This is a genomic window from Variovorax sp. Soil_C_33 (genome assembly GCF_057656935.1).
On the sequence record NZ_JBDGJK010000020.1, the window covers coordinates 54,539 to 109,715 of the forward strand.

Here is a 55,177-nt window from a genome sequence, read left to right on the forward strand (position 1 = left end):
TGCTGCGCCGCCGGATGCCATGCGAGCCTGTAGCCCGCAACGCGCTTCTGCGTGTCCAGCAGCAAGGCGTAGGTCACGAAGCCGTCGGCACCGCGCTCCGCCGCGGCCGGAAGCGTCCCCGCGGAGGACTCCTCTTTGGGCGCGTCCCCGGCCGGGGGATGGTCGGAATCGTGCCGCCGGAAAAAATCGAAGCGCATGCTTTGGTCTCCGTCCGTGTCTCGCTCAGTGGACGATGGCGACAGCATCGATGCGCGAGGCGCCGGCCAGCGCGGCAGCGCTCGCGGCCTGCGCACGCTGGATGCGCGGCATGGCGCCGACGTCGATGATGAAGGCCACGCTGCCGTCGCCCAGGATGGTCGCGGCCGAGATGCCGGGCACCTTGCGGTAGTTGGTCTCCAGGTTCTTGACCACGACCTGGTGCTGTCCGAGCAGCTCGTCGACCAGGAGCGCGAAGCGCGCGTCGTCGGCCTGCACGATCACCAGGATGCCCTGCGTCGGCTGGGTCTGCGCGCAGGCCACGTCGAAGACCCGGTGCAGCTCGATCAGCGGCAGGTACTCGCCGCGGACCTTGATGACATGGCCATCCGCGGTGATCGAGTGCAGGTGCTCCGGCAGCGGCTGTAGCGACTCGATCACGTAGCTGAGCGGCAGGATGTAGGCCTCCTCGCCGACCTTGACCGACATGCCGTTCAGGATCGCCAGCGTCAGCGGCAGCAGGATGCGCGTGGTGGTGCCGCGGCCTTCGCGCGAGCTGATCTCCACATGGCCGCCCATCTCCTGGATGTTGCGCTTGACCACGTCCATGCCCACGCCGCGTCCGGAGATATCCGTCACCTGCTCGGCCGTCGAGAAGCCGGGCGCGAAAATCAGCTGCCACACTTCGTCGTCGGGCATCGCATCGCTCACGGCCAGGCCCTGCTGCATGGCCTTGGCGAGGATCTTCTCGCGGTTGAGACCGGCGCCGTCGTCGCTCACTTCGATCACGATGTTGCCGCCGTGGTGCTGGGCCGACAGCAAGAGTTGCCCGGTGGCGTCCTTGCCCTTGGCCAGGCGCAGCTCGGGCGTCTCGATGCCGTGGTCCAGGCTGTTGCGCACCAGGTGCGTGAGCGGATCGATGATGCGTTCGATGAGGCCCTTGTCGAGCTCGGTCTCCTTGCCGTAGGTGTCGAGCCGGACCTGCTTGCCGAGCTTGGCGCTGACATCGCGGATCACGCGCGGGAAACGGCTGAACACGTAGTCCATCGGCATCATGCGGATCGACATGACGGACTCCTGCAGATCGCGCGCATTGCGCTCGAGGTGGCCGAGTCCGCTCAGAAAACGCTCGTAGGCCACCGGGTCGAGCATGGTGGCGGCCTGGGTCAGCATCGACTGCGTGATCACCAGCTCGCCCACCAGGTTGATCAGCTGGTCGACCTTCTCCACGTCGACGCGGATCGAACTGGACTCCTTGGCGGCCGCGGCCGCGGCCGCAGCGGGCGCGGCCGGCGCGGATGCCGCTTTCGGTGCCGCGACGGACTGGCTCGGCGCCGCCGCCACCGGCGCTTCGGGCTCGGCCGCCGCGGCTGCCTCGTCCGGCTGCGCCGCGCCGCGCGTGATCTGGATCTGCGATTCGTCGATCACGAAGCAGCACACGGCGATGATGTCGTCGGGCGCGCAGGTGGTCTCGAGCGTCACGCTCAGCTGATCCTTGCTGCGCGTGCGCGAGAGCACGCGGCCGAGGTTGCCCAGTTCGTCGGCGAGCAGATCGCATTCGCTGTCGGAAAGACGCGAGAAGCGGATGCACAGCGCGCCGTCCGCTGCAGGGGCGAGAGCGGCAACAGGCGCGACGGGTGCGGCAGCCGCGGCGGCCGGCGCGGCTGCGGGTGCGGGAGCTGCATCGGCAGCGCCGCTCTCGCGCGCGAGCTGTTGAAGCACCGCGCAGATCTGCGCGACTCTTTCGGATGCAGGCTCTTTGCCGGCCTGGTAGGCAGTGAGTTGTTCTTGCAAGGCGTCCTTCGTTTCCAAAAAGGCATCGATCATCGGAGCGCTCAGGCTCAGCTCGCCATGGCGCGCCCGGTCCAGGAGGTTCTCCAGCAGGTGCGTCGTCTCGGTCAGCGCCGTGAAGCCGAAAGTGGCCGCACCGCCCTTGATCGAATGGGCGGCACGGAAGATGGCGTTGAGCTGCTCGCTGTCGGGCGACTCGACGTCGAGCTCGAGAAGCAGTTGCTCCATCTCCGCCAGAAGCTCGATCGCTTCGACGAAGAAGGCCTGGGTAAATTGACTGAGGTCCATCGTTGCTCCGAACCGGCTTTCTGTGTGCCGGTGCTTAGGGGTGTGTGGCGGCCGGCTTGTAGGCCGTCACCTTGACGTTGTCGACGGGGAGGACGCGCAGCGGCGACTTGCCAGCCCGCGCCGGCGCGGCGCCGTCGCCGCTGTTCTCGCGCTCGATCTGCTGCTGCGTGCGGTGGTTGAGCACGACGATGCTGATGCGGCGGTTGATCGGGTTGCGCGGCTCGGCCTTGTCCAGGTGCTGGCTGTCGGCCAGGCCCACCACGCGCATCACCTTGTCTTCGGCCATGCCGCCCATCACCAGTTCGCGCCGCGAGGCGTTGGCGCGGTCGGCCGACAGCTCCCAGTTGCCGTAGGACTTGTCGCCGTTGGTGTAGACGATTGCATCGGTGTGGCCCGAGAGCGTCAGCTTGTTCGGCAGTTCGTTGAGCGTGGGTCCGATCTCGCGCAGGATGGCGCGCATGTGCGGCACCAGCCGCGCGCTGGCCAGGTCGAACATGGGGCGGTTCTCGTTGTCCACGATCTGCAGGCGCAGCCCCTCGGTCGTGATGTCGATCAGGATCTGCGAGCGGAACTGCTTGAAGACCGGGCTGTTCTCGATCAGCGCGTCGAGCCGCTTCTTCATGCTCTCCAGGCGGTTCGCATCGGCTTCGTCGTCGGCGTCGGCCATCACGCGCCGCATCTCGCCGTCGATGTTCGATGTCGGGTCGGTGCCGCCGCCGGGAATCACGCTGTCGCTGGTGCTGCTCTTCTCGCCGCCGTTGATCGCCACCTTCAGCGGCATGCGAAAGTGCTCCGCGATGCCTTCGCGCTGCTTCGGGCTCGCATTGGAGAGCAGCCACATGACGAGGAAGAAGGCCATCATGGCCGTCATGAAGTCGGCATAGGCGATCTTCCATCCGCCGCCGCCGTGCCCGCCGCCGCCGCTCGCGGCAACGCGCCTGACGACGATGCGGCCCTTTTCTGCGCTCATGGTGGAGCCCTCACCGGGCCTTCACTTCGCGGACGTGGCTGTCCAGCTCGGTGAAGGAAGGGCGCTCGGTGGAGAACAGCACCTTGCGGCCGAACTCCACGGCCAGCTGCGGCGCGTAGCCGTTGAGGCTCGCGAGCAGGGTCACCTTGGCGCACTGGTACAGCTTCATGCCGTCCGACACCTTCTGCTCGATCACCGAGGCCAGCGGCGAGACGAAGCCGTAGGCCAGCAGCACGCCGAGGAAGGTGCCGACCATCGCATGCGCGATCAGCGCGCCCATCTCGGAGGGCGGCAGGTCGGCCGAGCCCAGCGCATGGACCACGCCCATCACGGCCGCGACGATGCCCAGCGCGGGCAGCGCATCGCTGACCCGCGTCAGGCTGTGCACCGGCATCTCGGCCTCGTGCTTGATGGTCTCGATTTCGTGGTCCATCAGCGCCTCGATCTCGAAGGCGTCGGTGTTGCCGCTGATCACCAGCCGCAGGTAGTCGCAGAGGAACTCCATCACGCTGGCGTCGGCCAGGATGGTGGGATAGCGCGTGAAGATCTCGCTCTTGGCCGGGTCCTCGACGTCGGTCTCCAGCTTCATCATCCCTTCCTTGCGCGCCTTGGCCAGCAGCTCGTAGAGCAGCGCCAGCAGGTCCATGTAGAGCTGGCGGTTGTGCTTGGACGAGCGCAGCAGGAGCGGCAGTTCCTTGAGCGTGGCCTTGATGGTCTTGCCGTTGTTGCCCGCCACGAAGGCGCCCACCGCGGCGCCGCCGATCATCAACAGCTCGACCGGCTGGAACAGGACGCCGAAGTGCCCGCCCATCAGGGCATAGCCGCCGAACACGGCCCCCAGGACCACCAGATAACCAACCAGAACGAGCACGCGCTTCCCCTAATGCCGCTTCCGGCTTGAATCAAAAACCTTTCCTCCCAAACCAGAGCCGGGGAATCAAGGACCTTTCAGTGCAATCCGCCGGCGTCCAGCGTCGATTCCACGGCAAAACCAGCGTGTCCCTCTGCGAGCGCTGCGGCCGGGTGTCCGCCGGCGCGCTTCGCGCCGCGCACCTTGCCCGCGCGGGAAGGCGGCCGGCACAGGACACACACGTAGCCGCTTTTGCTGTCGTGCGCGTGCGCCACGAACTTGCCGCCGCAACGGCAACACGCACTCAACTGCAGCATGTCGCTGTCGAAAAATCGCACCATCGTGTAGGCGCGCGTGAAATCCAGCACAATTTCGCCGCCCTGCGATTCAATTTGCTCCAGATATAACCGATAGCTTTTGATCAGCGCCTGCAAGCCGTTCTCGTTTGCGTGCGTCAACATGAATTGATACATGTTGTAAAACATCGAAGAATGGATATTGGCCAGCCAGGTCATGTACCAGTCCGTCGAAAAAGGCAGCAAACCCTTGGGCGGGGAAACGCCCTTGAGCTCCTTGTAGAGACGGATCAGGCGCTCGCGGCTCAAGCTCACCTCGGCTTCGAGGAACTGCAGGCGTGCGCCGAGCCCGATCAGTTCGATCGCGAGCTGGACTTCACGCACTTCTCCAAGGACGCTCTTTATCGTCATGCCGCCTCGAGCATCTGGAGCCGCCGTGCCGACATCAGGATCGACATGTGCGCCTGCTGCAGGGTCGTGTCCTTCCCCTCGCCGACCACGGCCGACATCGACGGGTGGTCGTCGAGGCGGAAGCTGCACAGCAGGAAGTTCGATGCCGCCAGCTTCAGGATCTGGGCCAGCGACATGCTGGCGAGCATGTCCGCCAGTTCGCGGCTCACGCCGAGCCTGAACATGGCGGCCGCGCGGTCCTGCTTGACGAGTTTCTGGGCCAGCAGCATGTAGGCGAGGTTGAGGTCGCCGATTTCCTTGGAAATCTCGCCGCTCGCGGCGTTCTTCACGTTATCCGGTTCCACTTTTGCACTCCGTTCAGTCAAGGCTTCAGTCTATCCAGAGTTATTTACAAATGTAACTTCTTCAGATTTATGTATCTGAAAGTGAGAAATAAATTACGCCTCGTCTCCGCCCACTGCGCAGCCCTCGGTCTTTTGTGATTTATTTCGTAGACCAAACTCATTCATTTCAATAACTATCGCCTCGTTTAATTCGGAAGAAAAAAGTACTAATTTATCAAGATAAAAATATGTCAATGAATATGCATAATAAAAAGTATTAATTTCCATGCGGCGCCTCGGTCGCTTCCAGCCGATGAATCCAGGCCATGACTTCGGCCACCGCCTGGTACAGCTGGGGCGGGATCTGCTGATCGAGGTCGACCTGCATCAGCAACTTGTTCAGCGCCGGCGAGGCATGGACATAGAGGCCGTTCTCGCGCGCCTCGCGCATGATCGATTCGGCCGCCACGCCGTAGCCCTTGGCCACGACCACGGGTGCGCGGGTCTTGTCCAGATAGGACAGGGCCACCGCGCTCTGGCGTTCACCGGTGCTGCCGGGGTTCATGGTTTGCCCTTCGCGCCGATCTGCAGTTCCTGCAGTTGCAGGCCCGCGGCCTCGAACCGCTGCACCAGCCGGTTGCTGTCGGCGCGCAGGCGCGCCGCGGAGCTTGCTTCGCTCGCCGCCAGCTGCGCCTGGATCCGGGAGCCGGTGAGGCTCAGGCGCAAATCCACGGCGCCCAGGCGGGGCAAACCCAGAGAGACCTTGGTCGTCCAGCTTCGCGCAGGGGGTTCCTCAGGCGCATGGCCTTGCGAGTCCGCCTCCTCTTCCTGGATCGTCCAGGCCATCGGAACCTCCGGCCACGCCTGCCCGCTCCAGCGGAACACCGCCGTGGCCAGCAGGTCGAGCTGCTGGTGCACCACGGTCGCGGCCTGCGGATGGATCACTTCGCCCGCGGTCGGCGCCTGAATCGATGCGGCATGGCGCGACGCTGCCTCTTCGGCACGCTGCACAGGCGCCGCCTCCGGTGCCGCCTCGCCCCGGCGGTAGGCCGCCTGCACGCGCGCGGCATCGGTGGGGGCGGAGGTCTCGGCGTGAATCTGCGGTGCAGGTGCACGCGGCAGCAGCCAGCCATCGCTCGCGCCGGCTTCGGCGGACGGGCGCGGCGCACCGGGTGGCGGCAGCGTCGAGGCACCTTCATCCGGACCCGGCACGGCGGCCGCACCGGGCAAGGCTGCCGGCAGCACCGGCTTCAGGGTCTCGGCCGCAATCGCCACTGCCGAAGCGCCCGCGGCTTGCGCGGCGGCCCCGGGCCCCGCGCTACTCGCCGGCGCCCAGCGCGCTTGCGGCTCCTGCGCCAGTTGCGCCAGCGTGCGTGTGCCGGCTGCAAACTCGCGCAAGTGCGATTCGTAGAACAGGCCGCTCGCGTTCACGGTCTGCGCCAGCGTGCCGGCGAGCACGGCGGCCGAAGGCTGCTGCGAGGACGGCCACATCGGCGACGCGCCGCGCAGCGGACCGGCGTCGGGAAACTCCGCCAGCAAGGCGCCGATGACGCGCGCCGCCACCGACAGCCGCGCGGCGGACGGCGCTGCTGCATCGGGCTGGCCTGGAGCGGACTGGCCCGGCGCTGCCGCCGCACCCGCGGCCGGCGCGTGCCGGCCCAGGGCCATCTCGGGCGGCAGGCGAATGTCGTTGACGACCTTCTGCACCCCCACCACGGGCCCGGCGGCCGCGTCCGTTCCGACCTGGCTCTGCTGCAGCGCGAGCAGCTCCAGCCGCGGCGCGAGCTTGGCGCTCAGCAGCGTATCGACCAGGCCGGAAAGTCTGTTCATGGCAGCGTTATGCCGTTCAGCGCGGCAGCCCGTAGGCCTTGTCGAGCTCGCCCTGCCGCTGCAGCCGGGCCATCGTGGCGACGAGGCGCTCGAGCTGCGGCTTGACCAGCCGGCGCACTTCGTCCTGGTCGGCGCGGATGCGCGCCATCAGGCGCTGCGCCTGGTCGAGCTGCGCGGGATCCAGCGCTTCCGTGGGGCCGATCTGCTTCAACCGCTCGACCACCGCCGCGCACTGCTCTTCCAGGGCCGGAAGCCGGTCCCACGCCTTCGCCCGCGCCTGCGTCGCCATCAGCGAGGTGGTCGACGCGAGTTGCACGTAGCAATGGACGATTTCACTGCGGGCGGCCATGGCTCTTCTTTCTTCGATTGGTATTCAGTGGCCGGCTGCGACGCCATCGATTTCGCGCCATGCGGAGGCGATGTTTTCGAGCAGCGCCTCGGCTTCGTCGAGCGCCTGTGCATCGTTGTGCAGATTGGCTTGGAGCAGGCGCCGGATGACGTAGTCGTAGAGCGCCGACAGGTTCGCCACCAGGCCCTCGCCGGCCGGCCCCGCCGCCTTGGCGTCGAGGCTGGCCTTGAGGCCGCTGTCGACGATGCCGACGGCCTTGGAGATCGCGTTGCCCTTGGCCGCGACATCGCCGCTCGCCATGTGGTGCCGCGCCATGCCGATGGCCGTGACGGCGCCGTCGAACAGCATGCAGATGAGCTGGTGCGGCGACGCGCTCATCGCCTGCGTTTCCACGCCGAGGCGTGCATAGGCGTTGGCGCCGGTCCTGAAAGTGTGGGGTGTGTACATGTGCTGCTCCGCGTAGGGGCTTACTTATCGCTGCTGCTGCTCATGCTCGCGAACTGCTGCGTGAGGTAGCTGCTGGTGCTGTTCATCCTGCTGACCAGCAGGTCCAGCTGCGTGAACTGCGCGCGGTAGTACTCGACCTTCGAGTCCACGCGCGCCTTCATGTCGGTGTACTGCTCGTCGAGCTGCTTGAGCGAGGTGTTGATGCCGTCGGTCGCCACCTTGAGCATGCCGCCGGTGGAGGTGGCCTTGGTCACCAGCACGTCGAGCTGCTTGCCGTAGCCGGCGGTGCTGCTGGTCGCGCTCGAGAAGAGCTTGGAGACGCCGTCCAGGTTGCCGGCGAGCGCGCTCTTGAGCTTTTCCGAGTCGACGCTCATGGTGCCGTCCTTCGTAAAGCTCACGCCGATCTGCGACAGCATCGTCAGCTCGCCGCTGCCGCCGGCCTGCGGCGAGGTCAGCGTGTTGCGGATGCTGGTCTGCAGATTGCGCAGCGTGGAGTCGCCGACCAGCGCCGCGGCGGTCTGCTTGTCGGTGTCGAAGGTGGTCAGCGTTCCGGCCATGCTCTGCAAGCCGTTGTAGGCCTTGACGAAATCGTTGATCGCCGTCTCGACCGAGGCCGTGTCGCGCGCCACGCTCAGCGTGCTGGTGCCGGTCTTCAGCACGGTCAGCGTCGTGCCCTGGATCGATTCCTTCACGGTGTTGCTCGCGCTCGTGACGGCGATGCCGTTGACCGTGAGTTCCGCGTTCTGCGCCTGCACCGTCTGCTGCAGGTTCTGCGTGCCGGCCGGGTCGTGGTTCAGCAGGTTAGCCAGCGCCGCATCGCCGGCCACAGAGACGCGCATGCTCGAGGCCTTGCCGGTCTCGGTCGAGGTCAGCACCAGCCGGTTGGGCGTGCCGCTGCCGTCGTTCACGATGCTCGCGGTCACGCCGGCCTTGGCCGCGTTGACCGCGTCGCGGATGCCTTCGAGCGTGTTGTGCGCCGCATCGATGGTGATCGGCACCGCCGTGCGGCTCGCGTCGGGCGTGAAGCCTGCGCCCGTGTACTTGCCGCTCACCGCGTCGTAGCTGCCGCCGGCGATGGTGCCGAAGTCGATCGTGATGGTGCCGGTGCCGATCGCCGTCTTCGCGTTGGCCTGCCCGGCCGCCACCACCGACTGCGCCTGCGCGAGCTGGGTGACGTTGATGCTGTAGATGCCGGCCGCTGCCGTGTTGCCGGCGCTGGCGGACATAACGTCGGCGGCGCTGGACGTGGCTTTCACGCCCAGGAAGAAAGCCGGGTCCGACAGCTTCTTGGCCGCCGTCTGCAGCGTGCCGAGAGCGCTCTGCAGCTGGCCGTAGGCCGACAGCTTGCTCGTGTAGCTGACCTGGCGCTGCTGCAGCAGCTTGAGCGGCTGGCTCTCCGCCATTTCGAGGTTGGTGAGCAGGGTGCTCAGGTCGAGGTTGGAGCCGATGCCCAGACTGCTGATCGATGCCATGAATAGCTTCCTGATTGTTCTTCGTTAACGCGCTCAGGCCGACTGGCTCACCAGCATGCCGGGCGCCTTGCCCAGCACCTTGGCGATGCGCACCACTTCCTCGGTCGGGATCTGGCGAATGACCTCGCCGCTCGCCCGGTCGACCACCTTGACGATGAGCTTGTCGGTGTCCTGGTCCACCTCGAACTGCAGGCCGATCGAGCGGCTCTGCAGCGAGGCATTGACCTCGCGCACTGCCTGTTCGACCTGCGTCGGCGTCGCGGCTTCCAAGGCATCGGCCGCCGCATTCACGCCCTCAGGCGATGCCGCTGCGCCCGTGCCGATCGGCCGGCCCGAGAGCATCTGCACCCACCACTGGCCGTTGTCTGCTGCGGGAGCTACGGGGATCGACATGGTCTTCACCTTGGATTGCTTGCTTCGCTGTCGTCTGCGGCCTGGTCGGGACCAGGCCGCAGAGAACAGCGCAGGCGCTGCGGGCTCGCGCCCAGACGCCTGCGATGGTTCTTTCTTCGATCAGCGCAGGAGCGACAGCACGCCTTGCGTGGTCTGGTTCGCCTGGGCCAGCACCGAGGTACCGGCCTGCTGCAGGATCTGCGCGCGGGTCATGTTCGACACTTCGACCGCGTAGTCGGCGTCTTCGATGCGCGAGCGCGAGGAAGACAGGTTGGTCACCGTGGTGCCGAGGTTGGCGATCGTGGAGTCGAAACGGTTCTGCACCGCACCCAGCGAGCTGCGCAGGTCGTCGACCATCTTCAGCGCTGCATCGAGCTTCTTCATCGGGTCGATGGAGGAAGCACCCGCGAACTCGGCCGTTGCGCCGGCGCCGCTCAGGACGATGTCGGTGGCGGTGTTGTCGAAGTCGGTCGGGGTTGCACCGCCGTTGGCGAGCGCGCCTGCGCCGACGCTGAAGTTCTTGCCTTGCACGGCTACATAGGCGGTGGCAGCGCCGGCGGCGTCCACACCCACCTTGACCAGCTGGTTGTTCAGCGCCACGGCGGTCGTCACGCCGTTGTCGGTGTCGGTGAACTCGACGTCGGCCACGTTCAGAACGACGTCGCCGGTGGCGTCATCGACCGAGGCGGCGTAGAAGTCGTCACCCGACTTGACCACGAAGTTTGCCGTGGCGGCGCCGGCGGCGTCCTTCACGTTGTGCAGGCTCAGCGAGCTGGCGGAGACACCCAGGGACGTGGCAGCGGCGCTCAGGTCGACGGCGGTCGGCGTCGCAGCCAGGTTGGTCTGCGTGATGGCCTCGCTCACCGGGAGGGCGTTGTTGCTCACCGAGAAGCCGGCCAGGCCGAGCGTCGACGAGTCGATCTGCTTGAGGTCGATCTTGATCGTTTCGCCGTCGTTGGCACCGACTTGCACGGTCAGCGGCTTCGCGCCGGCCGACAGGACCTTCACGCCGTTGAAATCGGTCTGTGCCGAGACACGGTCGATTTCGCTCATGCGCTGGGTGATTTCGTCCTGGATCGACTTCAGGTCGCTGGCCGAGTTGCTGCCGTTGGCGGCTTGCACGGCGAGTTCGCGAACGCGCTGCAGGTTGTTGTTCACTTCCTTCAGAGCGCCTTCCGTCGTTTGCGCCAGCGAGATGCCGTCGTTGGCATTGCGCTGGGCTTGCGACAGGCCCTTGATGTTCGCCGTGAAGCGGTTGGCGATCGCCTGGCCGGCCGCGTCGTCCTTGGCACCGTTGATCCGCAGGCCCGAAGACAGGCGCTGGATCGCGGTGTTCAACGACGACTGGGACGCGTTGAGGTTGTTCTGCGTGAGCAGCGAGAGACTATTGGTGTTGATGACTTGCGCCATGTTCGACTCCTGTAGACAAAGGTTGTGGACTTCGGCCAATGGCCGCAACGCTGGACCCGCTTCCCACCGTGAGACTCAAGCCATCGTTGGATTAGTTATCGGCAGGGCTTCCCAAACATTTAGGCCGGTGCGCTAAAATGATCGCGCGGCCTCTTCCACGACCTTCGGGGCTCAGGCGGGCAGGTTCATCACCTCCTGGTAGGCGGCCACCAGCCGGTTGCGCACCTGCAGCCCGGTCTGGAAAGCCACGTTGGCCTTCTGCAGGTCGACCATGACGTCGTTGAGCGCCACGCCCGGACGGCCCAGCTCGAAGGCTTCGGCCTGGACGTAGGCCTTGGTCTGCACGGTGCTGATGTTGTCCAGCGAGCGCCGGAGCTCGGCTGCGAAGCCGCCCGGCTGCGCCACCTCGGCGGCGGGCGGCGCGAAGCCGGACTGGAGCGCGGTGACCCGCATCTGCTGCAGGACGGACTCGATGGCGGCAATCGACATGAGCAAACCTTTTCTCTTCTAGAACTTCCGTATTGACAAAGGAAGCACCAAGGCGCTCCCGCGTGTTTTCAGCGTAGCAGCGGAGCGCCCGAACACATGCGCCCAACTGACGGCGAAACCCGCGGTTGTTCGACCAATCGAATCGGCATCGGCTGCCGAGAATCGACTGCGAACAAGAAAGCCTGCTGACGACATCAACGGCCCTGCGGCATGACTCCTCCACATCGACGACTCTCTTTCCTTTCCATGAATCCGGCGCGGCCGGCCGCGCCGGAGGCGCGCACATGAATGCGACGGCGCCGGCCCTCCCGCCCCTCATGGAACGGATGCGCGCGCAGCCGAAGCTGCCGCTGATCGTCGGCGCCGCCGCGCTGGTGGCCGCCGCGGCGGCCTTCATGCTCTGGAGCCGGGCGCCTGACTACAAGGTGCTCTACACCAACGTCTCGGACCGCGACGGCGGCGCGATCATCGCGTCGCTCGCGCAGATGAACGTGCCCTACAAGTTCGCCGACGGCGGCAGCGCGATCCTGATCGCCGGCGACAAGGTGCCCGAAGTGAGGCTCAAGCTCGCGGCACAGGGCCTGCCCAAGGGCGGCGGGGTCGGCTTCGAACTGATGGACAACCAGAAGTTCGGCACCAGCCAGTTCGCCGAGCAGGTCAACTACCAGCGTGGGCTCGAAGGCGAACTTGCGCGCTCCATCGAGTCGATAGCCACGGTCGAGTCGGCCCGCGTGCACCTGGCGCTGCCCAAGCCCTCGCTCTTCGTGCGCGACCAGAAGAAGCCTTCCGCCTCGGTGGTGCTGAGCCTGCATCGCGGCCGCAGCATCGACGAGGGCCAGGTCAGCGCCATCGTCCACATGATCTCCAGCAGCGTGCCCGAGCTCGACGCCAAGAGCGTGACGGTGGTCGACCAGCGCGGCAACCTGCTATCGGCGGCCAATGCCGGCGCGCGCGGCCTGGACGTGAGCCAGCTCAAGTACGCGCAGGAGATCGAGCAGGGCTACATCCGCCGCATCGAGGCCATCCTGCAGCCCATCGTCGGCGCAAGCAATGTGCGCGCCCAGGTCGCGGCCGACATCGACTTCTCGGTGGTCGAGCGCACCGACGAGAAATACAGCCCCAACCAGGATCCGCGCAATGCCGCGATCCGCAGCCAGCAATCGAGCGAATCGAGCCAGCACGGCGCGACGCCGCCGGGCGGCGTACCGGGCGCGCTGTCGAACCAGCCGCCGACCACGCCGAACGCGCCGATCACCGCACCGCGGCCGCCCAACGCGCCCGGCACCGGCGCCGCGCCGACCGCGGGCGCATCGACGACCACGACGGCCACCACCACGGCGCCCGGCGCCCCCTCCAGCCTGCGCAAGGACACGACGACCAACTACGAGCTCGACCGCTCGATCCGCCACGTGCAGCAGGGCGCGGGCGCGATCAAGCGCCTGTCGGTGGCGGTGGTGGTGAACAACCGCGAAGGCGCGGACGGCAAGGCCGCCGCGCGCGCGCTCACCCCGCCCGAGATCGAGCAGATCCGCAACCTGGTGAAGGAAGCGATGGGCTACAGCCAGGAGCGCGGCGACTCGCTCAACGTGGTCAACAGCGCCTTCGCCCGCGAGGGCCAGGGCGAGGAAACGCGCGACGTGCCGGTCTGGCGCGACCCCGAGAACATCGAGCTTGCCAAGACCATCGGCCAGTACCTGCTCTACGCCACCCTCGCCCTCTTCGCCTGGTTCGCGGTGCTGCGGCCGCTGCTGCGCAAGCACCTGGCGCCGCCGGCGCCTCCCGCTTCCGCGGCCACGGCACCGAAGGCCACGGCCGCCGACGCCGATGCCGATGACACCGGCTCCGCACAGGCCAACGCCCGCCAGCGCGAAGCCGAGCGCCAGAAGGCCGACCTCGACTACGCCCACCAGACCGCCGACAGCGATCCGCGGCTGGTGGCCACGCTGATCAAGCATTGGATGAACCCATGAGCGCAGTGATGAACGAGGGAACCCGCAAGGCCGCGATCCTGCTGATGTCGCTCGGCGAGGACCGCGCCGCTGCCACGCTGCACCACATGCCCACCACCGAGGTGCAGGCGCTCGGCGCCGCGATGGCCAAGCTGAGCCAGGTGTCCAAGGAGGAGCTGGCCGCCGTGCTGTCCGAGTTCCGCATGGAGACCGAGCAGCTCTCGGCCCTGCACCTGGGCTCGGGCAGCTACATCCGCGCGGTGCTGCGCAAGGCGCTGGGCGACGACCGCGCCAGCAACCTGCTCGAAGACATCCTGCAGCCCGACGAGCCGCACGGCGGCATCGAGCGGCTCAACGACCTTGAGGCCGGCGAAGTGGTGGAGCTGATCCGCGACGAGCATCCGCAGATCCTCGCCACCCTGCTGGTGCACCTGGACCGCAAGAAGGCGTCTGAAGTGCTCGAGAGGCTGCCGGTGCGCCTGCGCCACGACGTGATCATGCGCGTGGCCACCTTCGGCGGCGTGCAGCCGGCGGCGCTCGCCGAGCTGACCGACGTGCTGACCGAGATGCTCTCCGGCGAAGGCCTGAAGCGCAGCCGCCTGGGCGGCGTGCGCACCGCCGCCGAGATCGTCAACCTCATGAACAGCGCGCAGGAAGACGAGGCCATCGCCCACGTGCGCGAGCACGACGAGGCCCTCGCGCAGCGCATCCTCGAGGAGATGTTCGTGTTCGAGAACCTGCTCGATCTCGAGGACCGCTTCATCCAGCGCCTGCTCAAGGACATCGAATCCGATTCGCTCATCGTTGCGCTCAAGGGCTCGCCGCAGGAGCTGCGCGACAAGTTCCTGAAGAACATGTCGCAGCGCGCGGCCGAGACGCTGCGCGAGGACATCGAGCTGCGCGGCCCGGTGCGGGTCTCGCAGGTCGAGGCCGAGCAGAAGGCCATCCTGCAGGTGGTGCGCCGCCTTGCCGATTCGGGCGAGATCACCGTCGCCGCCCCGGGCACCGATGACTTCGTCTAGCCACTCTTCCTTCGGCGCGCGCGCGCGGCTGTCCGCGGCCTACGCGCCCGCACGGCCGGCCACGCCGCCCAAGCCCGCCAAGCCGGTGCTCTCCGCCTGGCAGCGCTGGGAGATGGGCACGCTGGAAGAAGATGCCGCGCCGCCGCAGCGCGACGTCGAGGCCGCCAACGCGCAGCGCATCGATCCCGCGGCGCTGGCGCGCGAGGCCGAGCTCGAACGCCTGCGGCTCGAAGCGCGCGCCGCCGGCCTTGCCGAAGGCCGCCGCGAAGGCTGGGCGCAAGGCCATGCCGAGGGCCGCACCGCCGGCCTGGCCTCGGGGCTGGCCGCCGCCAGCGCGCATGCCGAACAGCTGCGCGCGCTGGCCGCCACGCTGCCGGACGCACTGCGCCGCGCCGAGAGCGAACTGGCCGACACCATCCTCACGCTGGCGCTCGACGTGGCGCGCCAGGTGGTGCACCGCACCCTGCGCGCCGAGCCCGAGTGGGTGCTGCCGCTGGTGCAGGACCTGCTGCATGCCGAGCCCGCGCTGCAGGGCGAACCGCGCCTGCTCTTGCATCCCGACGACGTGGCGCTGGTGAAGAACAGCCTGGGCAACGAACTGCAGATCGCCGGCTGGCAGGTGCGCGCCGACGACACGCTGGCGCGCGGCGGCTGCCGCGTCCAGTCCGCCAGCGGCGAGATGGATGCCAGTCTCGAAACGCGCTGGAAAAGCGTCACTGCAGCGCTTCACCGCGACGTTGACGCCCTGGACATCTGATGCCCGCCGTCGCCCCCAACCCTCATCTGCAATCCTGGCGCGGCATGCTGGCCCAGGCGCGCAGCGACGTCAGCCTCTGCACGACCACCACCCAGTCGGGCCGCCTGACGCGCGCGGTGGGCCTGGTGCTGGAGGCCGTGGGCCTGCAGCTGCCGGTGGGCAGCGACTGCCTGATCGAACTGCCGCCCGGCTATCCGCAGCGCCATGCCGAAGCGGAGGTGGTGGGCTTTGCCGGCGAGCGGCTGTTCCTGATGCCGCAGAGCGAAGTGGCAGGCCTCCTGCCCGGCGCGCGCGTCTTCGCGCGGGCCGGGTCGGGCGGCGCCGGCGGCGACTCGCACACCAAGCGGCTGCCGGTCGGCGAAGGCATGCTCGGCCGTGTGGTCGACGCGGCGGGCCGTCCGCTCGACGGGCTCGGCCCGCTGGACATCACTCGCAAGGTGCCGCTGACTGCGCCGCCGATCAACCCGCTCTCGCGCGCACCCATCGACTCGGTGCTCGACACCGGCGTGCGCGCCATCAACGCCATGCTCACCGTCGGCCGCGGCCAGCGTATGGGCCTGTTCGCCGGCTCCGGCGTGGGCAAGAGCGTGCTGCTCGGGATGATGGCGCGCTACACCAGCGCCGAGGTGATCGTGGTCGGCCTGATCGGCGAACGCGGCCGCGAGGTGAAGGACTTCATCGAGAACACGCTGGGCGAGGAAGGCCTGGCCCGCGCGGTGGTGGTTGCCGCGCCGGCGGACAACTCGCCGCTCTTGCGCCTGCAGGGGGCGGCCTATGCGACCTGCCTGGCCGAGTACTTCCGCGACCAGGGCAAGGACGTGCTCCTGATCATGGATTCGCTCACCCGCTACGCGATGGCGCAGCGCGAGATCGCGCTGGCCGTGGGCGAGCCGCCGGCCACCAAGGGCTATCCGCCCTCGGTGTTCGCCAAGCTGCCGGCGCTGGTGGAACGGGCAGGCAACGGCGCGCGCGATGCAGAGGGCCGCGGCGGCTCGATCACCGCCTTCTACACCGTGCTGTCCGAAGGCGACGACCAGCAGGACCCGATCGCCGATTCGGCGCGTGCCATCCTCGACGGTCACGTCGTGCTTTCGCGCACGCTGGCCGAGGCCGGCCATTACCCGGCCATCGACATCGAGGCCTCGATCAGCCGCGCGATGACCGCACTGATCCCGCCCTCGCAGTTCGAGACCGTGCGCCGCTTCAAGCAGATGCTCTCGCGCTACCAGCGCAACCGCGACCTGATCAGCGTCGGCGCCTACGCGGCCGGCCACGACCTGCAGCTGGACCAGGCGATCGCGATGTACCCAAAGATCGAAGCCTTCCTGCAGCAATCGATGCACGAGCGCGCCGACTACGCGGGCTCGATCGCGCACATCACCGCCTTGTTCGACAGCAAATAGGACCACGCAACATGTCCAAGAAGCTCCCCCTCGACACCCTGACCGAACTGGCGCGCACGCAGAAGGAAGAGGCCGCGCGGCGCCTGGGCGCGCTGCAGACCGCACAGGTCAGCGCGCACCAGAAGCTCGACCTCTTGCTGCAGTACCGCCAGGACTACAGCCACCAGCTTCAGCTGCTGATGGAGAGCGGACTGCCGGCCTCGCAATGGCGCAACTACCGCAACTTCCTCAGCACGCTCGACGGCGCCATCGAGCAGCAACGCGCCATCACGGTCCAGGCCGCCGTGCGGCTCGACCATGGCCGCGGCGACTGGCAGCACCACGCGCGCCGCCTCAACTCCTTCGACACCCTGGCCGACCGCCTGCGCCGCCAGGAGGCGATGGTGCAGGCCAAGCGCGAGCAGCGCGACAGCGACGAGCGCGCGGCACGCAAGTTCATCGACCGCGCGGCGCATTCGAGCCCCTGATCCCTTCTATCTGGAACCGCCATGACCACCTTCATCGCTCCCTCTGCCGCCCCGGCCGCGACCAGCCAGCCGCTCACATCCTCCGGCCCGCGCGGCCGCGCGGCCGACGAGCCGCAGGGGCAGCGCTTCGGCGAGATGCTCGAGCGCTCGCGCGCCGCCGGTGCGCGGAAGTCGGAGGCCTCGCCGGACGCAGCGCCTGCCGAGGCCGCTGCGCTTGCGAAGCCGGCGCGCGGCGCCGACAAGAAGGACGAGCTGGTTGCCGAACTGCTGGCCTTCGCACTGTTCGCGCCGGCGCCGGTTGCGGTTCAACCGGCGAGCGCTTCGAAGCCCGCCGCCGGCGTGCCTGGCGAAGCCAAGGCAGAGCTGTCGATGGCAGCGGATGTTGCCCAGGACCCCTTGCTTGCGCAGACACCGGCGGCGGCCTTGACCGAAGCCGGCACCGAAGCAGCAGCCGGGACGATCACCGCCGCGCAGGAGGCGGACCCGGAAGCGAAAACGCCTCCCGCGCAAGCGGCCGCAGCGCAGGCCGACGCCGCCAAAGCCCTTCCCGCAGCCGCGGACGCGAGCGCTGCCGACGCCCTCGCGCCGGCAACCGTCGCCGCCATGCCGCTGCTGCCGGACGCAAGCGCCCTGCCCTCGGCAAAAGCCCCGGCCGCCGGCGCGGCCGTGCCTGCACCGGCCGCGCCACAGCAGGCCAAGGCAGTGCCCGCACTGCCGTCCGCCGAGGAAACGAAGACCGCGCCGCCAGCGATGGCCGCGACGAGCACCGAGCATGCCGATGCAGCCGCCGCGCAGGGCCCGGCATCCCCGGCCCTCGTGCCCGCGTCGACGCCTTTCATGCCGCAGGCGGTCGAGCGCGCGAGCGCACCCGCCAGCGCCACGCCCGTGTTGAGCGTCGCACCGCCCGTCGGCAGCGACGAATGGGGCCCGGCCATCGGCCAGCAGATGCTGCGCATGAGCGCCGGCGGCCACCAGGTGGCCGAGTTCAACCTCAACCCGGCCGGCCTCGGCCCGCTCAAGGTCACGCTCAGACTGGGCGACAACCAGGCGCAGGCCATGTTCGTGTCGGCCCATGAATCCGTTCGCAAGGCCGTCGAGGCCGCGCTGCCGCAACTGCGCAGCACGCTCGCCGAGCAGGGCATCAGCCTGGGCCAGACCTCGGTCGGCGCGGAGTCGCGGCCCTGGGCTGGGCAGGGCGGCGGCTTCGGTCAGCCGTCACAGCAGCAGCACGCTTCGTCCTCGCGGCAGGCGACGTATCCCGGGCGCGCAGACACGGCCGCCGACGCCGTGGCGCCTCGCATGTCCGTGCCCACGCGCCCCGCCGTCGGCCTCGACACCTTTGCGTGAAAAGCGAACGCGAGATCTGAGGCCCTTTCCCCCGCTTGATCGGCGCTTCGCTTGCGCGCGCGCCGGCCAAGAATAGACCGAACCGATTTGCAGCTCCCACCATGGCCACCAGTCCCTCAATCACCCAAGTCGCTCCCTCCGCGCCGCGCTCGTCGAAGCTCCTGATCGGGCTGCTGATCGCCGTCAGCCTGTGCGCCCTCGGCGGCGGCGGCTACGCCTTGAGCCGCAGCGACCTCTTCGCGCGCGAAGCCTCCGCGCCGGTGCCGCAGAAGCCGATCTTCGTCACGCTCGAACCGCTGACCGTCAACGTCCAGTCCGAAGGCCGCGGGCGCTTCCTGCACATCGGCATGGCGCTCAAGGTGCGCGACGAGCAGGCCAAGACGCAGATCGTCGAATCCATGCCCGAGCTGCGCAGCCGGCTCCTGCTGCTGCTGTCGAACCGCCAGCCCGAGTCGCTGCTGTCCACGCAGGACAAGGCCCGCCTGGCCGAGGAGATCCGCACCGAGCTCAACAAGCCGCTCGGTCCCAACCTGCCCGCGCAGGACATCTCCAGCGTTTCCTTCAACACCTTCGTGGTGCAGTAACCCGTTTTTCGGATTCGCGATCCATGGCCTATGAACAGGTGCTCTCGCAGGACGAGGTCGATGCGCTGCTGCAGGGCGTCACCGGCGGAGCCGTCGACCAGACCCGCGCGCCCAGCCCGGCCACCGACGGCCTGCCGGCCTACGACCTCGGCGCGCCCGACCGCGTGGTGCGCAGCCGCATGCACACGCTGGAGGTCATCAACGAGCGCTTCGCGCGGCATCTGCGCAGCTCCCTGCTGAACTTCATGCGGCGCAGCGCCGACATCTCGGTCGGGCCGGTGCAGATCCAGCAGTACGGCGAGTTCGTGCGCCACCTGCCGGTGCCGACCAACATCAACATGCTGCACTTCAAGCCGCTGCGCGGCACGGCCCTGATCGTGTTCGATCCGAAGCTGGTGTTCCTGGTGGTGGACAACCTGTTCGGCAGCGACGGCCGCTACCACGTGCGCGTCGAAGGCCGCGACTTCACGCGCACCGAGCAGCGCATCATCAAGCGTCTGCTCAACCTCACGCTGCAGTGCTACGGCGACGCCTGGCAGCCGGTGTTTCCGCTCGCCTTCGACTACGTGCGCGCCGAGATGCACGGCAAGCTGGCCAACATCGTCGCCCCCAACGAGGTGGTGATCACCACCACGCTGCAGGTCGAGTTCGGCCCGGTCGGCGGCTTCGTGCACGTGTGCATCCCCTATTCGATGATCGAACCGATCCGCGACCTGCTGTCCAACCCGGTGCAGGACGAGATCGAGGTCGACAAGCGCTGGGTCAAGCAGATGTCGCAGCAGATGCAGAGCGCCGACGTCGAGCTCAGCGCCGACTTCGTGACCATTCCCTCGACCATCGGCGAGCTGATGAAGCTGCAGGTCGGCGACGTGCTGCCGATCGAGCTGCCGAGCTCCGTCACCGCGCGCGTCGACGGCATTCCGGTGATGGAGTGCGGCTTCGGCGTCTCGAACGAACGCTATGCGCTGCGCGTGCAACAGATGATCTCCCACCAAGACAGCGATCTGAAGAACGACCATGACTGACAACACTTCTTCCAGCAGCGACGCGGACGACTGGGCCAGCGCGCTGGCCGAGCAGACCGCGGCCGCCGCGCCTGCGCCCCTGCAGGCCGCCGCGCCCGCACCCGCGGCGGCGCCGGCCGGCGCACAGGTCTTCCAGCCGATCCAGAACACGCCGGCGGCCCACAGCTCGCCGGTCGACATCGAGCGCATCCTCGATGTGCCGGTGCAGCTCACGGCCGAGATCGGCCGCACGCGCATCACCATCAAGAACCTGCTGCAGCTCTCGCAGGGCTCGGTGGTCGAGCTCGACGGCCTGGCCGGCCAGCCGCTGGACGTGCTGATCAACGGCTACCTGATCGCGCAGGGCGAAGTGGTGGTGGTGAACGAGAAGTACGGCATCCGCCTGACCGACATCGTCACGCCCTCCGAGCGCATGCAGAAGCTCAGCCGCTCATGATTCTTTGCGGCCGGCCGCTGCGGATTGCGGCATCTCTTCTTGCGTGGGCATGCACGCTGCCTGCGCGCGCGGCCCTGCCCACCGTGCCGACGCCGGCCGCCGAGGCCGCGCCGGCCGTCGGCGCCTCCGGCCTGCTGCAGGCCGGCTTCGGCATGCTGGTGGTGCTCGGGCTGATCTTTGCGTGCGCATGGATGGCGCGCCGCTTCGGCCTGCAGCGCTTCGGCGGCGGCAACCTGGTGAAGGTGGTGTCGAGCTCCATGGTCGGCCAGCGCGAGCGCGTGGTGGTGGTGGAAGTGGGCGCGACCTGGCTGGTGCTGGGCGTCACGGCCAGCCAGATCAACACGCTGCACACGCTGCCTGCGCAGGCCGTGGCTTCGGCGCCGGCGGCATCGCCGCTGGACGCGAAGACTTCGCAGGCGCTCGGCCTGTTCGCCCAGAAGCTGCGCGAATCGCTGGGCGTCAGGCCGCGGCCGGGCCCATGATGCAGGGCAACTTTCGCCGTGGCCTGCGCCGCGCGGGCCTGCTGCTGGCGCTCGTGCTGCCTGCACTGCCGACTGCCGCCTGGGCGCAGGGCCTGCCCGGCCTGGTGAGCACGCCCGGCCCGGGCGGCAGCCAGACCTGGTCGCTGAGCGTGCAGACGCTGGTGCTCTTGACCTCGCTGTCCTTCCTGCCGGCCTTGCTGCTGTGCATGACCAGCTTCACGCGCATCCTGATCGTGCTGGGCCTCTTGCGCACCGCCATCGGCACGCAGTCCTCGCCGCCCAACCAGATCCTGGTGGGCCTGTCGCTGTTCCTGACCTTCTTCGTGATGTCGCCGGTCTTCGACAAGGTCTACAACGAGGCCTACAAGCCCTTCTCCGAGAACAAGATCAGCGCCGAGCGCGCGCTCGAGCGCGGCATCGGCCCCTTCAAGACCTTCATGCTCAAGCAGACCCGCGAGAACGACCTCGCGCTCTTCGCGCGGCTGGCCAAGGTGCCGGCGATGGAAGGGCCTGAAGACGTGCCGCTGCGCATCCTTCTGCCCTCCTTCGTGATCAGCGAGCTGAAGACCGCGTTCCAGATCGGCTTCACGATCTTCATTCCCTTCTTGATCATCGACCTGGTGGTGGCCAGCGTGCTGATGTCGATGGGCATGATGATGGTGCCGCCCGCCTCCATCGCGCTGCCCTTCAAGCTGATGCTCTTCGTCATGGCCGACGGCTGGCAGCTGCTGATCGGCGCGCTTGCCGAGAGTTTCTACTTATGACGCCCGAATCGGTCATGGCCATCGGCAGCCAGGCGATCCACGTGTCGCTGCTGCTCGGCGCGCCGCTGCTGCTGGTGGCGCTGGTGGTCGGCCTCGTCATCAGCATCTTCCAGGCCGCCACGCAGATCAACGAGGCCACGCTGTCCTTCATCCCGAAGCTGCTGGCGGTGTTCGCGGTGCTGGTGATCGCCGGACCGTGGATGCTGGGGCAGATCGTGGACTACATGCGGACGCTGTTCTCGAGCATTCCGCAACTCGTTGCATAGGCTTCAATGCCGGCGGTCTTTTCGGTCACCTCGGGGGAACTCAACGCCTGGATGGTGGCCTTCCTCTGGCCCTTCGTGCGCATGCTGGCGCTGGTCAGCACCGCGCCGATCTTCGGCGAGCCGGGCGTGCCGCGGCAGATCAAGGTCGCGATCGCGGCCTTGCTCGCGGTGGCCGTCGCGCCCACCATCGGGCCGATGCCGCAGGTGCCGGTGGTGTCCGCGGGCGGGGTCTGGATCCTGGTGCAGCAGGTGCTCATCGGCGGCGCCATCGGCTTCACGATGCGGCTGGTGTTCGCGGCGGTGCTGGCGGCGGGCGAGTACATCGGCCTGCAGATGGGCCTGTCTTTCGCGTCCTTCTTCGATCCGATGAGCGGCGGCGCCACCATGGTGGTGGCGCGGCTGCTGCACATGCTGGCGATGCTGATCTTCCTCGCGCTCGACGGCCACTTGCTGCTGGTCGCCGCGCTGGCCGAAAGCTTCCAGACCCTGCCGATCGCCGACGCGCCGCTGGCCGCCCGCGGCTGGATGCATCTCGTTGCCGGCGCCGGCCAGATCTTCGCCAACGGCCTGATGCTGGCGCTGCCGCTGGTGACGGCGCTGCTCACGCTCAACCTGGCGATGGGCATCCTGAACCGCGCCTCGCCGCAGTTCAGCATCTTCGCAGTCGGCTTTCCGCTCACGCTGCTGGCCGGCATCGGCATGCTGCAGCTGCTGATGCCGCAGATGGGCGCCTTCCTCGCGCCGCGCTTCGCGGCGGGCTTGTCGTCGGTGATGGAGTTGGCGCAGGCCTTGCGGCCTTGAGGCCGATGAGCGCTAGCGCGCCGGAGTGATCTCGCCGCAGATCACCGGCGCCGGTTCCTGCGTCTTCTCTTCTTCGATGCGCATGGCCGCCTTCAGTGCCGCGACCGCCGCTTCGGCATCGGCCTGGCTGGCCGCATGCACGCGCGCCAGCGGCTGGTCCCTGCGTACGCTGCTGCCCAGCGGCAGCACCTCTGTGAGCCCGACGCGCGGATCGATGCGGTCTTCCGCGCGGCGCCGGCCGCCGCCCAGCGCAATGACGGCCAGGCCGATGGCGCGCACGTCCGTCGCCACCAGCACGCCGTCTTGCGGTGCCGGCAGATCGCACAGCACCGGCGCAGCCGGCAACCCGCGCGCCGCTTGCCGAAGGTCGCTTGCACCGCCGAGGCCCGACACCATGCGCGCAAAACGCTCGGCCGCCACGCCGCTGTCGAGCGCATGCAGGGCGCGCGCCCTGGCCTCGGGCAGGTCGGCCGCGAGGCCGCCCAGGCGCAGCAGCCGCGCCGCGAGCGCCAATGTCACTTCGAAGAGCCGCGGCTCGCGTTCGACGCCCGTCAGGAAGTCGATCGCTTCGCGCACTTCGAGCGCGTTGCCCGCGCTGCGGCCCAGCACCTGGTTCATGTCGGTGATCAGCGCTTCCGCCGGCAAGCCGGCGCCGGCCGCGACTTCGACCAGGCTCGTCGCCAACGCACGTGCGTCGTCCAGGCGCGGCATGAAGGCGCCGCTGCCGACCTTCACGTCGAGCATAAGCGCCTCGAGCCCGGCCGCGAGCTTCTTGGAGAGGATGCTGGCGGTGATCAAGGGCAGCGACTCGACCGTGGCCGTCACGTCGCGGATCGCATAGAGCCGCTTGTCGGCGGGCGCCAGCGTGGGGCCGGCGCCGACGATGGCGCAGCCGGCATCGCGCAGCACGGCGAGCAGCGTCTCGCGCGGCGGCTCGACCTTGTAGCCGGCCAGCGATTCGAGCTTGTCCAGCGTACCGCCGGTGTGGCCCAGGCCGCGGCCGGAAATCATCGGCACCACGCCGCCGCAAGCCGCGACGATCGGCGCCAGCATCAGGCTCACCTTGTCGCCGACGCCGCCGGTGGAATGCTTGTCGAGCACCGGGCCCGGCACATCGGGCCATTGCAGCACTTCGCCCGAGTGCGTCATGCCGCGGGTCAGGGCCACGCATTCGGCAGGATCCATGCCGTTGAGGAGGATCGCCATCGCGAGCGCCGCGATCTGGCCCTCGCTCCAGCTGCCGTCGACGAGGCCGCGCACGAAGGCTTCGACTTGTGCCGGCGAGAGCGCATGGCGATCGCGCTTGGCGCGGATGACCTCGGCCGGCAGCAGCATCAGTAATCTCCGGGCGCGGCGGGCTTGCCGGGGCCGCTCTGCAGCAACACCGACTCGATGTCGGCCAGCAGGCCGCTGGCGCCGAAGCGCAGCCGCTTCGGTCCGAGGGCCGACTCGCCGAGCATCTCGCGCACCAGCGCAATGTAGATCGCCGCATCGGCCACCGTGCGCACGCCGCCCGAGGCCTTGAAGCCGACCTCGTCTTTCCGCGCGTGGCCGGCGATGGCTTCGAGCATCGCGCGCGCCGCATCGGGCGTCGCGCCCGTGGCCGTCTTGCCGGTGCTGGTCTTGAGGAAGTCGACGCCGGCGTCGAGCCCGATGCGGCAGGCCCGGCGGATCAATTCGGGCGAATGCAGTTCGCCGGACTCGATGATCAGCTTGAGCGTCCTGCCCGCGCAGGTCGCGCGCACCTGCGCGACCAGGGCCGCGGCGCTGTACGCGTCGCCGGCCACGAGCGCGCGCCAGGGCAGGACCAGGTCCACTTCGTCGCCACCGGCATCGAGGATGGTTTGCGCCTCGCGCAAGGCGCGTTCGCTGTCGAGCGCGCCGTCGGGGAAGTTGGTCACGGCCGCGATGCGGATCGATGCCGGCAGCGCGGCCCGGGCCTGCGCCACGAAGCGCGGCCACACGCAGAGCGCTGCCGGCGGGCCGGCCGGCCCTTCTGCCTTGGCGCACAAGGCATCGATGGCGGCCGCGTCGTCGCTGTCGTTGAGGCTGGTCAAGTCCAGGCAGGCCAACGCCAGACGTGCTGCCCCCACGCTCGGCACTTCGTGTCCTTGCTGCCCCCCGAGGGGGCTCTCGCTTGCTTGGGGCGGCCCGGCGCGGCGCTCGCCGCGGCCTGCGTTCGCCTTGGTGCTCATTGCATCATCTCCTTTGCACTTCGTCGCCCGGTGCGTAGTCCGCGGCCTTGAGCGGGCTGCGGCCGGCGATGTAGGCGCGCAGCACCTCGGCATCGACGAAGCCGGTGTTGATGTAGCCCGGATGCGTCGCCAGCTTGGGATAGCCGTCGCCGCCGGTGGCGGTGAAGTTGTTGATCGCCAGCCGGTACTCGCGGCGCGGGTCGATGGGCTGGCCGTTGACCTTGGCGTCTTTCAGCTGCCCGCCTTCGATCAGCATCTGCACGCCCGCCGTTTGTGGAAAGGCGCCGGAGCCCGGCGTCATTCTGGCCGCGGCCTCGAGATAGCTCAGCAATTCGGCGCCCGTGAGCTGCACCACGGTCACCTGGTTGCCGAAGGGCTGGACCTTGAGCACGTCGCGGTAGGTGATGCGGCCCTCGGGCAGCGAATCGCGCACGCCGCCCGAATTCATGAGCGCGACATCGGCGCCTGTCTTGTCGCGCATGGCCAGCGCGATCAGTCGGCCGAGGTTGGTGGCTTGCCTGCGCACCCGCTCGCGGTCGCCGTCGAACACGCCGACCGTTTCGCCCACCGGCACCGCGAGCTGCGCCTGCCCCTTGTCCTGGAAGGGCTGCAGGAAGGCGCGCACGCCGGCGTCCTCGGGGATGGTCTCTTCATACGCGACCTTCCTGCCGTCCACCGTGCGCTTGAGGTTGACCGGAATCAGCTGGTACCGGATCAACTCGATGCGGCCCGGGCGCACCTCGAAATCGGCCCGGCCCACGTACTTGCCCCATTCGTGCGCCTGCACGATCCAGGTGCCGTTCTGCCGGTCGGGTGCGCAGGGCGTGCCGGGCACGTAGGCGTCGTTGCGCAGGTTTTCCTGCAGCATGCACACCGGGTTCTGGCTGTGGCCGCCGACGATCAGGTCGAGCCCGCGGGTGGCGCGCGCCATCTCCACGTCGCCCGGCGCATTGACGCCGCGCCGGCCATCGGTGTAATGGCCCATGTGGGTGGCGGCGATCACCATGTCGGCCTTGGCGCGCAGCTCCGGCAGCAGCGCAGCCGCCTCGTCGATGGGCTGGCGGAATTCGATGCCCGCGATGTTGGCGGGCAGCACCATCTTCGCCGTGTCGTCGGTGGTCAGGCCCATCACCGCGATCCGCAGGCCGCCGCGCTCGAACACGCGGTAGGGCTCGAACATGCGCCGGCCGTTCTGGTAGATGTTGGCCGAGAGCAGCGGGAAGCCGGCCCACTGGCGCTGCTTCTCCAGCACCGCGGGCGGCTTGTCGAACTCGTGGTTGCCGACGGCCGCGGCGTCGTAGCCGAGCAGCTCCATGCCCCTGAAGTCGGGCTCGGCGTCCTGCGTGTCGGACTCGGGCACGCCGGTGTTGATGTCGCCGCCGTCGAGCAGCAGCGTGTAGCCGCCGCTGGCCCGCACCTCGGCGCGCACGCGGTCGATGAGCGTCTTGCGCGCAGCCATGCCGTATTCGCCGTCGGCATTGGTCCAGAAGCGGCCATGGTGATCGTTGGTGTGCAGCACGGTCAGCTTGACCGGCGCGCGCTCGCCCGGCGCGGTGGCGCAGCCGGCCAGCAGGGCCAGCGCGGCGGCGGCGGCGATGAATGGGATGCGCATGGCTCAGATCGCTGCAATCACCGCTGCGAGCAGGCGCGATGCATCCTGGTCGGCGGCGCGCGCATTGCGCAGGGTGTGGGCATGGCTCAGCACTTCGTCGGAGAGCCCCGCCGCCATGTTGGTGAGCATCGAGAAGGCCAGCACCTTCAGGCCCGCGTGGCGCGCCAGGATGGTTTCGGGCACGGTGCTCATGCCCACGGCCTGCGCGCCCAGCAGGCGCAGCATCCGGATCTCGGCCGGGGTCTCGAACTGCGGGCCCATTACCCAGGCATATATGCCTTCGTGCAGCGCGATGCCCGCCTGCGCGGCCGCGGCGCGGGCCTGCGCGCGCAAGGCGGGATCGTAGGCCTCGCTCATGTCGACGAAGCGCTCCGAGCCGGCCTCGTCGTGCAGCGGCGTGCGCTGCGCCATGTTGAGGTGATCGGCGATCAGCATCAGCGAGCCCGGACGCATGTTCGCGTCCAGGCTGCCGGCGGCATTGGTCAGCACGAGGGTCCGGCAGCCGGCCGCGGCCAGGCTGCGGATGGGACCCTTCATGGCCGCCGCGTCGCCGCTTTCGTAGGCGTGCTTGCGGCCGCGCAGGAGCGCGACCGCGCGGCCGCCGATGCGGCCCAGGCGCAGGATGCCGGCATGGCCGGCGACGTTCAGCGCCGGGAAGGCGGGCAGCTCGGGATAGGGGATGTCCGTGGGCGCCTCGACCAGCTCGGCAGCGCGGTCCCAGCCGGAGCCGAGCACCACGGCCAGCTCGGGCACCAGGCCGGCGGCGCGGATGCGCGCGGCGCTTGCTTCGATCGCCTTCTGTGAACTCATGGCGACGGCAGATGCATGGGCCCGAAGCTCGCCGGCAGCAACTCGCCCAGCGTGTAGCGGCCGCGCACATCGCGCAGGTCGGCGCACCACACCGGCATGTCGTCGTCGTCCGCGAACTCGCGCAGCTTCTGGCGGCAGCCGCCGCAGGGCGTGACGGGCCCATCGGCCACGCCGACGACCACCGCCGCCAGCACGCGCATGCCGCCGGCCAGCACCAGGTGCGCGAGCGCCGAGGCTTCGGCGCACTGGCCCTGCGGATAGGCGGCGTTCTCGATGTTGCAGCCGGCGTGGACACGGCCCTGTTCGTCGAGCAGCGCAGCGCCGACCGCGAACTTCGAATAGGGTGCATAGGCGCGCTCGCGGGCGGCGCGGGCGGCATCGATCAACTGCGTCATCTGGGTCTCGGAAACGGCCATCATCGCTCCTTCACGTACGGGATGCCGAGCGCCCTGGGCGCGCGCGCCTTGCCCACGAAGCCGGCCAGCAGCACCACCGTCATCAGGTAGGGCAAGGCCTGTACCGCCTGCACCGGCACGGCGCCGATCAAGGGCAGCACCGTGCCCTGAAGGCGGATCGACACCGCATCGAGAAAGCCGAACAGCAGGCAGGCGAAAAAGGCGCCGACCGGATGCCACTTGCCGAAGATCATGGCGGCCAGGGCCATGTAGCCGCGGCCGGCCGTCATGTTCGGCATGAATGAAGGATTCTGCGCCAGCACCAGGTAGCTGCCGGCCAGGGAACACAGCACGCCGTTGAGCATGAGCGCGCGGTAGCGCAGCGCCGTGACGGAGACGCCCGCCGCATCGACCATGGCCGGGTTCTCGCCGGTGGCGCGCAGGCGCAGGCCGAAGCGGGTGCGGAACAAGAGCCACCAGACGGCCGGCACCAGTGCGATGGCGAGATACACCAGCGCGTTGTGGCCGAACAGGCCCAGTCCCAGCACCGTGCCCAGCCAAGGCAGCGCGCGCAGCGCCTCGCCGGCGCCCGCCCCCCACGGCGCGAGGCGCACCGCGTCGGGCAGCGGGGGCGTCTGGCCGCCCTGCTGGAACCACGCGATGCCCAGCACCACCGTGAGGCCGGCGGCTGTCATGGTGATGGCCATGCCCATCACGACCTGGTCGCCGCGATGGGTCACGCAGCCGAAGCCCTGCAGCAGCGAGAGCGCCACGCCGACCGCGAGCGACACCGCCAATGCCAGCGCCAGGGAGCCGCTCAGTGCGGCAACGCTGCCGGCGGCGAAGGCGCAGGAGAGCATCTTGCCTTCGAGGCCCAGATCGATCACGCCCGAGCGCTCGGCCAGCGCGCCGGCCAGCGCGCACAGGATCAGCGGCGTCGCCACGCGCAGGGTCGAGGCGAGCAGCGTGCCGAGCGCGACTTCATCCATGGCCCGCACTCCCTGCCGCCACCGCGCGCGGCGTGCGGCGTGTCGCGCGCCACAGCCGCGCCAGCGTCGGCGCCGCCACCTGCGCCAAGGCGCCGGAGAACAGCACGATCAAACCCTGCAGCGTGAACACCATGTCGCGGCTGAAGCCGGGGATCTCGAAGGCCAGTTCGGAGCCGCCCTGGTAGAGCGCGCCGAACAGCAGCGCGGCCAGCACGATGCCCACCGGGTGGTTGCGTCCGATCAGCGAGACCGCGATGCCGGCGAAGCCGGCGCCCACCACGTATTCGAGCAGGAGCCGCCCGTGCACGCCAGCGATCTCGTTGATGCCCACCAGCCCGGCCAGCGCGCCGGACAGCGCCATCGACACCATGATCTGCGCGCGCGGCCGCATGCCGCCGTAGTGCGCCGCCTCGGGCGCATGGCCGACCGCTCGGATGGCGTAGCCCGGCTGCGAGCGCCACAGCAGCAGGTACACAGCGATGGCGGCGGCGAGCGCCAGCAGCACGCTCAGGTTGAGCGGAGAGGCCGGCCATTCGATGCCGATGCCGGCGAGCGCCTCGTGCAGGCCGGGCATGCGCGCCGACGCTGCGAAGGCGCGGCTCTCCACCGTCATGTTGCCGGGCTCCTTGAGCACGTCGACCAGCAGGTAGGCCAAGAGCGCCGAGGCGATGAAGTTGAACATGATGGTGGTGATCACCACGTGGCTGCCGCGCCAGGCCTGCAGCGCCGCCGGCACCGCGGCCCAGCACATGCCGAACAGCATGGCGGCGCCGATCATCAGCGGCAGCATGGCCCAGCGCGGCAGGTGCTCGCCCAGCGCCAGGGCCGCCAGCGCGGTGCCCAGCCCGCCCATCATGGCCTGGCCCTCGCCGCCGATGTTGAACAGGCCCGCATGGAACGCGACCGCCACCGCCAGGCCGGTGAAGACGAAGGTGGTGGCGTAGTACAGCGTGTAGCTCAGGCCCATGCGGCTGCCGAAGGCGCCCTGGACCAGCAGCACGAGCGCCTGCCAGGGGTCGTGGCCGACCACGGCGACGACGATGCCGCAGGCCAGCAGCGCCAGGGCGAGGTTGACGAGCGGCAGGACCAGGAGGTCGATCCAGCGCGGCAGATCGGTGCCCTTCATGTGGCCCCCACGCTCGGCATTTGCATGTCCTCGCTGCCCCCCGAGGGGGCGCAAGCTTGCTCGGGGCGGCCCGTCGCTGCGCTCATGCGTTCGTCACCTCGTCGCCCGCGCCGCACATCAGGCGGCCCAGCGTGGTCTCGTCGCACTGCGCGACCGGGCGCTCGCCGACGACGCGTCCGCCGGCCATCACGAGCACGCGGTCGGCCAGCGCCAGGATCTCGTCGAGCTCGGAGGACACGACCAGCACCGCACCGCCCGCGGCCGCCATCGCGCGCAGGCGACCGTGGATGAACTCGATGGCGCCGATGTCGACCCCGCGCGTCGGCTGGCCCACCAGCAGCACGCGCGGCTTCGGCGCGGCTTCGCGGGCCAGCACCAGCTTCTGCTGGTTGCCGCCGGAGAACTTGGCGCTCGCGAGGCGCACATTGCGCGGCCGCACGTCGTACTCGTCCATCATGCGCGCGGTGTCGGCCTGCATGGCCGACTGCCTCATCCAGCCGTGCCGGCTGTAGCGCGGGCGCCGCTGGTAGCCGAGCACGGCCGATTCCCAGGCCGCAAAGGGCAGCACCAGGCCGCGGCGGTGGCGGTCTTCCGGCACATGGGCGAGCCCGGCTTCGCGCGCGGCTTCAGGGTCGAGCCAGTGCTCGGGCGTGAAGGAGCGCGAGCCCAATGTCAGCGTGCCGGCCTGCGGCGCCAGCATGCCCGAGAGCACCTCCAGCAGCTCGCTCTGGCCGTTGCCCGAGACGCCCGCGATGCCGACGATCTCGCCCGCGTGCAACTGCAGCGACACGTCGACCAGCCGCGGCGTGCCCTGCGCGTCGCGCCAGTCGAGGCCGCGCGCCTCGAGCAGCGGCGTGCCGCTCGCGGCGCGCGCAGCCTCGCCCAAGCGCCCCATCTGCACGCGGCGCCCGACCATCGCCTGCGCGAGCGCGTCGATGCTGGTGTCGGCGGTGGCGCAGGCCAGCACCACGGCGCCCGCGCGCATCACCGTCACCGCATCGCACAGCGCCATGATTTCCTTCAGTTTGTGCGTGATCAAGAGCACCGTGGTGCCGCGCGCGCGCAGGGCCCGCAGCGTGTCGAACAGCTGCTCGGTCTCCTGCGGCGTGAGCACCGCCGTCGGCTCGTCGAGGATCAGGATGCGCGCGCCGCGAAACAGCGCCTTGAGGATCTCGAGCCGCTGGCGCTCGCCCACCGGCAGCTGTTCGACCGCAAGGTCCAGCCGCACCTGCAGGCCGCTCTCGCGCATCAGCGCCTCCAGCCGCGTGCGCACCTGCGCGCGCGCCGTCGGCAGCCGCCAATGCGGCTCGGCGCCGAGCAGGATGTTGTCGAGCGCTGAGAAGGTCTCGACCAGCATGAAGTGCTGGTGCACCATGCCGATGCCCAGGGCAATGGCCTCGTGCGCGCCGCGGATCTGCGCCGCCTTGCCTTCGATCTCGATCTCGCCGCTGTCGGCCTGGTAGAAGCCGTACAGGATCGACATCAGCGTGCTCTTGCCCGCGCCGTTCTCGCCCACCACGCCATGCACCGTGCCGGCCGGCACGGTGAGGGTGACGTCGCGATTGGCGTGGACGGCGCCGAAGTGCTTGTTGATGCGCGACATGCGCACCGCGGGCGCGGGGCTTCCGGACACGGCCGGCTAGAACTTACAAGCGTTATCGGCCATGTAGTCGGCCACCTTGATCTTGCCCGCGATGATGTCGGCTTTGGCCGCATCGACCTTGGCCTTCATGTCGGCGCTCACCAGCTTGGCGTTGTGCTCGTCCAGCGCGTAGTCGACGCCGCCTTCCTTCAGACCCAGCGAGGTGACCCCGGGGGTCGGCTTCTTCGCAGCGTTGAGCACCGCCACGTCGACGCGCTTGACCATCGAGGTCAGCATGGTGCCCGGCTGCATGTGGTTCTGGTTGCTGTCGACGCCGATGGCCAGCTTGCCCGCGTCCTTGGCAGCCTGGTAGACGCCCGAGCCGGTGCCGCCGGCGGCGGCGAACACCACGTCGACGCCCTTGGCGAACTGCGCCTTGGCCAGCTCGCTGCCGCGCGTCGGGTCGCTCCAGGCGGCGGGCGTGGTGCCGGTCATGACCGAGCTCACCTCGACCTTCGGGTTGGCGTACTTGGCGCCTTGCTCATAGCCGCACTGGAACTTGCGGATCAGCGGAATGTCCATGCCGCCGACGAAGCCGACCTTGCCGCTCTTGCTGGCCAGGGCCGCCATCATGCCGACCAGGAAGCTGCCCTCGTGCTCCTTGAACACGATCGATTCGACATTGGGCAGCTTGACCACCGAGTCGATGATCGCGAAGTTGAGCTTCGGGAATTCCTTGGCCACCTTCTCGAGGCTGCTGCCCTGCGAGAAGCCGATGCCGATCACCGGGTTGGCGCCGCGCGCGGCCATGCGGCGCATGGCCTGCTCACGCTGCGCCTCGTTGGCGATCTCGAAGTCGAGGTAGGGCTTGCCGCTTTCCTTCTTCCACATCTCGGCGCCGCGGTAGGCCGCTTCGTTGAAGGACTTGTCGAACTTGCCGCCCATGTCGTAGACGATGGCCGGCTCGGCAACCGCCGCCAGCGTGGCGCCGGCGGCGAGAGCGAGGACGAGGACCTTGTTGAGTTTCATGTGCGCATCCTTGGTTGGCGATCCGGCTGTAAGACTTCTTGCTGCGTCGCAGGCTCGCGCAGAGCCCGAGGCAGGATAGCAAGACTTGCGCCGTGCCGACCCCGGGGCACTACCATGCGGCGATGGTCGCTCCGCTCTCCCGCACGCTGGCGCAACAGCTGCAGGCAATGCCGAAGGTGCTCTTGCACGAGCATCTCGACGGCGGCCTGCGGCCGGCCACCCTGCTCGAACTGCTGCACGCGCGCGGCATCGCCGCACCGGCGCCGGACGCGGCGGCGCTCGCGGCCTGGTTCAACGCCCGCGCCCATGCCGGCAGCCTGGCCGAGTACCTGCGCGGCTTCGTGCTCACGGTCGAAGCCATGGCCAGCCCCGCGGCGCTCGCGCGCGTGGCTTTCGAGGCGGCAGAGGACGCGCGGCTCGACGGCTGCGTGCTGGCCGAGTTCCGCATCGCGCCCCTGTTGTTCGAGCCCCTGGGCGTGCCGCCCGAAGCCGCGGTCGAGGCGCTCCTGGCCGGCCTGCGCCGAAGTCCGCTTCCGAGCGGGCTGATCCTGTGCGCCATGCGCGAGCAATCCAGCGCGCACAGCGAGCGCGTGATGCAACTGGCGCTGCGCTACCGCGACGCAGGCGTGATCGGCTTCGACCTGGCGGGCGCCGAACGCGGCCATCCGCCGTCGCGCCATGCCGCCGCCTTCGCCATGGCGCGCGAGGCCGGGCTGCCGATCACCTGCCATGCCGGCGAGGCCGACGCGGCCGAGCGCGTGCTGGAAGCGGCGCGCCTGGGCGCGCGCCGCATCGGGCATGGCGTGCGGCTGGCCGACGCGCTCGACGCGCCGGCCGGCAGCGCCGCGCGCGCGATGCTCGACGAGGTGCGCGCCGGCGGCGTGCACCTGGAGCTGTGCCCCAGCAGCAACATCCACACGGGCGCTGCCGCGTCGCTGGCGGCCCACCCGATCAGGCGGCTCTGGCAGGCCGGCCTGAGCCTGTCCTTCCACACCGACAACCGGCTGATCTCGATGGTCAGCATGAGCGACGAGGCGATGGGCCTGGTGCGCGACAACGGCCTGGGCCTGCAGGACCTGGCGGCGATGGGCCTGCAGGCGGCCGAGCACTCGTTCCTGCCTGCGGCGGCACGCCGGCAGGCGCAGGCCGCGCTGCAGGCGTGGCAGGCCCGCGCCGGCTGAGTTGCAATCAGCGGTGGTGCGGGGATACTTGCCGTTTTCGAGAATCCTGGAGTGCGCATGTTTCCCGATACACCCCTCCTCCTGGCCTTCGTCGGCGCCAGCCTGGTGCTTGCGCTCACGCCCGGCCCCGCCGTCGTCTACATCATCGCCCGCACCCTGGCGCAGGGCCGCGCCTGCGGCCTGGCTTCGGTGCTGGGCGTGGCGCTCGGCAACCTCGCCAATGCGGTGGGCGCCGCGCTCGGCCTGGCCGCCTTGTTCGCCGTGTCATCGACCGCTTTCACCGTGGTGAAGTGGGCCGGCGCCGCCTACCTCGTGTACCTCGGCATCCGGATGTGGCGGACGGCGCCGGTCGTCGCGGACGCCGCGCCGCAGGCGCCGCGCAAGCCCTTGCGGCGCGTCTTCCGCGACGGCTTCGTGGTGGCGCTGCTGAACCCAAAGACCACCCTGTTCTTCGCCGCCTTCCTGCCGCAGTTCATGGACGCGCACGCCAGCCCACTGATGCAGACCCTGGCGCTGGGCAGCGTGTTCGTAGCCGTCGCCTGCTGCACCGACCTGTTCTACGTGCTGACGGCCAGCCTCGTCGCGCCGCGCCTGGGCCGCGCGGCGCGGCATGCGGTCTGGGGCAACCGGCTCGCAGGCACTTCCTTCATCGGCCTGGGCGTGCTCACGGCCATGGGTACGCGGCCCACGCGCTGAGCCTGCGATGTCCCGCTACTGGCTGATGAAATCCGAGCCCGACGAGTGCTCGATCGACGACGCGCTGGCCGCCCCCGATGCGACCGTGCCGTGGACCGGCGTGCGCGGTTGGCAGGCGCGCAACCTCATGCGCAGCGAGATGCAGGTCGGCGACGGCGTGCTGTTCTATCACTCGAGCTGCCCGCAGCCGGGCATCGTCGGCCTCGCGCGCGTGGCCTCCGGCACGCGGCCCGATCCGACGCAATTCGATCCGAAGTCGCCCTACTACGACCCGGCCTCCAAGCCGGAGCACCCGCGCTGGCTGCTGCTGGACGTGCAGGCGCTGCGCAAGACCCGGCTGCTGGGCCTGCCCGAGATGCGCGCGACGCCCGCGCTGGCCGACATGGTGGTGCTGCGCAAGGGCAACCGCCTGTCGATCACACCCGTCGATGCCACGCACTGGCACCTCATCGTCGACCACATGCTGGCTTGAAAAAAACCGGCCCCCGCACACCTCACACAAGAAATCGAATGAACTTGCGCACCCTGCTCCCGCTCGTCCTGGCCCTCGCCGGCTGCTCCACGCCCACGGAGGTGGTCCGCGTTCGCGAAGGCGTGCTGCGCGCGCCCACGTCCGCCGACGCATCGAACTACTGCCGAGCGCAAGGCTCGACCGCGCGGATGCTCGGCAAGGCCCAGGCCGAAGCCGGCGTCCTGTTTCGCTGCGAGTGACGGCAGCGGGGCATCGCGCTGCGCGGGCCCAGGCCACCATCTCGGCCGGGTTCGGCCCACAATGGACAGGCACAGAACGCAGGAGATCGCCGCATGAATCCAGCTATGCCGCCTGCTCCGCCACGGCCGCCTGAGAGTCAGGCCGATAGCCAGGCCGAGAAGGCATCCCCGGCTCCAGCGGGCGCAGCGCTGACCCCCGAGTGGGTGCGCTGGGTCACCGAGCAGCTGCTGCGCGGCTGCACGCCGGAATCGATGCTGGCGGTCATGACCGCTGCCGGCGTCGACGCGCGAGCCAGCGCGGAGCTGATCGAGCTGGTGCCCGTCAACGCGGTCTACATCGCGGCCGAGGGCCGGGCGCAGCAGCTTCGCAAGCTCGAGTCGACGCTGGCCAACCTGCAGCTGCTCTGGGAGATCGACCCGATGTACGGCATCGTGGACAAGCGCGTGTCGGTCAGCGAGGACGAGTTCATCGATCGCTACGTGCGGGGCTGCCGGCCCCTGGTGCTCACGGGCCATACGCGGGACTGGCCGGCGATGCGGCGGTGGTCGCCGGCCGACCTGAAGATGCGCTTCGGCCATGTCGATGTCGAGGTGCAGGCCGAACGCCAGGCGAATCCGCGCTACGAAGAAGACAAGGCCTCGCATCGGCGGACTGTCCGCCTGGGCGATTTCGTCGACCAGGTGCTCGTCGGCGGCGAAAGCAACGACTACTACCTCACCGCCAACAACGAGGCGTTGCGGCGGCCCGACTTCGCGCCGCTGCTGGATGACATCGGCAGCCTGCCGCCATGCTGCGATCGCGCGGAACTGGCCGGACGTTCCTCGTTCTGGTTCGGGCCGGGAGGCACCGTCACCCCCTTGCACCACGACACGATCATGCTGTTCCACACGCAGGTCGTCGGGCGCAAGCGCTGGCGCCTCGTCTCGCCGCTGCAGGGGCAGCGCCTGTACAACACCAACGGCGTCTTCAGTCCCATCGACCTGGATGCGGTCGACCTGAGACGGTTTCCCTTGTTCGAGGGCGTGCGCGTACTCGAAGTCGTGGTCTGGCCGGGCGAGACCATGTTCCTGCCGCTGGGTTGGTGGCACCAGGTGCGCGCGCTGGACGTCAGCGTGTCTTTCTCGTACTCGAATCTGGCCTTGCCGATCTCGAACCAGTTCAGCTACTTCGACCCGGTGCCGCGTGCCGTCCCCGACGCCTGAAGCTCGGCTCAGGCGACGCGGCAGGACTTGACGACGTAGGGCGCCGGATCGGTGCCGAAGAACGCGTTGGTGCAGGGCACCGTGCCGTTGACCGTCTTCTGCACCCAGCGCGTGTCGGCGCCATACCTCACCACGGTCGGCGAAGACACGGTGAAGCTCTGTCCCTCGTTGGCCAGGAATGCGCCCGAGGGTGGCGGTGCTGGTGCTGGTGCAGGTGCTGGCGCTGGCGCCGGTGCTGGCGCCGGTGCCGGTGCCGGTGCCGGTGCCGGTGCAGGTGCAGGTGCAGGTGCTGGTGCAGGTGCTGGTGCAGGTGCTGGTGCTGGTGCTGGTGCTGGTGCAGGTGCTGGCGCTGGCGCCGGTGCCGGTGCCGGTGCAGGTGCAGGTGCAGGTGCAGGTGCAGGTGCAGGTGCAGGTGCAGGTGCAGGTGCAGGTGCAGGTGCAGGCGCTGGCGCTGGCGCTGGCGCTGGCGGTGGCGGTGGCGGTGGTGGCGGGGACGCGGTCACCAGCCTGCAGGACTTCACCACGAAGGGCGCCGGGTCGGTGCCGAAGAACGCATTGGTGCAGGGCACCGTGCCGTTGACGGTCTTCTGCACCCAGCGCGTATCGGCGCCGTACGCCACCAGGGTCGGGCTCGACACCGTGAAGCTGCCGCCTTCCGTGGCCAGCGTCGCCCCGGACGGCGGCGGTGCAGGCGCAGGCGCAGGCGCAGGCGCAGGCGCAGGTGCAGGTGCGGGTGCGGGTGCGGGTGCGGGTGCGGGTGCGGGTGCGGGTGCGGGCGCAGGCGCAGGCGCAGGTGCAGGTGCAGGTGCAGGTGCAGGTGCAGGTGCTGGTGCGGGTGCAGGTGCAGGTGCAGGCGGCGGCGGGGCGGTGGCCGTCACGCAGGACTTCACCACGAAGGGCGCCGGGTCGCTGCCGAAGAACTCGTTGGTACAGGGCGCTGTGCCGTTGACCGTCTTCTCCACCCAGCGCGTGTCGGCGCCATAGCGCACCAGGGTCGGGCTCGACACGGTGAAGGTGCCGCCTTCGGTGGCCAGCGTGGTTCCTGAGGGCGGCGGCGGTGGCGGTGGCGGCGGGGGTGGAGGCGGCGGAGGTGGCGGAGGCGGGGGCGATCCCGTGACGCCCGAGTCCGCCACGCAGGACTTCGCCACCGACGGCGCCGGGTCGCTGCCGAAGAAGGAGACGGTGCAGGTGGCGGCGCCGGTCACGACCTTGTGCACCCAGCGGTTGTCGGCGCCGTAGCTCACCAGCGTCGCGCTCGACATGTTGAAGCTGCCGCCTTGCGCAGCGACGGTGCGGTCGGTAGTCGTCTGCGTGCTGCCCAGGGTCACGCCGGAGGCCTTGGTCGTGAGCACGTGGCAGCTCTTCGTGACGGTGGGGGAAGGATTGATGCCGAAGAAATCGCTCTTGCAGCTGACGTTGCCAGTGACGGTCTTCTGGGTCCAGTTCCCGCCCACGCCGAACTGCACGACGGTGGGCGCAGGCAGGGTGAAGGTCTGCCCCTGGTCGGCGACCTTCGTCACGCTGCCATCCACCTTGAGGATCTTCCCGATCGAAGGCACGCCGGCGTCGTCGATCACGTACAGCAGGTAATGCCCGATGGGCACGACGTTCGGGCTCTCGTTGAAGGTGATGTCGACGTTCGCGCTTCCGGTGGCCTGGGTGAAGGGCAGTTCGAGGAAGCGCTGGCCGAAATCGGTGGAATGCGTGACCGCGCCGGTGCGGATCAGCGTGACGCGGCGAATCGGCCGCGAGGACGCGACGGTGACGCGGAAGTCGGTGCCCAGCGTCAGCTGGGCCGGTGTCTGGTCGATGAAGGGGCGCGGCCGGCGCTGGCCGTTGCTGTCGAACAGGTAGGGAGGCGAGTAGATCTCGGCATTGAGGTTCACCACCGGCCCGGGCGAGCCGCCGCCGGCCGACAGCACGGTGCCGTCGGGCAGCAGCAGCGCGCTCGAGTGGTAGAGGCGGGGCTTCGTCGCCTCGGCGCCGGTGGTCCACTGGCCCGTGGCGGGGTCCCAGATCATGGCGCTGAAGGCGGTGTCGACCAGCTCGTTGAAGGTGCTCGAGCCGCCGGTGACCAGCACCTTGCCGTCCGCCATCACGGTCGCGCTGGACCAGATGCGGTTGGTCCCCGGTCCCGGGATGGAGGTCACGACGGGGGTGGCGCCGTTGAAGTCCATCACCATCGCGCCGCCGTCCTCGGCGATCAGCAGGACCTTGCCGCGGTCGAACATGGTCCAGGGCATGGCCCAGTTCGCCGTCCTGGGCAGCGTGCCGATCTGCATGATGAACGGGGCCTCGGTGTTCATGCTGAACAGCTTGTTGCCGCTGGTCACCAGCACGCGCCCATTGGGCGCCAGGACGGCGCGCGGATAGAACCAGTCGGCCGGCCAGTCCTGCATGTTGAGGGTCTGCCAGCCGAGCGTGGGCCGGTAGATCTCGGGCACGCCGGATCCCGCGCCGCCGGCGTCGATGCCGGCCAGGACGAGCTGGCGTCCGTCGGCCAGCGGCACCAGCGTGCCGTACCAGCGCGCATAGGCCATCGGCGGTCCCGGCGAGATGGTGGCCGCGGCCGGGTCGTACAGGTTGACGTCGCGCACGCCCCCGTTGACCTGGTTCGGCGTCACCCCGCGCGTGTCGCCGCCGGCCAGCAGCACCAGCCCGGAGGGCAGCGTGGACTGGGCGGTGCAGAAGAGATCGGTGCGGGTGGTGTGCTGCAGCAGGCTGTGCGCGTTGGTGGCCGGCGTCCACACGTCGTAGTAGAGCTGCGCGCCCTGGGCGCCGCTCGGGTCGGTGCCGTAGCTCATGACCTTGCCGTCGGGCGTCAGCACGGCGTGGATGGCATTGATCGGCCAGGTGATCGGGGCGGCCCATTGCCCGCCCATGCTGGGCGCCACCGCGGCTGCTGCCGCCGCCGCGGCAGCGGTGGTGGGCTGACCCGGCGCACCCTCGCCGCGGTCGATGGGCGCGGCGCGGTCACGCTCCAGCTGCCGCAACTGGGCGATGTCGTCGAGCGACCTGACGGCCTTGCTGATGGGCGAGGGTGGAGACTCCGGCTTGGACATCGCCCCAGCGGCCGGCGCTGGTGCAGGTGCCGGTGCATCGCCGGCACCGGTGGGCATGCCGGCGATGCCGGTGCCTGTACCGTCCCCGCCGCCACCGCAAGCGGTGATCACGAACGGGGCGCACAAGGCGATCCATGTGAAGCCCGAAACGCGCGGATCCGGCTGCCCTTTCTGCATCGCTGCCCCCCTGGAGTGCGAACTTAAGTTTATACAGCGTTCGCAGCCGCAGGCAAAGATCGTTCCTCCTCGTTTTTGTGGAGGGGTGGACCGCACTCCTGCGCAGGGCCATGATCGGCAGACGATGGCCGCACTCACCGTCCGCCTCGTTGCCGTTGCCGCCGCGCTCCTGTTGGCCGTGACAGGGGGCCGGTCCGCCGCGGCCGACGCGTTCGCGGCCGAGCGCCAGCGCATGGCGCAGCAGATCGCGGCGCACGCGCGCGAGACCCAGGCCGACACCGGCAAGCGCGCCTTCGACGCGCGCGTGATGGAGGTCATGGCGAAGGTGCCGCGGCATGCCTTCGTGCCTGCCGACCAGCTTCCCTACGCCTACCAGAACCGGCCGCTGCCGATCGGCCACGGCCAGACCATCTCGCAGCCCTACATCGTCGCCTTGATGACCGACCTGGCGCGCGCGGAGCCCGGCCACAAGGTGCTCGAGGTCGGCACCGGCTCCGGCTACCAGGCCGCGGTGATGGCGCAGCTGGCCGGCGCGGTCTACACCATCGAGATCGTCGAGCCGCTCGGGCTGGCGGCCAGGCAACGGCTGCAGGCGCTGGGCTATCGCAATGTCGAGGTGCGCCTGGGCGACGGCTACCACGGGTGGGAAGAACATGCGCCCTACGACGCCATCCTCGTCACCGCGGCCGCCAGCCACATTCCGCCGCCGCTTATCCGCCAGCTCAAGCCGGGCGGGCGGATGGTGATCCCGGTGGGCGCGGCCTTCATGGTCCAGCAGCTGATGCTGGTCGAGAAGAACGCGGACGGGACGGTCTCGACGCGGCAGATCCTGCCGGTGGCCTTCGTGCCGCTGACCGGCAAGCGCTGAGCCGGCGATGGCCCCATCGCAGGATCAGCGCGCGCCGCTCCTCGCCGTGGCACTGATCTCGGCCGCCGCGCTGGCCTACGAGATCGTGCTGATGCGGCTGTTCTCGATCATGCTGTGGCATCACTTCGCCTACATGATCATCAGCCTCGCGCTGCTGGGCTGGGGCGCCAGCGGCGCCGTGCTGGCCTTGGCGCAGCACGCAGTGCAACGGCGTTTCGCGCCGCTGTTCTGCGCATCCGCCGCGGCCTTCGGGGCCGGCGCCATCGGCTGCTTCCTGCTCGCGCAGCGCGTGCCCTTCAATCCGCTGGAACTGCTCTGGGACCCGCGCCAGCCCGCCTACCTGCTGGCGGTCTTCCTGCTGCTGCTGTTGCCCTTCCTGTGCGCCGGCGCCTGCGTGTGCATGGCCCTGTCGCACTTTCGCGGCAAGCTGGCGCGCATCTACAGCTTCGACATCCTCGGTGCGGGGGCCGGCAGCCTGGGCGTCGTGGCCCTGCTCTTCGTACTCTCGCCGGCCGAGGCCTTGAAGCTGATCGGCGCGCTGGGATTCGTCGCCGCGGCGGTGGCATGGCTCGAATGCGGTGGTCACGTGCGCTGGCCGGCGCTGCTGTCGATGCTGTTCGCTCTCCTGCCCTTGCTGCTGCCCACAGCCTGGATCGCGCCCGCGATGTCCCCGTACAAGGAGTTGTCGCAGACCCTGCGCATTCCCGAAGCCCGCGTGATCGAGGAGCGGTCAAGCCCGCTCGGGCTGGTCAGCGTGCTGGAGAGCCCGCGCGTTCCGCTGCGGCACGCGCCGGGACTGAGCCTCAACGCGAGCACCGAACCGCCGCCGCAGCTCGCGGTCTTCGTCGACGGCGAAGGGCTCAACGCGCTGACCCGCTTCGACGGGCGGCGCGAGAGCCTGGCCCATCTGGACCAGATCAGCTCGGCACTGCCCTACCACCTGCTGCGCCGGCCGCGCGTGCTGGTGCTGGGCGCCGGCGCCGGGGCCGACGTGCTGCAGGCCCACTACCACGGCGCGAGCCGGATCGATGCGGTGGAGCTCAACCGCCAAGTGGTCGAGCTGGTGCGCAATCGTTTCGCGGACCATGCGGGCGGCCTCTACGCGCACATCGCGCGCGTGCACGTGGCCGAAGCGCGCGGCTTCGTCGCGGCCAGCGACGAGCGTTACGACCTGATCCAGGTGGCGCTGCTCGATTCCTTCAGCGCCTCCTCGGCCGGCCTCTACGCGCTGGCCGAGAACCATCTCTACACGGTCGAAGCGCTGCAGGAGCAATTGCGGCACCTGCAGCCCGGCGGCCTGCTCGCGATCACGCGCTGGGTCACGCTGCCGCCGCGCGACGCGTTGAAGCTCTTTGCCGCGGCCGCGGCGGCGCTGGAGCGATCGGGCGTTGCCGACCCAGGCTCGCAGCTCGCGCTGATACGCAGCTGGAAGACCGCCACGCTGCTGGTGAAGAACGGCGCCTTCGGCAGCGAGGACATCGCGGCGATCAAGGCCTTCTGCGTCGCGCGCTCCTTCGACCTCGGCTTCCACCCCGGCATGCGTGCGGAGGACGCGAACCGCTACAACGTGGTCGAAGGCCCGGACCTGTTCGACAGCGCGACGGCGCTGCTTGGTCCGGGCCGGGACGCGTTCATCGAGAACTACAAGTTCCACATCGCGCCGGCCACCGACGACAAGCCGCACTTCTTCCACTTCTTCAAGTGGCGCTCGCTGCCCGAGCTGTTGTCGCTCAAGGAGCAAGGCGGCCTGCCGCTGCTGGAATGGGGCTATCCGGTGCTGGTGGCGACGCTGGTGCAGGCGGCGCTTGCGAGCCTGCTGCTCATCGGCCTGCCGCTGGCCTGGGCCGGCATCCGGCAGAAGGATCAACGCATGGCGCCGCTCGCCGGATCGCGCGGCCGCGTGCTCGTCTACTTCATGGCGATCGGCTTCGGCTTCATGTTCATCGAGATCGCGTTCATCCAGAAGTTCGTGCTGTTCCTGAGTCATCCGCTCTACGCGGTGGCGGTGGTGCTGTTCGCCTTCCTGCTGTTCGCCGGCATCGGCAGCCGCGTCGCCGCGCGGGCGCTGCCGGTGGCAGCGGTGGCCGGCGCCATCGCGCTCGCGGCAGCGCTTTGCCTGCTGCTGCTTCCGGTGCTCTTTCGCCATGCGATGGGGTGGCCGGACGCCGCGCGCATCCTGCTCTCGGTCGCGCTCATCGCGCCGCTGGCCTTCTTCATGGGCATGCCCTTCCCGCTCGGCCTGGCGCGCGTGGAGGCCGCCGATGCCCGGCTCGTCCCCTGGGCCTGGGGCATCAACGGCTGCGCGTCGGTCACCGGCGCGGTGCTGGCCACGCTGCTCGCGATCCATCTCGGCTTCACTGCCGTGGTGCTGGCGGCGCTGGCGCTCTACGGGCTTGCGGCGGCAGCGCGTCCTTGACACCATGGGGGCATGCTCGCCGGTCATCGCCACGCTTCGATGCGCCGCGAGTTCCTGAAGAAGGGGCTCGCGGTGCTGGCGCCGTCCCTGCTGTGGCCGGCGCTCGCCCGCAGCCAGACGACGCCGCCCCCCGCGACCCGGCCGATCCCCTCGACCGGCGAGCAACTGCCGGTGGTCGGCCTGGGCAGCTGGATCACCTTCAATGTCGGCAACGACCGTGCAGCGCGCGATGCCTGCACCGAGGTCATGCGCGCCTTCTTCGAAGCCGGCGGACGCATGGTCGATTCGTCGCCGATGTACGGTTCGTCGCAGAGCGTCATCGGCGAAGGCCTGGCCCGCATCGGCAGCGCCGCGCGCGTGTTCGCGGCCGACAAGGTCTGGATCGGATCTGGCGCACGCGGGCCCGGCCAGATCGAGGAATCGCGCCGGCTGTGGAAAGTTTCGCGCTTCGACCTGCTGCAGGTTCACAACCTGCTCGCCTGGGAAGAGCATCTGCCGGCGCTGCTCGCGATGAAGGCGGCCGGGCGGCTGCGCTACGTCGGCATCACCACCTCCGAAGGCCGGCGCCATCGCGAGATCGAATCGATCATGCAAAGCCGGCCGATCGACTTCGTGCAGGTCAGCTACAACCTGCTCGACCGCGAAGTCGAAGAGCGCATCCTGCCGCTGGCGCGCGAGCGCGGCATTGCCGTCATCGCCAACCGGCCCTTCCGCGAGGGCGCGCTGCTGCGCGGCCTGCAGCGCCATCCGCTGCCGCCGTGGGCGGCCGAGATCGGCTGCGACGGCTGGGCGCAGTTCGCGCTCAAGTTCATCGTCTCGCATCCGGCCGTGACCTGCGCCATTCCGGCCACCAGCAGCGTGCCGCACGTGCGGCAGAACATGGGCGCGGCCCTCGGGCGCATGCCCGACGCCGCGATGCGGCGGCGCATGGTTGCGCACGTCGAGGCGTTATAGGGCCTGCGCCAATGTCCGAGTGGTGGAGCTACCGGCCTTCGGATTTCCTGCTGTTCTCGGCGCGTACCTACCATCGGCTGTTCGAGCTCTACAACGCCGAGCTCTGGCCGGCGCACCTCCTGGCCCTGGCAATAGGGTTGGCGCTGCTGTACACGGCGCTGCAAGGCGGGGCGCAGGCGGCGCGGGTGGCCTGCCTGCTGCTCGCGGCCTGCTGGCTGTGGGTGGCCTGGGCCTTTCATCTGCGGCGCTATGCCGCCATCAACTGGGCCGCGACCTGGTTCGCCGCGGCCTTTGCGATCGAGGGCGGGCTGTTGTTCCTGTGCGGCGTGTTCGGCGCGCGCCTTCACATCCGGACGCAGCGCAGCTGGCGCGGCCATCTCGGCCTCGGCCTGCTCGTCTTTGCGCTCTTCATCCAGCCCTGGCTCGGCCTGCTGCTCTTCGGCAGGCCGTGGCGCGAGGCCGGGCTCTTCGGCATGGCGCCGGACCCGACCGCGCTCGCGACCCTGGGCCTGCTGCTCCTCCTGCGCCCGCTCGCACCCTTCGCATGGATGCTGTGGCCGATCCCGCTGCTGTGGTGCCTGGTCGGTGCGACGACGCAGTGGACGCTGGCAGCGGCGACGGCGCGTTCCGATTCAGTTGCTGTCGTCCCGAAACTGGATGCTGCGGTGCGTTCCGTCGCAGAACGGCTTGTTCTTCGATCCGCCGCAGCGACAGAGGAAATAGCGCTCGCGCGAGGTGCCTTCGCTCCAGTTGTCGGTGTCGAGATCGAAGCCCTGAACCTCATAGGGTCCGTTCCGCGTGACACGAATGCTCGGAGCATTCACCTCGCCGGGTCCGGGCTGGGCGGCGCCTCGGCCGGCCACGACGCCATCAGGCGTGCGCTCCGGACACCGGTCGTCGTCCGAGAAACCGATCCGAATATGGGAGCTGTCGCAAAACGGCTTCTTGCGCGACGCGCCGCAGCGACACAACGCGACGCCGTTCCACCCCTGGAGCTGCTCTCCCTTCGAGTTCGTCAGGTCATCGACGGTGACCAGATAGGGTCCATTGCGCGACAGCCTGATGCGAGGTCTTTGTTCCTGCTTCATCTTGCAACTCCTTCCCGCGCACGCATTCAGCCGATGCGCGCGAGCGCCAGCCAAGCGTACACCTGATGAGCGCAGAAAAAAATCGGTTGCCCGTGCTCAGCGCGCCGCGGCGGAAGCGTCCAGCACGAAGGACGTGACCTGGCGCCACCATGCATCGTCGACACGCCCGGGCCAGTCGTTGTGGCCGGCCGCCTCGATCACGACCAGCCGCTTGGGCTGGGGCAGCGCGTCGTGGAGCGCGCGGCCGAAGCGCGCCGGCACGATGCTGTCGCGCTCGGCAACGGCCACCAGCACCGGGCGGCCGAAGGATGCGAGATGCGCCGCGTTGTCGTAGCGATCGCGCAGCAGCCACTTCACCGGCAGCCACGGATAGTGGAAGCCAGCGACGTGCTCGAGCCGGTCCCATGGCGTGATCAGCAGCAGGCCCGCCACCTTGTCCCGCTGGCGTGCGGCCGCCGCGGCCGCGACGCCCGCGCCCAGCGATTCGCCGATGACGAGCAGCGGCGCGCCATGCGCGCGGTGCGCCTGCACGATGCTTTGTTCGGCATCGTCGACCAGGTGCGCTTCGCCCACCGCTCCGCCGCGCGGGCCGTAGCCCGGGTACTCGGCCAGGATCACGCGCAGCCCGAGGCCGGCGAGCGCCTGGGCGTAGTAGGCGCGGTGCCCGGCATGCCCTGCGTTGCCGTGAAAGACGATGGCGGTCCCGCGCGCATCGCCCGCCGGCTGCGCCACCAGGCCGCGGAAGTCATCTGCCGAAGGCCAGGCCTTCAGTCCGCCGGACACCATGTCCGCGACCGTGGCTTTGGCCGGGAAGTAGAGCAGGCGGTCCTGGAACATGGTGACTCCTGCCAGCCCGATCAGGCAGGCGATGGCGAGTTTCAAGATCAGTTTCATCGACTTGCGCCGCCTCGCTGTTGAACGGCGGCCAGGGATCGACGCCGATGCGCCTGCGATCTTGCCCCGGGTTCCCCCTAAAGCGCAAAACTTGCCGCGCGTTGCCCAATTGGCGCTTCGCGACTGGCCAGGAGGTCCTTCATGCACAAGAAATCCGCATTGCTCGCCATCGCGCTCGCCGGCGCCGCCGTGACCCTGGTCACCGCCTGTGCCACCGGGCCGACCAGGGGATCCATGAGCTTCTTCGTCACCAGCGTCGGGAGCGGCAAGGGTGCCGACCTGGGCGGGCTCGCAGGTGCCGACGCACATTGCCAGCGGCTCGCCAGCGCCACCGGGGCCGGCAGCAAGAGCTGGCGCGCCTACCTGAGCGTGCCGCCGACCTTTGCATCGGGCTCCACCCCGGGCGTTGCCGCCGTCAATGCGCGCGACCGCATCGGCACAGGCCCCTGGCACAACGCCAAGGGCGAGCTGGTCGCGCGCGACCTGGCGCATCTGCACAACGGCAACAACATCAGCAAGGCCACCGCGCTCGACGAGCGCGGCAATCCCGTCAAGGGCCGCGGCGAGACTCCCAACGAGCACGACATCCTGACCGGGTCGCGCGCCGACGGCACCGCCTTCGCCCCCCAGACCGACACCACCTGCGGTGCCTGGACCAAGAGCGGCGACGGCTCGGCCGTGGTCGGCCACCACGATCGCACCGGACCCACGTCCGAGGCCTGGGCCACCTCGTGGAACTTCTCGCATCAGTCGGCCGGCTGCAGCCAGGAAGCCCTGATCCGCACCGGCGGCAGCGGCCGCTTCTACTGCTTCGCTGCGAAGTAAGGGCGCGGCCCTGTTTCTTGATCTCGAGCCTGCAGACGCGTTCGTTCGGCAACTTTTCCGTCGACTACTCGAGCACCGCATCTGCCGACACGATGATCGAACGCGGCACGGCGATGCCTAGCGCATTGATCGCCCGCCTTTCGATCACCAACTCGATCTTGGTGGATTGCTCGAAGGCAATCTCGGCCGGCTTCCCGCCCTTGAGCACCTTGTCGACCAACGCGGCCGCCCGCCTGTACATGGCGGGGAAGTCCGACTGGTACGAGGCCAGGCCGCCGCCGGTCAGGAAGTCGCGCCCGCCCCAGACGGATGGCATGCGCCACTGCAGGCACAGCGCGTTGAGCCGCACCCGGTGCGTGTAGGTGTTGGCGTCGGCAAGCACGACCAGGCCGCCGACCCCATCGCGTGCCATGGCGTTGAAGACGCCTTCGAACTCGTCCGGCCCGGCTGCCGGGTACACCGAGATCCGTACGCCGAGCGTGTGTTCCCAATCGACGATGGGACGGTCCAGGGCACCGGCCCGCATGACATTCGGATTCACCAGGATGCCGATCCGCCGTGCCGTCGGCACGAGTTGGTGCACGAGCTGCAGACGCTTGGCTATGAGTTCGAGTGCAAACCCGCTGATGCCCGTGAAATTGCCGCCGGGGCGCGCCAGGCTCGCCGCGAGCCCCATCTGGACCGGGTTGTCGACGCCCACGGCCACCACCGGCACGGTGCGCGTCGCATCCTTGACCGCCAGCGCCGGCGCGGGAAACGCCGCGACCAGGACATCGGGTTCGAGCCGCAACAACTCGTCGGCCAGTTCGCGAAGGCGCTCATGCCGGCCCTCGGCCGATCGGTACTCGATGACGACGTTCTGGCCCTCGATGTATCCGAGATCGCGCAGCCCCTGCCGGAAAGGTTCGACGACGCCGCGCTGCAGGATCGGGTCGAGCGCCGGCTCGACCAGGAATCCGATGCGCGCCTTGCGGCCCACGACCTGCGCCAGGACCTGACGCGGCAAGGCGATCAAGGCCAACGCCGCGGCGCATGTTGTCCGTCGATTCATGTGGAAGCCCGATGAGCAACTCCGCATTCAGGCTAGCTCAAGACCCGGGGTGGCGCAAGCGCCGCCGCGTCGGCGCCACAGGTCGCGCCGGCGTCACGGTGGGTTCACGCGCCTGACACGGCCGCTGCCTAGTCTAGGCCGCGCCCCTCACAGACGACTCGAAGGAACCCCCCATGACAACAGTTGCGAATCTGGCGCGCTTCGCAGGCGCGTTGACCCTGGCCTGCGCGCTTGCCGCCTGCGGCGGCGGCAGCAGCGGCGGCGGCTTCAGCGGCACGGCCGCCGGCAGCCAGAAAACCGAAACCCCCGCACAACCCCCGGCGAGCGACAACGCCGACGTGCGCTACGCGCCCTGAAGCCCTCGACAACAACATCCAGAGACCCCCATGAACTCGCGCCGCAAATTCCTCCAGGGCACCGCCACCACCGGCATCGCCGCCGCCACCCTCGCCGCCTTTCCGCCCAGCATCCGCAAAGCCCTCGCCATCCCGGCGCACAACGAGACCGGCACCATCAAGGACGTCAAGCACGTGGTGATCCTGATGCAGGAGAACCGCTCCTTCGACCAGTACTTCGGCACGCTGCGCGGCGTGCGCGGCTTCGGCGACCGCTTCACCATTCCGCTGCCGCAGGGCCGCAACGTCTGGCAGCAGAACAACGCCGCCGGCCAGCCGGTGCTTCCCTACCACCTCGACTTCACCAAGGGCAATGCGCAGCGCGTGAGCGGCACGCCGCACAGCTGGAGCGACGGCCAGGACGCCTGGGACGGCGGCCGCATCGAGCAGTGGGTTCGCTATAAGACACCGGCCTCGATGGGCTACTACAAGGAAGCCGAGTTGCCCTACCAGTTCGCGCTGGCCAATGCCTTCACGCTGTGCGACGCCTACCACTGCTCGATGCACACCGGCACCAACTCGAACCGCATGTTCATGTGGGCCGGCACCAACGGCCCCACCGGCGCCGGCGTGGCCACGGTGAACAACGAGTGGGACTCGATCGACTCCTCCGCCCTCGGGTACGACTGGAAGACCTACCCCGAGCGGCTGCAGGAAGCCAAGGTCAGCTGGATGGTCTACCAGAACATGCCCGACAACTTCGGCGACAACCCGCTGGCCGGCTTCAAGCAGTACCGCAAGGCCAACGAGGCCTCGGGCAAGCCGGTGAGCAACGAAGCGCTGTCGCCTGCCTACGACCCGGCCAGCGATGATGCCGGCAACCCGCTCTACAAGGGCATCGCCAACACCATGCCCGGCCCGCTCGGCGACGTGAACGCGTATTTCGAAACCTTCCGCCAGGACATCCGGAACGGCAAGCTGCCGCAGGTTTCTTTCGTCGTCGCGCCGGCCGCCTACTCCGAGCACCCCGGCCCGTCGAGCCCGGTGCAGGGCGCCTGGTACATCCAGGAGACGCTGGACGCGCTCACCGCCGTGCCCGATGTGTGGAGCAGGACCGTGCTGCTGGTCAACTTCGACGAGAACGACGGCTACTTCGACCACGTGCCCTCGCCCTCTGCGCCCTCGCTCAACCCGGACGGCACGCCGGCCGGCAAGACCACGCTGCGCGAGTCCGACCTCGCCTTCGAGCGCTTTACGCACCCGAACCCGCCCGGCACCACCAGCCAGCCGCAGCCCGACGGCCGCGTCTACGGACCGGGCGTGCGCGTGCCCCTGTACGTGATCTCGCCCTGGAGCCGCGGCGGCTGGGTCAACTCGCAGGTGTTCGACCACACCTCGATCATCCGTTTCCTCGAGCAGCGCTTCGGCGTCAAGGAACCCAACATCAGCCGCTACCGCCGCGCCGTATGCGGCGACCTGACGAGCGCCTTCAACTTCAAGAACCCCAACAACGAGCCGCTGCCCGCGCTCACGGGTCGCAAGACGCTGGCCCAGGCCGATCAGCTGCGCGCCGCGCAGCAGCAGCTGCCCCAGATCGCGCCGCCGGCCAACCCGCTGCTGCCGGTGCAGGCCCCCGGCACGCGGCCCTCGCGCGCCCTGCCCTACGAACTGCACGTGAGCGCGCGCAGCAACGCGCTGCACGGCAAGGTCAAGCTCGTCTTCGCGAACAGCGGCGAGGCCGCGGCCGTGTTCCACGTCTACGACAAGCTCAACCTCGACCGGCTGCCGCGCCGCTACATGGTGGAGCCCAACGCGCGCCTCGACGACGAGTGGGCCGCGGCGACCGACAACGCCGGCCTCTACGACCTGTGGGTGCTCGGGCCCAACGGCTTCCACCGGCACTTCAAGGGCGACCTGAACCGCTTGCGCTCGCGCGGCGCGCCCGACCCCGAGATCCGCGTCGGCTACAACGTGCGCCGCGGCGACCTGCACCTGAAGCTGCGCAACGAGGGCGAGCGGGCATGCGTCTTCACCATCACGGCGCTGGCCTACCGCAATGACGGCCCGTGGACCGTGCGCGTCAAGGGCGGCGACGATGTCGAGCAGAAGTGGGACCTCGAGGACAGCGGCAACTGGTACGACTTCGAAGTGCGCTGCGACGCCGACCCGGCCTACTTGCGCCGCATCGCCGGCCGCGTGGAGACCGGCCGGCATTCGGTGAGCGATCCGGCCATGGGCAAGCCGAACGCCTGAAAGCGCCTCAAGGCTTCGGGCTCGGTTTTTGGTTCCGGAACGCCGCCTCTCCGGCGTCCGACACCTCGACCCACTTCTTGTCGGGCGCTGCGTCTGCGGCGTAGTTGTCGTGCCAGTTCCACCACTTGTAGGTCGGAGTCTGAGGATAGCCCTCGGGCGAGTCCTCCCAGACCTCCTGCCGGCCCAGCGGCGTGATGTCGAGGTAGTTCCACGTGCCCCCCATCTGCTCGTCGCCGCGGTTGTTGAGGAAGTAGGTGCGGAACACGCGATCGCCGTCGCGGTAGTACACGTTCGTGCCGTGCCACTCGGCCACGCCGAAGTCGGCGTCGAAGCTGTCGGTGAGGGTGAACCACGGCATCTCCCAGCCCATCCGCGCCTTCAGCCGCGCGATGTCCGGCTGAGGCGCACGCGAGACGAAGACGAGGGTGGTGTCACGGGCGTTCAGGTGGGCGACATGGGCGACCTGGTCGGCCACCATGGAGCAGCCCCGGCAGGCGTGGTCGGGCCAGCCGAACACGCCCGGCTCGAAGAAGGCGCGGTAGACGATCAACTGGCGCCGGCCGTCGAACAGGTCGAGCAGGCTGGCCTTGCCCGCAGGCCCCTCGAATGCATACGCCGACTCCACGGCCATCCACGGCATTCGCCGGCGCTCGGCGGCCAGGACGTCACGGGCGCGGGTCTGGGCCTTTTCCTTCACGAGCAGCTGCTCGCGGGCCGCCTCCCATGCCTGCGGCGATACGACCGGGGGTGTGTGCATGGCAGGCTGTGGGCTTTTGCGTCCGTTGTCGGTCGAGGTAGTCATGGCAGAAATCTCCTGGTTCGCTCGTTGTCGGTGAACCAGTTTGGCACCGGAGATCGAACGCCGGGAGTAACAAGTGTGGCGGGATTCCCCGGCGCTCAGGCCCGCTTGAGGTCCGGATAGCGCACGTGCTCCACGAGCTCCTGCGTATCCTGCCTCGGCTGGCCGGTGAGCAGGCTGACGATGACGATCACCGCAAAACCGACCGGCACGCCGAACAGCCCGGCCGAGATCGGCTGGATGCCCCACCACAGCTCGATCGGGCTCGTCACGCCGAATACGCTGCGCATCCAGGGTTGGGTCACGGCCATGTAGTAGAAGGTCACGCCCAGGCCGGCGGCCATGCCCAGCGATGCGCCCCACTTGTTGGCGCGCTTCCAGAAGATGCCGAGCACCAGCGCCGGGAAGAAGGCCGCCGCCGCGAACGAGAAGGCCGCCGAGACCAGGAACAGGATGTCGGCCGGTTTCTGCGCCGCGACCGCGGCAGCCGCCAGGGCCACCACCAGCAGCAGCGCTTTGGAAAGCGCCACGCGGCGCGAGGTCGGCGCATTCGGATCGATCATCTTGTAGTACAGGTCGTGCGACAGCGCGTTGGCGATGGTCAGCAGCAGGCCGTCGGCCGTGGACAGCGCCGCGGCCAGGCCGCCGGCCGCCACCATGCCCGAGATCACGTAGGGCAGGCCCCCGATCTCCGGCGTGGCCAGCACGATGATGTCGCCGCCGATCTTCATCTCGCTGAGCTGGAAGATGCCGTCCTTGTTCACGTCGGACACCGAAAGCAGCGAGGAGTCGACCCTTGACCAGTTGGCGATCCAGGCCGGCAGCTCGTTGAACGGCGTTCCTACCAGCACGTTGAAGACCTCGAACTTCACCAGCACCGCGAGCGCAGGCGCCGTGAAGTACAGCAGGAAGATGAAGAACAGCGACCAGGTCACCGACTCGCGGGCCTCCCTGACCGAGGGCGTGGTGTAGTAGCGCATCAGGATGTGAGGCAGCGCGGCCGTACCCACCATCAGGCAGAAGACCAGCGCGAGGAAATTGCGCCTCGATTCGTCGAACGCCTTCTTCGCCGCCGCATCGCCGTTCGGGTCTCCGGCATAGATCTGCGCATGGTTCGGCATCCCGGCCAGCGGCTTGGCCTGCGCTTCGTTGGCCGTCTTGGCCGCGGTCCAGGCCTTGCGCGCCGCGGCTTCGTCCTGCGGCACGGCGGCCAGCGCCTTCTCGGCTGCGTCGATCTCGGCCGGCGGCGCACTCGCGGCCTTCAGGTCGGCCACCCTCTTCTCGGCCGCCGCCTTCTCGGTGGCCAGCGACCCAGGCAGTCCCTTCAGCTTGGCATCGAACTCGGCCGCGCGGGCCTTGAAGATGGCGACCACCTCGAGTTCCTTGGGGTCGGCGCGCAGCTCGTCGCCGCGCTTGGCCACCTTCTCGAGCTGATAGCCATAGATCGCCTGGGGCACCGGCACGCCGGTCTGCTTCACCGACAGCCAGATCACCGGCACCAGGTAGGCAATGATCAGGATGATGTACTGCGCGACCTGCGTCCACGTCACGGCGCGCATGCCGCCGAGGAAGGAGCACACCAGGATGCCGCCCAGGCCGACGAAGATCCCGATCTCGAAGGCCAGGCCCGACAGGCGCGTGGTGATCAGGCCGACGCCGTAGATCTGCGCCACCACGTAGGTGAAGGAGCACAGGATGGCCGCCACGATGCCGATGAAGCGCGGCAGGTTGCCCTCGTAGCGCGCGCCCAGGAAGTCGGGGATCGTGAACTGCCCGAACTTGCGCAGATAGGGTGCCAGCAGCAGCGCCACCAGGCAGTAGCCGCCGGTCCAGCCCAGGATGAAGGCCAGCCCGCCGTAGCCGGTGAGATAGAGCGTGCCGGCCATGCCGATGAAGGAAGCCGCGCTCATCCAGTCGGCGCCCGTCGCCATGCCGTTGTAGACCGCCGGCACGCGCCGGCCGGCGACGTAGTACTCCGCCGCGTCGGTGGTGCGGCTCATGATGCCGATGCCGGCATACAGCCCCACGGTGGCGAACAGGAAGATGAAGCCGATCCAGTTCCTCGGCAAACCCGCCTGCTCGAGGATCCCCAGCAGGATGACGAAAACGATGAAGCCGCCGGTGTACCAGCCGTACACCTTGTGGAGCTGCTTCTTGAAGGTGCGCCTGTCCGAGGCGCCGCCGGCGGCAGGGTGATCGAAGCTGATGTCGGCCATGTCAGTTCTCCTCGGCAACGCCGTGTTCCTGGTCCAGGCGATTCATGTACCAGGCGTAGAACCCGATGATGAGGACATAGACGATCAATGCGCCCTGGGCCGCGACCCAGAAGCTGAACGGCCAGCCGAAGAAGGTGAAGTTCAGGTCACGGGCGAAGTACCCGATCACGAAGGTCACGAAGAACCAGATCGCCAGCAGGATCGCAGTGATCCGAAGGTTCTTCTGCCAGTAGTGGCGCTGCGTTTCGGTCAATTCCATCGCTGTCTCCTAGCTTGCTTTCACTGCATCAAGAAGCGAGACCCGTCTCGCGTTCCAACTGAGCGGCGATCTTGGGCTCGAAGCCCCGCAGATGGCGGATGATCCTGCGAGCCTCCTCCGGCTCGTGACGGTCCATGTGCACCCGTGCCAGCTGATACCAGCCATAGGGACTCATGGGCTGCAGTTCGGTGTTGCGCTTCAGCGCTTCGGCGGCCTCGCCGTAGCGGCGCTGGCGGATCAGGGCCAGGCCCAGGCCGTACCAGGCCCGGTCGAGCCGGGCATCGAGCGCCACGGCCCGGCGGAAGGCCGCCTCAGCTTCCTCGACGCGGTCGCCGGCCTCGAGCAGGAAGGCCAGGTTGAACCAGTCGCCGGCGCTGCGTTCAGGATGGACCTGCACCAGGTGCGTCGCGTCCTCGATGGCGGCCTCGCGCCTGCCGAGCTGCACGCGGACGTAGCTGCGGCTCGCAAGCGCATAGGCATCATCGGGCCGCAGCACCAGCATGTCGCCGAACACCGCCTCGGCCGAGTCGGATCGGCCCAGCAACAGCAAGACCATGGCGCGCAGCCTGAAGGCCTGGTATTTCACCTGCATGCCTGCACCCCGATCTGCAGACAGAGGTTGATCTTCGCGACCGTGGCTGCCAGCCATACCGAGGCCAGCAGCACGAAGGCCGCCAGCGGGATATGGCGGTCGAGCACGAAGCGGGGGGTGATGGAACGCACCGTCTTGACGAAGGGATTCGTCAGCACCTGCAGCAGGCGATAGAAGAGGTTCTGATCGCGCCGGCTTCCCGCCAGCAGCCCGAGCACCCATTGACCGGCCAGTGCCAACAGGGCAATCTCGGCAATCAGCTTGACGGACGATGCGAGCAGCAGCACGTAACCCCCAAGGTTCGGCGCGAGCGCGATGAACCCATTGTTGGAGGGTAGCTTACGGATTTCTTACGCAAGCCCCTATCCGCTTGGAATCCTGCTCGGTGCTTACCCTCTGCTGCGCCGCAACACCTTGCACGGGAGGGCTGCGTGCCGGAGATCGCCTGCAAGGCATGCGGCGAATGCGAGCTTCGCCGGGAAGGGAAGCGTCGATGAACGCGGCACGAACGATCCTTCGAGTGGGCTTTCGCAAGTGGTACGAGCGCGAACTGCTTCAGAGTCATGCGCATCTGGTCCTGGTGCTGCTCTGCACCGTCGGCCTGCTGGGAAGCGCGGAGGCCTATAGCCTGCGCTTGGATGCGTCGTCGCAACTGCTGATACTGGCATGCGCCATCGCCAGCGCGCTCATCGGTTTCTGGGCGCTGCGGCGCTACCTCTACCTGCTCAACCATGCCGAGTTCGTCGCCGACCAGGCGGTGTGCCGGGCTTGCGATACCTATGCGAGATGGGAGATCCTGAACCCGAACGACGCGGGACAGCCCGCGCAGGATCGCCTGCGCGTTCGCTGCAAGCGCTGCGGCCACGTGTGGTTCATCGAGCTTTGAACCGCCTCTTCGACTGCGCGGCCCAGCCATTGCGGAACGTGAACTTTTGCTCGACTTGCCGTGTAGGACTACACCTACTAATCTTCGGCCATGGTTTCTCCCGGGTGGGCATCAAGGACCAACCCCTTCAGGCCCGCCTCGTGCGGGCCTTCTTTT

57 protein-coding genes and 1 pseudogene (1 of these 58 only partly in view) are annotated in these 55,177 nt (G+C 69.0%); 26 read left to right on the plus strand and 32 right to left on the minus strand.

Features of this window, described 5'->3' with window-relative positions; all coding sequences use genetic code 11:
* The 14 genes from AC3A6B_RS25370 to fliE form a co-directional block, all read right to left on the minus strand.
* On the minus strand, positions 1-197 hold the start of the coding sequence (locus tag AC3A6B_RS25370) for an EAL and HDOD domain-containing protein (protein WP_487839409.1). It extends 1,132 nt beyond the left edge of the window; 197 of the gene's 1,329 nt are visible here — the first part of the coding sequence; it begins with the start codon at positions 195-197; the stop codon falls past the left edge of the window.
* 25 nt (positions 198-222) lie between these two features.
* Positions 223-2,274 (minus strand): chemotaxis protein CheA, encoded by a 2,052-nt coding sequence (cheA, locus tag AC3A6B_RS25375; protein WP_487839410.1) that lies wholly within the window; start codon positions 2,272-2,274, stop codon positions 223-225.
* Between the two features lie 34 nt (positions 2,275-2,308).
* Positions 2,309-3,244: a flagellar motor protein MotB gene (motB, locus tag AC3A6B_RS25380; protein ID WP_487839411.1), complete on the minus strand. Its 936-nt coding sequence runs from the start codon at positions 3,242-3,244 to the stop codon at positions 2,309-2,311.
* Positions 3,245-3,254: 10 nt separating this feature from the next.
* Positions 3,255-4,115 (minus strand): flagellar motor stator protein MotA, encoded by an 861-nt coding sequence (gene motA / locus AC3A6B_RS25385; RefSeq protein ID WP_487839412.1) that lies wholly within the window; start codon positions 4,113-4,115, stop codon positions 3,255-3,257.
* Positions 4,116-4,192: 77 nt separating this feature from the next.
* Positions 4,193-4,801, minus strand: a complete 609-nt coding sequence (gene flhC / locus AC3A6B_RS25390; protein WP_487839413.1) for a flagellar transcriptional regulator FlhC — start codon at positions 4,799-4,801, stop codon at positions 4,193-4,195.
* A complete protein-coding gene (gene flhD, locus AC3A6B_RS25395) occupies positions 4,798-5,145 on the minus strand; it encodes a flagellar transcriptional regulator FlhD (RefSeq protein WP_487839414.1) in 348 nt (115 codons plus the stop codon). The genes flhC and flhD overlap by 4 nt, the downstream gene beginning before the upstream one ends.
* A 256-nt stretch (positions 5,146-5,401) precedes the next feature.
* On the minus strand, positions 5,402-5,689 hold the full coding sequence (locus AC3A6B_RS25400) for an EscU/YscU/HrcU family type III secretion system export apparatus switch protein (RefSeq protein ID WP_487839415.1): 288 nt from the start codon (positions 5,687-5,689) through the stop codon (positions 5,402-5,404).
* Positions 5,686-6,954, minus strand: coding sequence for a flagellar hook-length control protein FliK (gene fliK / locus AC3A6B_RS25405; RefSeq protein WP_487839416.1), 1,269 nt, complete (start codon positions 6,952-6,954; stop codon positions 5,686-5,688). Before fliK ends, AC3A6B_RS25400 begins: the two co-directional genes overlap by 4 nt.
* Before the next feature lie 16 nt (positions 6,955-6,970).
* Positions 6,971-7,303 (minus strand): flagellar protein FliT, encoded by a 333-nt coding sequence (locus AC3A6B_RS25410; RefSeq protein WP_487839417.1) that lies wholly within the window; start codon positions 7,301-7,303, stop codon positions 6,971-6,973.
* Between the two features lie 24 nt (positions 7,304-7,327).
* Positions 7,328-7,750, minus strand: a complete 423-nt coding sequence (gene fliS, locus AC3A6B_RS25415; RefSeq protein ID WP_487839418.1) for a flagellar export chaperone FliS — start codon at positions 7,748-7,750, stop codon at positions 7,328-7,330.
* Positions 7,751-7,770: 20 nt separating this feature from the next.
* Positions 7,771-9,222 carry a flagellar filament capping protein FliD gene (fliD, locus tag AC3A6B_RS25420; RefSeq protein WP_487839419.1) on the minus strand — a complete coding sequence of 484 codons (1,452 nt, stop codon included), beginning with the start codon at positions 9,220-9,222 and terminating at the stop codon, positions 7,771-7,773.
* A gap of 33 nt (positions 9,223-9,255) precedes the next feature.
* Positions 9,256-9,615: a flagellar protein FlaG gene (locus AC3A6B_RS25425; RefSeq protein ID WP_487839420.1), complete on the minus strand. Its 360-nt coding sequence runs from the start codon at positions 9,613-9,615 to the stop codon at positions 9,256-9,258.
* A gap of 120 nt (positions 9,616-9,735) precedes the next feature.
* The gene (locus AC3A6B_RS25430) at positions 9,736-11,025 is read right to left on the minus strand and encodes a FliC/FljB family flagellin (protein WP_487839421.1); all 1,290 of its coding nucleotides are present in this window, start codon (positions 11,023-11,025) and stop codon (positions 9,736-9,738) included.
* 171 nt (positions 11,026-11,196) lie between these two features.
* A complete protein-coding gene (fliE, locus tag AC3A6B_RS25435; protein ID WP_487839422.1) occupies positions 11,197-11,514 on the minus strand; it encodes a flagellar hook-basal body complex protein FliE in 318 nt (105 codons plus the stop codon).
* 284 nt (positions 11,515-11,798) lie between these two features.
* Between fliE and fliF the strand changes: the two genes are divergently transcribed.
* The 13 genes from fliF (at position 11,799) to fliR (ending at position 22,817) form a co-directional block, all read left to right on the plus strand.
* A complete protein-coding gene (gene fliF, locus AC3A6B_RS25440) occupies positions 11,799-13,484 on the plus strand; it encodes a flagellar basal-body MS-ring/collar protein FliF (RefSeq protein WP_487839423.1) in 1,686 nt (561 codons plus the stop codon).
* An 8-nt stretch (positions 13,485-13,492) separates the two neighbouring features.
* The gene (gene fliG, locus AC3A6B_RS25445; RefSeq protein WP_487839424.1) at positions 13,493-14,485 is read left to right on the plus strand and encodes a flagellar motor switch protein FliG; all 993 of its coding nucleotides are present in this window, start codon (positions 13,493-13,495) and stop codon (positions 14,483-14,485) included.
* Positions 14,472-15,242, plus strand: a complete 771-nt coding sequence (gene fliH, locus AC3A6B_RS25450; protein ID WP_487839425.1) for a flagellar assembly protein FliH — start codon at positions 14,472-14,474, stop codon at positions 15,240-15,242. Before fliG ends, fliH begins: the two co-directional genes overlap by 14 nt.
* On the plus strand, positions 15,242-16,645 hold the full coding sequence (gene fliI, locus AC3A6B_RS25455; RefSeq protein ID WP_487839426.1) for a flagellar protein export ATPase FliI: 1,404 nt from the start codon (positions 15,242-15,244) through the stop codon (positions 16,643-16,645). The genes fliH and fliI overlap by 1 nt, the downstream gene beginning before the upstream one ends.
* 11 nt (positions 16,646-16,656) lie before the next feature.
* A complete protein-coding gene (gene fliJ, locus AC3A6B_RS25460; protein ID WP_487839427.1) occupies positions 16,657-17,112 on the plus strand; it encodes a flagellar export protein FliJ in 456 nt (151 codons plus the stop codon).
* A gap of 21 nt (positions 17,113-17,133) precedes the next feature.
* The gene (locus tag AC3A6B_RS25465; protein WP_487839428.1) at positions 17,134-18,459 is read left to right on the plus strand and encodes a flagellar hook-length control protein FliK; all 1,326 of its coding nucleotides are present in this window, start codon (positions 17,134-17,136) and stop codon (positions 18,457-18,459) included.
* A 101-nt stretch (positions 18,460-18,560) separates the two neighbouring features.
* Positions 18,561-19,043, plus strand: coding sequence for a flagellar basal body-associated protein FliL (gene fliL / locus AC3A6B_RS25470; protein ID WP_487839429.1), 483 nt, complete (start codon positions 18,561-18,563; stop codon positions 19,041-19,043).
* Positions 19,044-19,066: 23 nt separating this feature from the next.
* Positions 19,067-20,068, plus strand: coding sequence for a flagellar motor switch protein FliM (gene fliM / locus AC3A6B_RS25475; RefSeq protein ID WP_214701856.1), 1,002 nt, complete (start codon positions 19,067-19,069; stop codon positions 20,066-20,068).
* A complete protein-coding gene (fliN, locus tag AC3A6B_RS25480) occupies positions 20,061-20,504 on the plus strand; it encodes a flagellar motor switch protein FliN (RefSeq protein ID WP_487839430.1) in 444 nt (147 codons plus the stop codon). Before fliM ends, fliN begins: the two co-directional genes overlap by 8 nt.
* Complete coding sequence (fliO, locus tag AC3A6B_RS25485; RefSeq protein ID WP_487839431.1) at positions 20,501-20,986, plus strand: flagellar biosynthetic protein FliO; 486 nt, start codon at positions 20,501-20,503, stop codon at positions 20,984-20,986. The genes fliN and fliO overlap by 4 nt, the downstream gene beginning before the upstream one ends.
* Positions 20,983-21,750, plus strand: coding sequence for a flagellar type III secretion system pore protein FliP (gene fliP / locus AC3A6B_RS25490; RefSeq protein WP_487839432.1), 768 nt, complete (start codon positions 20,983-20,985; stop codon positions 21,748-21,750). Before fliO ends, fliP begins: the two co-directional genes overlap by 4 nt.
* Positions 21,747-22,016 carry a flagellar biosynthesis protein FliQ gene (fliQ, locus tag AC3A6B_RS25495; RefSeq protein WP_126838925.1) on the plus strand — a complete coding sequence of 90 codons (270 nt, stop codon included), beginning with the start codon at positions 21,747-21,749 and terminating at the stop codon, positions 22,014-22,016. The genes fliP and fliQ overlap by 4 nt, the downstream gene beginning before the upstream one ends.
* 6 nt (positions 22,017-22,022) lie before the next feature.
* Positions 22,023-22,817, plus strand: coding sequence for a flagellar biosynthetic protein FliR (gene fliR / locus AC3A6B_RS25500; RefSeq protein WP_487839433.1), 795 nt, complete (start codon positions 22,023-22,025; stop codon positions 22,815-22,817).
* 12 nt (positions 22,818-22,829) lie between these two features.
* Here fliR and deoA read toward each other — a convergent pair whose 3' ends face one another.
* The 9 genes from deoA to AC3A6B_RS25545 all read right to left on the minus strand — a co-directional run bounded on the left by deoA (position 22,830) and on the right by AC3A6B_RS25545 (position 32,555).
* Positions 22,830-24,152: a thymidine phosphorylase gene (gene deoA, locus AC3A6B_RS25505; protein ID WP_487839434.1), complete on the minus strand. Its 1,323-nt coding sequence runs from the start codon at positions 24,150-24,152 to the stop codon at positions 22,830-22,832.
* A complete protein-coding gene (gene deoC, locus AC3A6B_RS25510; protein WP_487839435.1) occupies positions 24,152-25,012 on the minus strand; it encodes a deoxyribose-phosphate aldolase in 861 nt (286 codons plus the stop codon). The genes deoA and deoC overlap by 1 nt, the downstream gene beginning before the upstream one ends.
* 4 nt (positions 25,013-25,016) lie before the next feature.
* Positions 25,017-26,624: a bifunctional UDP-sugar hydrolase/5'-nucleotidase UshA gene (ushA, locus tag AC3A6B_RS25515; protein ID WP_487839436.1), complete on the minus strand. Its 1,608-nt coding sequence runs from the start codon at positions 26,622-26,624 to the stop codon at positions 25,017-25,019.
* Positions 26,625-26,627: 3 nt separating this feature from the next.
* Positions 26,628-27,434, minus strand: coding sequence for a purine-nucleoside phosphorylase (locus AC3A6B_RS25520; protein WP_487839437.1), 807 nt, complete (start codon positions 27,432-27,434; stop codon positions 26,628-26,630).
* Positions 27,431-27,850: a cytidine deaminase gene (locus tag AC3A6B_RS25525; protein ID WP_487839438.1), complete on the minus strand. Its 420-nt coding sequence runs from the start codon at positions 27,848-27,850 to the stop codon at positions 27,431-27,433. The genes AC3A6B_RS25520 and AC3A6B_RS25525 overlap by 4 nt, the downstream gene beginning before the upstream one ends.
* Positions 27,850-28,818 (minus strand): ABC transporter permease, encoded by a 969-nt coding sequence (locus tag AC3A6B_RS25530; protein ID WP_487839439.1) that lies wholly within the window; start codon positions 28,816-28,818, stop codon positions 27,850-27,852. The genes AC3A6B_RS25525 and AC3A6B_RS25530 overlap by 1 nt, the downstream gene beginning before the upstream one ends.
* Positions 28,811-29,944: an ABC transporter permease gene (locus tag AC3A6B_RS25535; protein ID WP_487839440.1), complete on the minus strand. Its 1,134-nt coding sequence runs from the start codon at positions 29,942-29,944 to the stop codon at positions 28,811-28,813. Before AC3A6B_RS25535 ends, AC3A6B_RS25530 begins: the two co-directional genes overlap by 8 nt.
* A gap of 82 nt (positions 29,945-30,026) precedes the next feature.
* Positions 30,027-31,577 carry an ABC transporter ATP-binding protein gene (locus tag AC3A6B_RS25540; RefSeq protein ID WP_487839441.1) on the minus strand — a complete coding sequence of 517 codons (1,551 nt, stop codon included), beginning with the start codon at positions 31,575-31,577 and terminating at the stop codon, positions 30,027-30,029.
* 6 nt (positions 31,578-31,583) lie between these two features.
* Positions 31,584-32,555, minus strand: a complete 972-nt coding sequence (locus AC3A6B_RS25545) for a BMP family lipoprotein (protein WP_487839442.1) — start codon at positions 32,553-32,555, stop codon at positions 31,584-31,586.
* A 122-nt stretch (positions 32,556-32,677) separates the two neighbouring features.
* On the opposite strand from AC3A6B_RS25545, the gene add reads away from it, so the two are divergent.
* From add to AC3A6B_RS25570, 5 genes are all read left to right on the plus strand, one after another.
* The gene (gene add, locus AC3A6B_RS25550) at positions 32,678-33,736 is read left to right on the plus strand and encodes an adenosine deaminase (protein WP_487839443.1); all 1,059 of its coding nucleotides are present in this window, start codon (positions 32,678-32,680) and stop codon (positions 33,734-33,736) included.
* 57 nt (positions 33,737-33,793) lie between these two features.
* Positions 33,794-34,432: a LysE family translocator gene (locus AC3A6B_RS25555; RefSeq protein WP_487839444.1), complete on the plus strand. Its 639-nt coding sequence runs from the start codon at positions 33,794-33,796 to the stop codon at positions 34,430-34,432.
* A gap of 7 nt (positions 34,433-34,439) precedes the next feature.
* Positions 34,440-34,904: an EVE domain-containing protein gene (locus AC3A6B_RS25560; RefSeq protein ID WP_487839445.1), complete on the plus strand. Its 465-nt coding sequence runs from the start codon at positions 34,440-34,442 to the stop codon at positions 34,902-34,904.
* A gap of 38 nt (positions 34,905-34,942) precedes the next feature.
* On the plus strand, positions 34,943-35,143 hold the full coding sequence (locus tag AC3A6B_RS25565) for a hypothetical protein (RefSeq protein ID WP_487839446.1): 201 nt from the start codon (positions 34,943-34,945) through the stop codon (positions 35,141-35,143).
* 93 nt (positions 35,144-35,236) lie between these two features.
* Positions 35,237-36,346 (plus strand): cupin-like domain-containing protein, encoded by a 1,110-nt coding sequence (locus AC3A6B_RS25570; protein WP_487839447.1) that lies wholly within the window; start codon positions 35,237-35,239, stop codon positions 36,344-36,346.
* Positions 36,347-36,354: 8 nt separating this feature from the next.
* Here AC3A6B_RS25570 and AC3A6B_RS25575 read toward each other — a convergent pair whose 3' ends face one another.
* On the minus strand, positions 36,355-39,585 hold the full coding sequence (locus tag AC3A6B_RS25575; RefSeq protein WP_487839448.1) for a galactose oxidase early set domain-containing protein: 3,231 nt from the start codon (positions 39,583-39,585) through the stop codon (positions 36,355-36,357).
* A gap of 124 nt (positions 39,586-39,709) precedes the next feature.
* On the opposite strand from AC3A6B_RS25575, the gene AC3A6B_RS25580 reads away from it, so the two are divergent.
* The 4 genes and pseudogenes from AC3A6B_RS25580 to AC3A6B_RS25595 form a co-directional block, all read left to right on the plus strand.
* A complete protein-coding gene (locus AC3A6B_RS25580; RefSeq protein WP_487839449.1) occupies positions 39,710-40,453 on the plus strand; it encodes a protein-L-isoaspartate(D-aspartate) O-methyltransferase in 744 nt (247 codons plus the stop codon).
* Between the two features lie 7 nt (positions 40,454-40,460).
* A complete protein-coding gene (locus AC3A6B_RS25585; RefSeq protein WP_487839450.1) occupies positions 40,461-42,869 on the plus strand; it encodes a spermine/spermidine synthase domain-containing protein in 2,409 nt (802 codons plus the stop codon).
* Between the two features lie 12 nt (positions 42,870-42,881).
* Complete coding sequence (locus AC3A6B_RS25590; RefSeq protein ID WP_487839451.1) at positions 42,882-43,823, plus strand: aldo/keto reductase; 942 nt, start codon at positions 42,882-42,884, stop codon at positions 43,821-43,823.
* 11 nt (positions 43,824-43,834) lie between these two features.
* A pseudogene (locus AC3A6B_RS25595) lies at positions 43,835-44,416 on the plus strand (DUF6064 family protein); the annotation flags it as partial.
* A 39-nt stretch (positions 44,417-44,455) separates the two neighbouring features.
* Here AC3A6B_RS25595 and AC3A6B_RS25600 read toward each other — a convergent pair.
* Positions 44,456-44,911, minus strand: coding sequence for a CDGSH iron-sulfur domain-containing protein (locus tag AC3A6B_RS25600; protein ID WP_487839472.1), 456 nt, complete (start codon positions 44,909-44,911; stop codon positions 44,456-44,458).
* A 96-nt stretch (positions 44,912-45,007) separates the two neighbouring features.
* Positions 45,008-45,805 (minus strand): alpha/beta hydrolase, encoded by a 798-nt coding sequence (locus AC3A6B_RS25605; RefSeq protein WP_487839452.1) that lies wholly within the window; start codon positions 45,803-45,805, stop codon positions 45,008-45,010.
* Positions 45,806-45,946: 141 nt separating this feature from the next.
* Here AC3A6B_RS25605 and AC3A6B_RS25610 point away from each other — a divergent pair, with 141 nt between their 5' ends.
* A complete protein-coding gene (locus AC3A6B_RS25610) occupies positions 45,947-46,630 on the plus strand; it encodes a hypothetical protein (RefSeq protein ID WP_487839453.1) in 684 nt (227 codons plus the stop codon).
* A 64-nt stretch (positions 46,631-46,694) separates the two neighbouring features.
* Here AC3A6B_RS25610 and AC3A6B_RS25615 read toward each other — a convergent pair whose 3' ends face one another.
* Entirely contained in the window at positions 46,695-47,636 is a 942-nt protein-coding gene (locus AC3A6B_RS25615; protein WP_487839454.1) for an ABC transporter substrate-binding protein, read from the minus strand.
* Between the two features lie 218 nt (positions 47,637-47,854).
* Here AC3A6B_RS25615 and AC3A6B_RS25620 point away from each other — a divergent pair, with 218 nt between their 5' ends.
* Both AC3A6B_RS25620 and AC3A6B_RS25625 read left to right on the plus strand, forming a co-directional pair.
* Entirely contained in the window at positions 47,855-48,037 is a 183-nt protein-coding gene (locus tag AC3A6B_RS25620; RefSeq protein ID WP_487839455.1) for a hypothetical protein, read from the plus strand.
* A gap of 30 nt (positions 48,038-48,067) precedes the next feature.
* On the plus strand, positions 48,068-50,269 hold the full coding sequence (locus AC3A6B_RS25625) for a phosphocholine-specific phospholipase C (protein ID WP_487839456.1): 2,202 nt from the start codon (positions 48,068-48,070) through the stop codon (positions 50,267-50,269).
* A gap of 7 nt (positions 50,270-50,276) precedes the next feature.
* On the opposite strand, the gene AC3A6B_RS25630 is transcribed toward AC3A6B_RS25625, so the two are convergent.
* From AC3A6B_RS25630 to AC3A6B_RS25650, 5 genes are all read right to left on the minus strand, one after another.
* Complete coding sequence (locus AC3A6B_RS25630) at positions 50,277-51,071, minus strand: DUF899 domain-containing protein (RefSeq protein WP_487839457.1); 795 nt, start codon at positions 51,069-51,071, stop codon at positions 50,277-50,279.
* Positions 51,072-51,166: 95 nt separating this feature from the next.
* Entirely contained in the window at positions 51,167-53,284 is a 2,118-nt protein-coding gene (locus AC3A6B_RS25635; protein ID WP_487839458.1) for a VC_2705 family sodium/solute symporter, read from the minus strand.
* A 1-nt stretch (position 53,285) separates the two neighbouring features.
* Positions 53,286-53,543 carry a DUF4212 domain-containing protein gene (locus AC3A6B_RS25640; protein WP_487839459.1) on the minus strand — a complete coding sequence of 86 codons (258 nt, stop codon included), beginning with the start codon at positions 53,541-53,543 and terminating at the stop codon, positions 53,286-53,288.
* 28 nt (positions 53,544-53,571) lie between these two features.
* Positions 53,572-54,135: a tetratricopeptide repeat protein gene (locus AC3A6B_RS25645; protein WP_487839460.1), complete on the minus strand. Its 564-nt coding sequence runs from the start codon at positions 54,133-54,135 to the stop codon at positions 53,572-53,574.
* On the minus strand, positions 54,126-54,422 hold the full coding sequence (locus AC3A6B_RS25650; protein ID WP_487839461.1) for a hypothetical protein: 297 nt from the start codon (positions 54,420-54,422) through the stop codon (positions 54,126-54,128). The genes AC3A6B_RS25645 and AC3A6B_RS25650 overlap by 10 nt, the downstream gene beginning before the upstream one ends.
* Before the next feature lie 206 nt (positions 54,423-54,628).
* On the opposite strand from AC3A6B_RS25650, the gene AC3A6B_RS25655 reads away from it, so the two are divergent.
* Complete coding sequence (locus tag AC3A6B_RS25655) at positions 54,629-55,021, plus strand: hypothetical protein (protein ID WP_487839462.1); 393 nt, start codon at positions 54,629-54,631, stop codon at positions 55,019-55,021.
* The last annotated feature ends 156 nt before the right edge of the window (positions 55,022-55,177 follow it).

Coding starts and splice junctions, on each gene's coding strand:
- AC3A6B_RS25535 (WP_487839440.1), bottom strand. CDS start 29,944: ATGAAGGGCACCGATCTGCCGCGCTGGATCGACCTCCTGGTCCTGCCG.
- fliL (WP_487839429.1), top strand. CDS start 18,561: ATGGCCACCAGTCCCTCAATCACCCAAGTCGCTCCCTCCGCGCCGCGC.
- AC3A6B_RS25655 (WP_487839462.1), top strand. CDS start 54,629: ATGAACGCGGCACGAACGATCCTTCGAGTGGGCTTTCGCAAGTGGTAC.
- fliK (WP_487839416.1), bottom strand. CDS start 6,954: ATGAACAGACTTTCCGGCCTGGTCGATACGCTGCTGAGCGCCAAGCTC.
- AC3A6B_RS25585 (WP_487839450.1), top strand. CDS start 40,461: ATGGCCCCATCGCAGGATCAGCGCGCGCCGCTCCTCGCCGTGGCACTG.
- deoA (WP_487839434.1), bottom strand. CDS start 24,152: ATGCTGCTGCCGGCCGAGGTCATCCGCGCCAAGCGCGATCGCCATGCG.
- AC3A6B_RS25560 (WP_487839445.1), top strand. CDS start 34,440: ATGTCCCGCTACTGGCTGATGAAATCCGAGCCCGACGAGTGCTCGATC.
- fliE (WP_487839422.1), bottom strand. CDS start 11,514: ATGTCGATTGCCGCCATCGAGTCCGTCCTGCAGCAGATGCGGGTCACC.
- AC3A6B_RS25605 (WP_487839452.1), bottom strand. CDS start 45,805: ATGAAACTGATCTTGAAACTCGCCATCGCCTGCCTGATCGGGCTGGCA.
- AC3A6B_RS25600 (WP_487839472.1), bottom strand. CDS start 44,911: ATGAAGCAGGAACAAAGACCTCGCATCAGGCTGTCGCGCAATGGACCC.
- AC3A6B_RS25545 (WP_487839442.1), bottom strand. CDS start 32,555: ATGAAACTCAACAAGGTCCTCGTCCTCGCTCTCGCCGCCGGCGCCACG.
- AC3A6B_RS25635 (WP_487839458.1), bottom strand. CDS start 53,284: ATGGCCGACATCAGCTTCGATCACCCTGCCGCCGGCGGCGCCTCGGAC.
- AC3A6B_RS25610 (WP_487839453.1), top strand. CDS start 45,947: ATGCACAAGAAATCCGCATTGCTCGCCATCGCGCTCGCCGGCGCCGCC.
- fliN (WP_487839430.1), top strand. CDS start 20,061: ATGACTGACAACACTTCTTCCAGCAGCGACGCGGACGACTGGGCCAGC.
- AC3A6B_RS25570 (WP_487839447.1), top strand. CDS start 35,237: ATGAATCCAGCTATGCCGCCTGCTCCGCCACGGCCGCCTGAGAGTCAG.
- AC3A6B_RS25525 (WP_487839438.1), bottom strand. CDS start 27,850: ATGGCCGTTTCCGAGACCCAGATGACGCAGTTGATCGATGCCGCCCGC.
- deoC (WP_487839435.1), bottom strand. CDS start 25,012: ATGAGCACCAAGGCGAACGCAGGCCGCGGCGAGCGCCGCGCCGGGCCG.
- AC3A6B_RS25575 (WP_487839448.1), bottom strand. CDS start 39,585: ATGCAGAAAGGGCAGCCGGATCCGCGCGTTTCGGGCTTCACATGGATC.
- fliO (WP_487839431.1), top strand. CDS start 20,501: ATGATTCTTTGCGGCCGGCCGCTGCGGATTGCGGCATCTCTTCTTGCG.
- fliJ (WP_487839427.1), top strand. CDS start 16,657: ATGTCCAAGAAGCTCCCCCTCGACACCCTGACCGAACTGGCGCGCACG.
- motB (WP_487839411.1), bottom strand. CDS start 3,244: ATGAGCGCAGAAAAGGGCCGCATCGTCGTCAGGCGCGTTGCCGCGAGC.
- AC3A6B_RS25520 (WP_487839437.1), bottom strand. CDS start 27,434: ATGAGTTCACAGAAGGCGATCGAAGCAAGCGCCGCGCGCATCCGCGCC.
- fliD (WP_487839419.1), bottom strand. CDS start 9,222: ATGGCATCGATCAGCAGTCTGGGCATCGGCTCCAACCTCGACCTGAGC.
- AC3A6B_RS25580 (WP_487839449.1), top strand. CDS start 39,710: ATGGCCGCACTCACCGTCCGCCTCGTTGCCGTTGCCGCCGCGCTCCTG.
- AC3A6B_RS25590 (WP_487839451.1), top strand. CDS start 42,882: ATGCTCGCCGGTCATCGCCACGCTTCGATGCGCCGCGAGTTCCTGAAG.
- add (WP_487839443.1), top strand. CDS start 32,678: ATGGTCGCTCCGCTCTCCCGCACGCTGGCGCAACAGCTGCAGGCAATG.
- fliS (WP_487839418.1), bottom strand. CDS start 7,750: ATGTACACACCCCACACTTTCAGGACCGGCGCCAACGCCTATGCACGC.
- fliM (WP_214701856.1), top strand. CDS start 19,067: ATGGCCTATGAACAGGTGCTCTCGCAGGACGAGGTCGATGCGCTGCTG.
- fliI (WP_487839426.1), top strand. CDS start 15,242: ATGCCCGCCGTCGCCCCCAACCCTCATCTGCAATCCTGGCGCGGCATG.
- ushA (WP_487839436.1), bottom strand. CDS start 26,624: ATGCGCATCCCATTCATCGCCGCCGCCGCCGCGCTGGCCCTGCTGGCC.
- fliF (WP_487839423.1), top strand. CDS start 11,799: ATGAATGCGACGGCGCCGGCCCTCCCGCCCCTCATGGAACGGATGCGC.
- cheA (WP_487839410.1), bottom strand. CDS start 2,274: ATGGACCTCAGTCAATTTACCCAGGCCTTCTTCGTCGAAGCGATCGAG.
- AC3A6B_RS25465 (WP_487839428.1), top strand. CDS start 17,134: ATGACCACCTTCATCGCTCCCTCTGCCGCCCCGGCCGCGACCAGCCAG.
- AC3A6B_RS25530 (WP_487839439.1), bottom strand. CDS start 28,818: ATGGATGAAGTCGCGCTCGGCACGCTGCTCGCCTCGACCCTGCGCGTG.
- AC3A6B_RS25400 (WP_487839415.1), bottom strand. CDS start 5,689: ATGAACCCCGGCAGCACCGGTGAACGCCAGAGCGCGGTGGCCCTGTCC.
- AC3A6B_RS25430 (WP_487839421.1), bottom strand. CDS start 11,025: ATGGCGCAAGTCATCAACACCAATAGTCTCTCGCTGCTCACGCAGAAC.
- AC3A6B_RS25640 (WP_487839459.1), bottom strand. CDS start 53,543: ATGGAATTGACCGAAACGCAGCGCCACTACTGGCAGAAGAACCTTCGG.
- AC3A6B_RS25410 (WP_487839417.1), bottom strand. CDS start 7,303: ATGGCCGCCCGCAGTGAAATCGTCCATTGCTACGTGCAACTCGCGTCG.
- fliH (WP_487839425.1), top strand. CDS start 14,472: ATGACTTCGTCTAGCCACTCTTCCTTCGGCGCGCGCGCGCGGCTGTCC.
- fliP (WP_487839432.1), top strand. CDS start 20,983: ATGATGCAGGGCAACTTTCGCCGTGGCCTGCGCCGCGCGGGCCTGCTG.
- fliQ (WP_126838925.1), top strand. CDS start 21,747: ATGACGCCCGAATCGGTCATGGCCATCGGCAGCCAGGCGATCCACGTG.
- AC3A6B_RS25620 (WP_487839455.1), top strand. CDS start 47,855: ATGACAACAGTTGCGAATCTGGCGCGCTTCGCAGGCGCGTTGACCCTG.
- AC3A6B_RS25425 (WP_487839420.1), bottom strand. CDS start 9,615: ATGTCGATCCCCGTAGCTCCCGCAGCAGACAACGGCCAGTGGTGGGTG.
- fliR (WP_487839433.1), top strand. CDS start 22,023: ATGCCGGCGGTCTTTTCGGTCACCTCGGGGGAACTCAACGCCTGGATG.
- AC3A6B_RS25625 (WP_487839456.1), top strand. CDS start 48,068: ATGAACTCGCGCCGCAAATTCCTCCAGGGCACCGCCACCACCGGCATC.
- fliG (WP_487839424.1), top strand. CDS start 13,493: ATGAACGAGGGAACCCGCAAGGCCGCGATCCTGCTGATGTCGCTCGGC.
- AC3A6B_RS25565 (WP_487839446.1), top strand. CDS start 34,943: ATGAACTTGCGCACCCTGCTCCCGCTCGTCCTGGCCCTCGCCGGCTGC.
- flhC (WP_487839413.1), bottom strand. CDS start 4,801: ATGACGATAAAGAGCGTCCTTGGAGAAGTGCGTGAAGTCCAGCTCGCG.
- AC3A6B_RS25645 (WP_487839460.1), bottom strand. CDS start 54,135: ATGCAGGTGAAATACCAGGCCTTCAGGCTGCGCGCCATGGTCTTGCTG.
- AC3A6B_RS25630 (WP_487839457.1), bottom strand. CDS start 51,071: ATGACTACCTCGACCGACAACGGACGCAAAAGCCCACAGCCTGCCATG.
- AC3A6B_RS25555 (WP_487839444.1), top strand. CDS start 33,794: ATGTTTCCCGATACACCCCTCCTCCTGGCCTTCGTCGGCGCCAGCCTG.